68 protein-coding genes and 3 tRNA genes (1 of these 71 running past the window's edge) are annotated in these 55,477 nt (G+C 44.5%); 41 read left to right on the forward strand and 30 right to left on the reverse strand.

The window, feature by feature from the left end; translation table 11 throughout:
• On the forward strand, positions 1-293 hold the 3' portion of the coding sequence (locus tag B0180_RS08350) for a YggT family protein (RefSeq protein ID WP_078256519.1). The gene continues 271 nt to the left of window position 1, outside the view; the window shows 293 of its 564 coding nt (coding positions 272-564); its start codon lies beyond the left edge, outside the window; it ends in the stop codon at positions 291-293.
• A 61-nt stretch (positions 294-354) separates the two neighbouring features.
• Here B0180_RS08350 and B0180_RS08355 read toward each other — a convergent pair whose 3' ends face one another.
• Positions 355-1,140 carry a hydroxymethylpyrimidine/phosphomethylpyrimidine kinase gene (locus tag B0180_RS08355; protein WP_078256520.1) on the reverse strand — a complete coding sequence of 262 codons (786 nt, stop codon included), beginning with the start codon at positions 1,138-1,140 and terminating at the stop codon, positions 355-357.
• A gap of 236 nt (positions 1,141-1,376) precedes the next feature.
• On the opposite strand from B0180_RS08355, the gene B0180_RS08360 reads away from it, so the two are divergent.
• The 3 genes from B0180_RS08360 (at position 1,377) to B0180_RS08370 (ending at position 2,424) form a co-directional block, all read left to right on the forward strand.
• A tRNA-Ser gene (locus B0180_RS08360) sits at positions 1,377-1,468 on the forward strand.
• Between the two features lie 127 nt (positions 1,469-1,595).
• A tRNA-Arg gene (locus B0180_RS08365) sits at positions 1,596-1,672 on the forward strand.
• Between the two features lie 179 nt (positions 1,673-1,851).
• Positions 1,852-2,424 (forward strand): RDD family protein, encoded by a 573-nt coding sequence (locus tag B0180_RS08370; protein ID WP_233424963.1) that lies wholly within the window; start codon positions 1,852-1,854, stop codon positions 2,422-2,424.
• Between the two features lie 36 nt (positions 2,425-2,460).
• Here the strand turns inward: B0180_RS08370 and hemN are convergent, their stop codons facing one another.
• The 4 genes from hemN to B0180_RS08390 form a co-directional block, all read right to left on the reverse strand.
• Complete coding sequence (gene hemN / locus B0180_RS08375; protein WP_078256522.1) at positions 2,461-3,870, reverse strand: oxygen-independent coproporphyrinogen III oxidase; 1,410 nt, start codon at positions 3,868-3,870, stop codon at positions 2,461-2,463.
• A 186-nt stretch (positions 3,871-4,056) separates the two neighbouring features.
• Entirely contained in the window at positions 4,057-5,064 is a 1,008-nt protein-coding gene (locus B0180_RS08380) for a calcium/sodium antiporter (protein ID WP_078256523.1), read from the reverse strand.
• A 37-nt stretch (positions 5,065-5,101) separates the two neighbouring features.
• Complete coding sequence (pth, locus tag B0180_RS08385; protein WP_078256524.1) at positions 5,102-5,683, reverse strand: aminoacyl-tRNA hydrolase; 582 nt, start codon at positions 5,681-5,683, stop codon at positions 5,102-5,104.
• Positions 5,684-5,781: 98 nt separating this feature from the next.
• On the reverse strand, positions 5,782-6,438 hold the full coding sequence (locus B0180_RS08390) for a 50S ribosomal protein L25/general stress protein Ctc (protein WP_078256525.1): 657 nt from the start codon (positions 6,436-6,438) through the stop codon (positions 5,782-5,784).
• Between the two features lie 476 nt (positions 6,439-6,914).
• Here B0180_RS08390 and putP point away from each other — a divergent pair, with 476 nt between their 5' ends.
• The 4 genes from putP (at position 6,915) to rpsU (ending at position 15,895) form a co-directional block, all read left to right on the forward strand.
• Positions 6,915-8,411, forward strand: a complete 1,497-nt coding sequence (gene putP / locus B0180_RS08395) for a sodium/proline symporter PutP (protein ID WP_078256526.1) — start codon at positions 6,915-6,917, stop codon at positions 8,409-8,411.
• 439 nt (positions 8,412-8,850) lie between these two features.
• Entirely contained in the window at positions 8,851-14,481 is a 5,631-nt protein-coding gene (locus B0180_RS08400) for a YadA-like family protein (RefSeq protein ID WP_078256527.1), read from the forward strand.
• A gap of 81 nt (positions 14,482-14,562) precedes the next feature.
• Complete coding sequence (locus B0180_RS08405; RefSeq protein ID WP_078256528.1) at positions 14,563-15,450, forward strand: OmpA family protein; 888 nt, start codon at positions 14,563-14,565, stop codon at positions 15,448-15,450.
• Between the two features lie 229 nt (positions 15,451-15,679).
• Positions 15,680-15,895: a 30S ribosomal protein S21 gene (gene rpsU / locus B0180_RS08410; protein ID WP_003657016.1), complete on the forward strand. Its 216-nt coding sequence runs from the start codon at positions 15,680-15,682 to the stop codon at positions 15,893-15,895.
• Positions 15,896-16,045: 150 nt separating this feature from the next.
• Here the strand turns inward: rpsU and minE are convergent, their stop codons facing one another.
• From minE to B0180_RS08435, 5 genes are all read right to left on the reverse strand, one after another.
• Positions 16,046-16,327: a cell division topological specificity factor MinE gene (gene minE, locus B0180_RS08415; protein WP_205276597.1), complete on the reverse strand. Its 282-nt coding sequence runs from the start codon at positions 16,325-16,327 to the stop codon at positions 16,046-16,048.
• Positions 16,324-17,139: a septum site-determining protein MinD gene (minD, locus tag B0180_RS08420; RefSeq protein WP_078256529.1), complete on the reverse strand. Its 816-nt coding sequence runs from the start codon at positions 17,137-17,139 to the stop codon at positions 16,324-16,326. The genes minE and minD overlap by 4 nt, the downstream gene beginning before the upstream one ends.
• 155 nt (positions 17,140-17,294) lie before the next feature.
• Entirely contained in the window at positions 17,295-18,089 is a 795-nt protein-coding gene (gene minC, locus B0180_RS08425) for a septum site-determining protein MinC (RefSeq protein WP_078256530.1), read from the reverse strand.
• Positions 18,090-18,165: 76 nt separating this feature from the next.
• The gene (locus tag B0180_RS08430) at positions 18,166-19,272 is read right to left on the reverse strand and encodes a hypothetical protein (RefSeq protein ID WP_208609398.1); all 1,107 of its coding nucleotides are present in this window, start codon (positions 19,270-19,272) and stop codon (positions 18,166-18,168) included.
• A gap of 194 nt (positions 19,273-19,466) precedes the next feature.
• Positions 19,467-20,423: an acyltransferase gene (locus B0180_RS08435; RefSeq protein WP_078256531.1), complete on the reverse strand. Its 957-nt coding sequence runs from the start codon at positions 20,421-20,423 to the stop codon at positions 19,467-19,469.
• Positions 20,424-20,899: 476 nt separating this feature from the next.
• Between B0180_RS08435 and B0180_RS08445 the strand changes: the two genes are divergently transcribed.
• Positions 20,900-21,574, forward strand: a complete 675-nt coding sequence (locus B0180_RS08445; protein ID WP_078256533.1) for a YiaD family glycine zipper/OmpA-like lipoprotein — start codon at positions 20,900-20,902, stop codon at positions 21,572-21,574.
• A 93-nt stretch (positions 21,575-21,667) separates the two neighbouring features.
• Here B0180_RS08445 and B0180_RS08450 read toward each other — a convergent pair whose 3' ends face one another.
• A complete protein-coding gene (locus B0180_RS08450) occupies positions 21,668-21,922 on the reverse strand; it encodes a hypothetical protein (protein ID WP_078256534.1) in 255 nt (84 codons plus the stop codon).
• 283 nt (positions 21,923-22,205) lie between these two features.
• Here B0180_RS08450 and B0180_RS08455 point away from each other — a divergent pair, with 283 nt between their 5' ends.
• Complete coding sequence (locus tag B0180_RS08455; RefSeq protein ID WP_078256535.1) at positions 22,206-22,721, forward strand: c-type cytochrome; 516 nt, start codon at positions 22,206-22,208, stop codon at positions 22,719-22,721.
• Between the two features lie 334 nt (positions 22,722-23,055).
• On the opposite strand, the gene B0180_RS10395 is transcribed toward B0180_RS08455, so the two are convergent.
• The 12 genes from B0180_RS10395 to B0180_RS08515 all read right to left on the reverse strand — a co-directional run bounded on the left by B0180_RS10395 (position 23,056) and on the right by B0180_RS08515 (position 30,728).
• Positions 23,056-23,247, reverse strand: a complete 192-nt coding sequence (locus B0180_RS10395; protein WP_078256536.1) for a Mor transcription activator family protein — start codon at positions 23,245-23,247, stop codon at positions 23,056-23,058.
• Between the two features lie 417 nt (positions 23,248-23,664).
• Entirely contained in the window at positions 23,665-25,662 is a 1,998-nt protein-coding gene (locus tag B0180_RS08465; RefSeq protein ID WP_078256537.1) for a DUF3987 domain-containing protein, read from the reverse strand.
• Entirely contained in the window at positions 25,659-25,862 is a 204-nt protein-coding gene (locus tag B0180_RS08470) for a hypothetical protein (RefSeq protein ID WP_143821300.1), read from the reverse strand. Before B0180_RS08470 ends, B0180_RS08465 begins: the two co-directional genes overlap by 4 nt.
• Entirely contained in the window at positions 25,859-26,089 is a 231-nt protein-coding gene (locus B0180_RS08475; RefSeq protein WP_078256538.1) for a hypothetical protein, read from the reverse strand. Before B0180_RS08475 ends, B0180_RS08470 begins: the two co-directional genes overlap by 4 nt.
• Positions 26,086-26,562: a hypothetical protein gene (locus B0180_RS08480; protein ID WP_078256539.1), complete on the reverse strand. Its 477-nt coding sequence runs from the start codon at positions 26,560-26,562 to the stop codon at positions 26,086-26,088. The genes B0180_RS08475 and B0180_RS08480 overlap by 4 nt, the downstream gene beginning before the upstream one ends.
• 131 nt (positions 26,563-26,693) lie before the next feature.
• Positions 26,694-26,954, reverse strand: a complete 261-nt coding sequence (locus tag B0180_RS08485; RefSeq protein WP_078256540.1) for a helix-turn-helix domain-containing protein — start codon at positions 26,952-26,954, stop codon at positions 26,694-26,696.
• Positions 26,951-27,160 carry a helix-turn-helix transcriptional regulator gene (locus tag B0180_RS08490; protein WP_078256541.1) on the reverse strand — a complete coding sequence of 70 codons (210 nt, stop codon included), beginning with the start codon at positions 27,158-27,160 and terminating at the stop codon, positions 26,951-26,953. The genes B0180_RS08485 and B0180_RS08490 overlap by 4 nt, the downstream gene beginning before the upstream one ends.
• A gap of 160 nt (positions 27,161-27,320) precedes the next feature.
• Positions 27,321-28,178 (reverse strand): hypothetical protein, encoded by an 858-nt coding sequence (locus B0180_RS08495; RefSeq protein ID WP_078256542.1) that lies wholly within the window; start codon positions 28,176-28,178, stop codon positions 27,321-27,323.
• Between the two features lie 145 nt (positions 28,179-28,323).
• A complete protein-coding gene (locus tag B0180_RS08500; RefSeq protein WP_078256543.1) occupies positions 28,324-28,701 on the reverse strand; it encodes a type II toxin-antitoxin system VapC family toxin in 378 nt (125 codons plus the stop codon).
• On the reverse strand, positions 28,698-28,934 hold the full coding sequence (locus B0180_RS08505) for an antitoxin (RefSeq protein WP_078256544.1): 237 nt from the start codon (positions 28,932-28,934) through the stop codon (positions 28,698-28,700). The genes B0180_RS08500 and B0180_RS08505 overlap by 4 nt, the downstream gene beginning before the upstream one ends.
• Before the next feature lie 331 nt (positions 28,935-29,265).
• Positions 29,266-30,486, reverse strand: a complete 1,221-nt coding sequence (locus B0180_RS08510; RefSeq protein WP_078256545.1) for a tyrosine-type recombinase/integrase — start codon at positions 30,484-30,486, stop codon at positions 29,266-29,268.
• A gap of 165 nt (positions 30,487-30,651) precedes the next feature.
• Positions 30,652-30,728, reverse strand: a tRNA-Pro gene (locus B0180_RS08515).
• A 354-nt stretch (positions 30,729-31,082) separates the two neighbouring features.
• Between B0180_RS08515 and B0180_RS08520 the strand changes: the two genes are divergently transcribed.
• Positions 31,083-32,243, forward strand: a complete 1,161-nt coding sequence (locus tag B0180_RS08520; RefSeq protein WP_208609399.1) for a trypsin-like serine protease — start codon at positions 31,083-31,085, stop codon at positions 32,241-32,243.
• A gap of 65 nt (positions 32,244-32,308) precedes the next feature.
• Here the strand turns inward: B0180_RS08520 and gatB are convergent, their stop codons facing one another.
• Genes gatB through gatC form a run of 5 tightly spaced genes read right to left on the reverse strand, consistent with a single transcriptional unit; the run spans position 32,309 to position 37,111 of the window.
• Positions 32,309-33,775, reverse strand: coding sequence for an Asp-tRNA(Asn)/Glu-tRNA(Gln) amidotransferase subunit GatB (gatB, locus tag B0180_RS08525; RefSeq protein WP_078256547.1), 1,467 nt, complete (start codon positions 33,773-33,775; stop codon positions 32,309-32,311).
• 49 nt (positions 33,776-33,824) lie between these two features.
• The gene (locus tag B0180_RS08530) at positions 33,825-34,676 is read right to left on the reverse strand and encodes a DJ-1/PfpI family protein (protein ID WP_078256550.1); all 852 of its coding nucleotides are present in this window, start codon (positions 34,674-34,676) and stop codon (positions 33,825-33,827) included.
• Between the two features lie 11 nt (positions 34,677-34,687).
• A complete protein-coding gene (gene gatA / locus B0180_RS08535) occupies positions 34,688-36,181 on the reverse strand; it encodes an Asp-tRNA(Asn)/Glu-tRNA(Gln) amidotransferase subunit GatA (protein ID WP_078256553.1) in 1,494 nt (497 codons plus the stop codon).
• A gap of 37 nt (positions 36,182-36,218) precedes the next feature.
• Positions 36,219-36,821, reverse strand: a complete 603-nt coding sequence (locus B0180_RS08540; RefSeq protein WP_078256555.1) for a hypothetical protein — start codon at positions 36,819-36,821, stop codon at positions 36,219-36,221.
• A gap of 2 nt (positions 36,822-36,823) precedes the next feature.
• Positions 36,824-37,111, reverse strand: coding sequence for an Asp-tRNA(Asn)/Glu-tRNA(Gln) amidotransferase subunit GatC (gene gatC, locus B0180_RS08545; RefSeq protein WP_078256557.1), 288 nt, complete (start codon positions 37,109-37,111; stop codon positions 36,824-36,826).
• A gap of 345 nt (positions 37,112-37,456) precedes the next feature.
• Here gatC and B0180_RS08550 point away from each other — a divergent pair, with 345 nt between their 5' ends.
• From B0180_RS08550 to rplQ, 30 genes are all read left to right on the forward strand, one after another.
• Entirely contained in the window at positions 37,457-38,062 is a 606-nt protein-coding gene (locus B0180_RS08550; RefSeq protein ID WP_078256636.1) for a Maf family protein, read from the forward strand.
• Positions 38,063-38,245: 183 nt separating this feature from the next.
• Positions 38,246-39,874: an Rne/Rng family ribonuclease gene (locus tag B0180_RS08555; RefSeq protein ID WP_078256558.1), complete on the forward strand. Its 1,629-nt coding sequence runs from the start codon at positions 38,246-38,248 to the stop codon at positions 39,872-39,874.
• A 406-nt stretch (positions 39,875-40,280) separates the two neighbouring features.
• Entirely contained in the window at positions 40,281-40,592 is a 312-nt protein-coding gene (rpsJ, locus tag B0180_RS08560) for a 30S ribosomal protein S10 (protein WP_003656991.1), read from the forward strand.
• Between the two features lie 52 nt (positions 40,593-40,644).
• Complete coding sequence (gene rplC, locus B0180_RS08565) at positions 40,645-41,283, forward strand: 50S ribosomal protein L3 (protein WP_003656990.1); 639 nt, start codon at positions 40,645-40,647, stop codon at positions 41,281-41,283.
• Positions 41,284-41,297: 14 nt separating this feature from the next.
• A complete protein-coding gene (rplD, locus tag B0180_RS08570) occupies positions 41,298-41,900 on the forward strand; it encodes a 50S ribosomal protein L4 (RefSeq protein WP_049236811.1) in 603 nt (200 codons plus the stop codon).
• Positions 41,897-42,226, forward strand: coding sequence for a 50S ribosomal protein L23 (gene rplW / locus B0180_RS08575; protein WP_003656987.1), 330 nt, complete (start codon positions 41,897-41,899; stop codon positions 42,224-42,226). Before rplD ends, rplW begins: the two co-directional genes overlap by 4 nt.
• A gap of 10 nt (positions 42,227-42,236) precedes the next feature.
• The gene (gene rplB, locus B0180_RS08580) at positions 42,237-43,064 is read left to right on the forward strand and encodes a 50S ribosomal protein L2 (protein WP_049236813.1); all 828 of its coding nucleotides are present in this window, start codon (positions 42,237-42,239) and stop codon (positions 43,062-43,064) included.
• A 12-nt stretch (positions 43,065-43,076) separates the two neighbouring features.
• Positions 43,077-43,352 carry a 30S ribosomal protein S19 gene (gene rpsS / locus B0180_RS08585; protein WP_049236815.1) on the forward strand — a complete coding sequence of 92 codons (276 nt, stop codon included), beginning with the start codon at positions 43,077-43,079 and terminating at the stop codon, positions 43,350-43,352.
• A 9-nt stretch (positions 43,353-43,361) separates the two neighbouring features.
• Entirely contained in the window at positions 43,362-43,691 is a 330-nt protein-coding gene (rplV, locus tag B0180_RS08590; RefSeq protein WP_003656983.1) for a 50S ribosomal protein L22, read from the forward strand.
• Positions 43,692-43,693: 2 nt separating this feature from the next.
• Complete coding sequence (gene rpsC / locus B0180_RS08595) at positions 43,694-44,416, forward strand: 30S ribosomal protein S3 (RefSeq protein WP_049236816.1); 723 nt, start codon at positions 43,694-43,696, stop codon at positions 44,414-44,416.
• Between the two features lie 3 nt (positions 44,417-44,419).
• Positions 44,420-44,833 (forward strand): 50S ribosomal protein L16, encoded by a 414-nt coding sequence (gene rplP / locus B0180_RS08600; protein WP_049236817.1) that lies wholly within the window; start codon positions 44,420-44,422, stop codon positions 44,831-44,833.
• Positions 44,833-45,030, forward strand: coding sequence for a 50S ribosomal protein L29 (gene rpmC, locus B0180_RS08605; protein WP_049236819.1), 198 nt, complete (start codon positions 44,833-44,835; stop codon positions 45,028-45,030). Before rplP ends, rpmC begins: the two co-directional genes overlap by 1 nt.
• A complete protein-coding gene (rpsQ, locus tag B0180_RS08610; protein ID WP_064610278.1) occupies positions 45,027-45,299 on the forward strand; it encodes a 30S ribosomal protein S17 in 273 nt (90 codons plus the stop codon). Before rpmC ends, rpsQ begins: the two co-directional genes overlap by 4 nt.
• Before the next feature lie 112 nt (positions 45,300-45,411).
• A complete protein-coding gene (gene rplN, locus B0180_RS08615) occupies positions 45,412-45,780 on the forward strand; it encodes a 50S ribosomal protein L14 (protein WP_049236821.1) in 369 nt (122 codons plus the stop codon).
• A gap of 17 nt (positions 45,781-45,797) precedes the next feature.
• Entirely contained in the window at positions 45,798-46,115 is a 318-nt protein-coding gene (rplX, locus tag B0180_RS08620) for a 50S ribosomal protein L24 (protein ID WP_049236823.1), read from the forward strand.
• A gap of 20 nt (positions 46,116-46,135) precedes the next feature.
• Positions 46,136-46,672 (forward strand): 50S ribosomal protein L5, encoded by a 537-nt coding sequence (gene rplE, locus B0180_RS08625; protein WP_003656974.1) that lies wholly within the window; start codon positions 46,136-46,138, stop codon positions 46,670-46,672.
• An 11-nt stretch (positions 46,673-46,683) separates the two neighbouring features.
• A complete protein-coding gene (rpsN, locus tag B0180_RS08630; protein ID WP_003656973.1) occupies positions 46,684-46,989 on the forward strand; it encodes a 30S ribosomal protein S14 in 306 nt (101 codons plus the stop codon).
• A gap of 14 nt (positions 46,990-47,003) precedes the next feature.
• Positions 47,004-47,402, forward strand: a complete 399-nt coding sequence (rpsH, locus tag B0180_RS08635) for a 30S ribosomal protein S8 (protein WP_049236825.1) — start codon at positions 47,004-47,006, stop codon at positions 47,400-47,402.
• Positions 47,403-47,554: 152 nt separating this feature from the next.
• Positions 47,555-48,088, forward strand: a complete 534-nt coding sequence (gene rplF, locus B0180_RS08640) for a 50S ribosomal protein L6 (protein ID WP_049236827.1) — start codon at positions 47,555-47,557, stop codon at positions 48,086-48,088.
• Positions 48,089-48,099: 11 nt separating this feature from the next.
• Positions 48,100-48,450 (forward strand): 50S ribosomal protein L18, encoded by a 351-nt coding sequence (gene rplR / locus B0180_RS08645; protein WP_078256561.1) that lies wholly within the window; start codon positions 48,100-48,102, stop codon positions 48,448-48,450.
• Positions 48,451-48,452: 2 nt separating this feature from the next.
• Positions 48,453-48,950, forward strand: coding sequence for a 30S ribosomal protein S5 (rpsE, locus tag B0180_RS08650; RefSeq protein WP_003656969.1), 498 nt, complete (start codon positions 48,453-48,455; stop codon positions 48,948-48,950).
• Positions 48,951-48,967: 17 nt separating this feature from the next.
• On the forward strand, positions 48,968-49,147 hold the full coding sequence (rpmD, locus tag B0180_RS08655) for a 50S ribosomal protein L30 (protein ID WP_049236829.1): 180 nt from the start codon (positions 48,968-48,970) through the stop codon (positions 49,145-49,147).
• Positions 49,147-49,587, forward strand: a complete 441-nt coding sequence (rplO, locus tag B0180_RS08660; protein WP_049236832.1) for a 50S ribosomal protein L15 — start codon at positions 49,147-49,149, stop codon at positions 49,585-49,587. Before rpmD ends, rplO begins: the two co-directional genes overlap by 1 nt.
• Before the next feature lie 3 nt (positions 49,588-49,590).
• Complete coding sequence (secY, locus tag B0180_RS08665) at positions 49,591-50,916, forward strand: preprotein translocase subunit SecY (protein ID WP_049236835.1); 1,326 nt, start codon at positions 49,591-49,593, stop codon at positions 50,914-50,916.
• A 25-nt stretch (positions 50,917-50,941) separates the two neighbouring features.
• Positions 50,942-51,058 (forward strand): 50S ribosomal protein L36, encoded by a 117-nt coding sequence (rpmJ, locus tag B0180_RS08670; RefSeq protein ID WP_049236838.1) that lies wholly within the window; start codon positions 50,942-50,944, stop codon positions 51,056-51,058.
• A gap of 129 nt (positions 51,059-51,187) precedes the next feature.
• Entirely contained in the window at positions 51,188-51,544 is a 357-nt protein-coding gene (gene rpsM, locus B0180_RS08675; RefSeq protein WP_049236841.1) for a 30S ribosomal protein S13, read from the forward strand.
• A 20-nt stretch (positions 51,545-51,564) separates the two neighbouring features.
• Positions 51,565-51,957, forward strand: a complete 393-nt coding sequence (rpsK, locus tag B0180_RS08680; protein ID WP_003656963.1) for a 30S ribosomal protein S11 — start codon at positions 51,565-51,567, stop codon at positions 51,955-51,957.
• A 12-nt stretch (positions 51,958-51,969) separates the two neighbouring features.
• Positions 51,970-52,611 carry a 30S ribosomal protein S4 gene (gene rpsD, locus B0180_RS08685; RefSeq protein ID WP_049236843.1) on the forward strand — a complete coding sequence of 214 codons (642 nt, stop codon included), beginning with the start codon at positions 51,970-51,972 and terminating at the stop codon, positions 52,609-52,611.
• Between the two features lie 24 nt (positions 52,612-52,635).
• On the forward strand, positions 52,636-53,640 hold the full coding sequence (locus B0180_RS08690) for a DNA-directed RNA polymerase subunit alpha (RefSeq protein WP_049236846.1): 1,005 nt from the start codon (positions 52,636-52,638) through the stop codon (positions 53,638-53,640).
• 18 nt (positions 53,641-53,658) lie between these two features.
• Complete coding sequence (gene rplQ / locus B0180_RS08695; RefSeq protein ID WP_078256563.1) at positions 53,659-54,018, forward strand: 50S ribosomal protein L17; 360 nt, start codon at positions 53,659-53,661, stop codon at positions 54,016-54,018.
• A 98-nt stretch (positions 54,019-54,116) separates the two neighbouring features.
• On the opposite strand, the gene B0180_RS08700 is transcribed toward rplQ, so the two are convergent.
• Together B0180_RS08700 and B0180_RS08705 are read right to left on the reverse strand one after the other, a co-directional pair.
• Entirely contained in the window at positions 54,117-54,680 is a 564-nt protein-coding gene (locus B0180_RS08700; RefSeq protein WP_078256564.1) for a Sua5/YciO/YrdC/YwlC family protein, read from the reverse strand.
• Positions 54,681-54,689: 9 nt separating this feature from the next.
• A complete protein-coding gene (locus tag B0180_RS08705; RefSeq protein WP_078256565.1) occupies positions 54,690-55,430 on the reverse strand; it encodes an elongation factor P hydroxylase in 741 nt (246 codons plus the stop codon).
• Between the last annotated feature and the right edge of the window lie 47 nt (positions 55,431-55,477).

The raw sequence follows: 55,477 nt of genomic DNA on the forward strand, positions 1-55,477 counted from the left end.
CTGGCATAGAGCTGTTTTTTGTCGGCTCTTTGAGCGCCATTATGAAGTTTTTACAATTGGTGCGTTATACGATGATCGCATCGGCGGTCTGTAGTTTATTGGTCGTTTTTTTAAATATCAATAACAGCATAATGTTCGTGCTGATGCAACTGTCTGAGCCGATCGTGGCGCCATTTCGTCGCTTCGTACCAAATCTTGGTATGATTGATTTATCATTTTTGGCGGCGCTATTTAGTTTGCTTTTGTTAGAAAATTTTATTGGCATCATTGGCAGGCACATTTGGGGCGGCTAAGCCATGATCAATCGGGACAAATATGTGTCCCGATTTTTTTATCCATTGAATTTTCGATCACTTAAATAAAGCGATTTGGAATCAGCTGTGCCTCTGGGTCTGAGTGCGGTCTGTCAGCATGACTCAGTGCCTGATGAATCCACGCATCGGCGGCAGTGATGGCGCTGATGAGATCGTCACCCATTGCCAAGCGTCCAGCGATATGGCTTGCCAGCGAGCAGCCAGAGCCATGAAACTCACCTGCCAATCTTGGCACAATACTGGTATGGGCGATCTGCTCATCAATATATAAAAACTGCTCAATATCACCTGAGTGAAAGTCATGCGAAGTTTTGACAAGCACAGCCTTTGCTCCGCGGCGATTGAGCGATTTGGCGGCGTCGTGTAGATCTTGGCATCCACTTAGGGCACGAATTTCGTGCGTATTTGGCGTAATCAAAGCGGCGTATGGTAAAAGTTTATCAAACGCTTTTGCCAAAGTCTTGGGATCTCCCAAAGCCCCTCCGGCATTTGCCACCAAAACTGGATCAAGCACATAAGGGGTCTCAGTCGCGATCGCGCCACTTTCAAACAAGTGTGCCAATGCGTGAATATTATCCACCGTGCCCATCATGCCAGATTTGATGGCGCGTACCGGCAAATCATCCAAGACTGCCTTGGCTTGAGCGGCGAGCAGCGCGCTATCCACAGCCTCAAACCCAAAAACCTTTTGTGAGCTTTGAACAGTTAAAGCAGTGCAAGCCACAGCGGCATACGCGCCTGAGGCGCCGATTGACTCAATGTCAGCTTGAATGCCAGCACCGCCCGAAGGATCCAACCCTGAAAAACATAACACCGTCGGTCTCATTGAATGGATTTGCATGGCTTATCTCCCAGTATCACAATCATTCATTGAGTATGGTAGCAAATTTTTGATAAATCGGGCGAATTTTCTCAGGCTTTAGCAAAAATCGCAAAATTTTTTCATATTTTTATTAAAACCGCTTGCAATCGTTGGTAATTTTGATATAATTATCGCCCACAACGACAGGCGAAATCATCACAGATGACCAAGTAAATTAGCAATTTACCTAGCCTAAGTTCGGTGAAGTGGGTGAGTGGCTGAAACCAGTTCCCTGCTAAGGAACCATACCTAATTACGGGTATCGAGGGTTCGAATCCCTCCTTCACCGCCATTTATTTTCTTAGTCGGCTTTAAGTTCAATGCTTAGAAAATAAATTAAAAAAGTGCTTGACATACAAAATAATCACTGTATAATAGCCGCCACAACGAATGATGTTACACAATATCTAAGTTGATCCGCACCCGTAGCTCAGTTGGATAGAGCACTTGGCTACGAACTAAGGGGTCGGGAGTTCGAATCTCTCCGGGTGCGCCATATTATGAAAATCACCGAATTTATGATTCGGTGATTTTTTTGTGGGCTATTTGAGTATCTTAGTATGGCATGCAATTTATGCATCCAAATTCAAATCATGATACAATAGCCCAACTTTTCTTTTTGACACACCAGCCATGCCAAACACCTCTCATTCAGCGCCTGCTTCTTCATCACAGATGCCCACCGTCGCCAAGCCTGCGGTGCGCTTGGCTGCGATCGTTTATGATGGCATGTTGATTTTGGCGATGCTGTTTTTGGTGGGTGCGGCACTCGCTGTGTTGGGTACGGTGCTGTTTTTGGATGTGGGCACCACTTCCCAAGAAGCCGAAACATTGCCGATTTGGTATCAAAATGCGGTGATGACACCTGCTTTTGTGCTGACCTTGGTGGGATTTTATGGGATTTTTTGGCGCAAATCAGGTCAGACGCTGGGTATGCAGACATGGCGCCTAAAAACAGTCAATGATCAAGGCGGGCTGCTAACATGGCGCCAAAGCTTTGTGCGTATCATCAGTGCCTGTCTTTTGCCCGCACTATGTGCGGTGATCGGAGCGCTATTACATGGCTCAAAACTTGCCATTTTGGTGGCGGCAGTGCTTGGATTTTTATTTAATTTTTTATTTTGTCTGTTTAATCGCCGTGGACTTGCGGTGCATGATATGCTGTCAAACACCATCACCTTAAAGGTGCCAAAAATTGCCCATGAGTCGCTTTGGCAAACGCTTAAGCGCCGTAAAAATAAGGCGTGATATATATTCACGCCTTATTTGAGCTGATGATTTTGGTTAAATCACTTTAGAAAAACGGTTGGCATGTTTTTTGCCCAAATATTCATCAAATACCATCGCAATACTGCGCCCCAAAATTCGACCCTTGGGCAAGATGGTTATGCCATCATCATCAATCTGAACCAAGCCATCTTTTGCCATATCCTGTAAGCTCATGATTTCATTAGCAAAATACTCTTTTGGGTCAATGCCAAATTTTTGGTGCAAATCTTGAAAACTCATATAATCATGGCACAATAAATTCATGATCACATGGCGGCGTAGTGCGTCTTTGGCATCGCTTTGGATGTGCTTGACGGCAGGCAGTGCGCCCGACCTGATCGCATCTTGATAGTCGGCGAGCGCGGTGGGATTTTGTAAAATATGCTTGCCAATCTGACTGATGGCGCTCACCCCAAACCCCAATAAATCACACTCGCCCAAAATGGCATAACCTTGAAAATTACGGTGCAGCTTACCCTGGCGCTGCGCCACTGCCATCGCATCGTCTGGCTTGGCAAAGTGATCGATGCCGATGTATTGATAGCCTGCCTGACCAAGTGCCGTAATGATATTGCCAAACATGGCTAACTTATCAGCAGGGCTTGGCAAGTCTGCTTCACGGATCCGCTTTTGGGCTAAAAACCGATCGGGCAAATGCGCATAATTGAACACCGACAGGCGATCAGGCGACAATTTGATGATCTCTTGGATGGTCAAATCCATACTCTTAGGTGTCTGATGGGGCAGTCCATAAATCAAATCAATGTTGGTGGACACAAAGCCGAGCGCCTGTGCTTCTTGCATGACACTTTGGATCAGCTCAAGTGGCTGCACACGATTGACGGCGATTTGCACTTTTTGATCCAAATCCTGCACCCCAAAGCTGAGCCGATTAAATCCCAAATCTTTTAGCAATTTTAGGGTCGTTGGTCGCAGCTCGCGCGGATCGATCTCAATAGAAAAATCACCGTCATCAGCAAATATAAATTCTTCCTGTAAAAACTGCCAAAGCGCTGATAGCTCATCGTCGCTCAAAAAGGTCGGCGTACCCCCACCAAGATGCAGCTGCTTGACCACAGACTGACCACGCAGCAAAGATTTTTTGTGGCGAATCTCAGCAAATAAATAGGTCAAATAATCGCCAGCGTCACTGTTTTTTTTGGTGATGATTTTATTGCAGCCGCAGTAGTAGCACAGATGATGACAAAAAGGAATGTGAATGTATAACGACAGCGGCACGCTAGGATCGCGCTTTGCCAAAATGCTGGCTTCAACGCCTGACTCAATCGGCGCAAATTCTAAAGCGGTGGGATAGGAGGTATAGCGCGGACCTTGGCGGTTGTATTTTTGGATCAAAGCTTCGTCATAGCGGATGCCGTCAAAATGCTTGGCGGTACGATGCGCATAAGGGTTTGGCGTGGTCATAATTATCCATGGGATGTTTATAAGAGTAACTCGTATTATAACAAAATCCGCAAAGTTTTTCGGGGATTTTGGTGGAGAGCATCATGGATTGGCAGACTGATTTGTATGAGATGGATGGTGAGCCATTTTGCTTGATCAATAAGGTAGCTGATCAGAACAGATGTGCTGCCATCTTTGCCAATCATATTAAGCCATAACACTCATCGCAAGCCAAGCACTATAGCCAATAAAGCAGCTGATAAACATGAGCCCAACGCCGCGCCCAATTTGACCGTCTCGCTTGAGTGCCAACGCACAAAGCGCAAATAGCAGTAAAGTCACGCCGCTCATTACCACCGCATCACGGCTGAGCATTGCAGGCTCAACCTGCATTGGCATGATGATCGCCGCCACACCAACGACCCCTAGGGTATTAAATAGGTTTGAGCCAAGCACATTACCCAAAGCCATCTCAAACTCTCCGCGTCTGGCTGCGATCACTGATGACACAAGCTCAGGTAAACTGGTGCCAATGGCGACAATGGTCAAGCCGATGATCAAATCAGATAAGCCCCATAGCTTAGCAAGCTCAACTGCACCCCAGACGATGAGCCGTGAGCTGAGCACCAAGACAATCAAGCCAATGATCAGCTTGGCAAGAGATTTTGGGGTGCTGACGGTATTTGGGTCGGGCAGCTCATCTTCGGCAAGTTCATAGGCGTGTTCATCACTGGCAAGAATGGCGCTCTCTGAAGCAGCAGCGGCATGACGCTTAGCATAGATGATTTGCATGGCGATATTGGCTGCCAATATTAACAATAAGACCAGTGCATCAATTCGGCTCAAATGACCATCGATCATCAATCCTAAAGTGATGATGGTGGCGCTAATCAGCCACACAAAGTCTGTTTTAAGCACTTGTTTTTGGATGACGATGGGGGCAATCAAAGCGGTCACGCCCAGCACCAATAAAATATTGGCGATATTTGACCCAAAGGCATTACCCAAAGCAAGACCTGGGCTGCCAGCAAAGGCAGACAATGCCGAAACCACAATCTCGGGCGCTGAAGTACCCACTCCGATGATGAGCGCACCGATGAGCATTTTTGGCATATGATATTTGGTTGCGATAGCGACCGCACCATCAATAAAAACGTCAGCGCTATAAATTAAGATAACCAGTCCTACAATGACCGCTAAGATAGATAACAGCATAATACAATCTTTTGATAAAAACTAAAGTCAGTACAGATCAGTTGGGAAGCTTAAAGCCGTTGATCTGATTGCGCGCACGCTCCAGATCGCCAGACACAATCTCACCAAGTGACGACACAGCGCAATCGATGGCAGCATCAATGCTGATGCGCTCATCGGTAGGGGGTTTACCAAGCACATAGCCGCTCACCTGCGATGAATGAGCAGGGCGACCGATACCGATGCGCAAGCGATGAAACTGAGCGCCAATGTGCGGCACGATGTCTTTTAAGCCATTGTGCCCACCATGACCGCCGCCAGTTTTAAGCTTAATACTGCCTGCAGGGATATCCAGCTCATCATGAGCGATCAAAATGCTGCCTGTATCTATGCCATAAAACTTGGCAAAAGGTACCACGGACTGCCCCGAGCGATTCATAAAGGTTTCGGGTAGTAGCAATCTAACCTCTTGTCCGTGGATTAGTCCTCGTCCGACTCGACCATGAAATTTCTTATCAAAAGCCAAGCTGATGCCAAATTTATCGGCAAGCTGTTCAACAAACCAAAACCCTGCGTTATGCCGAGTGTGTTGATATTGTGCGCCCGGATTGCCAAGTCCGACAATGAGTTTGATGGTCATAGTCAATCGACTCCTGCTTTTTTGATCAATTTGGATGTTCTCATAAATAAAAAACCAGTAAGCAAGTTACTGGTTTTTTGAACGCTTAAGCAATCAGATTACTCTTCGCTTGCTTCTTCTGGAGCCGCTTCTGCTTCGCTTGCTTCTTCTGCTGGTGTTTCGTCAGCAGTTTCAACCACAGCAGGCGCTTGCATGGTTACGATGGTGCGATTTAGGTCAGCTTCATCATGCATCACCAAAGTCACTTCGCTTGGCAGTTTGACATCACTTAGATGGATTGACTCACCGATTGCAAGATTGGCAACATCGATTTCGATGGCTTCTGGCAAGTTGCGTGGCAAGCAGTTGATTTCGATGTCGTTGACTAGCGTGGTTAGGATACCGCCAGCTTTTTTGCCTACTGAAGTTTCTTCGTTAACAACATGTACAGGGACATTGAAGTTCATGGTTTGACCGCGAACGATGCGTTGAAAGTCAACATGTAGCGGGAAGCCTTTTGATGGATGACGCTGAAGCGCTTTGATGATCACTTCGTGCTCAGCACCGTCTAAGTTGATGGCGATAACGCTAGAGAAGAAGGCTTCATTAGACAAGGCTTTAACGATTTCGTTAGTTTTTACACAAATCGCGACAGGCTCATCATTACCACCATAGATGATGGCTGGAACTAGATTTTCTTTACGCAGGCGGCGGCTCGCACCTTTGCCCTGCTGCGCTTCGGCGCGCGCGACACCATTCAGAGTAAATTGGCTCATGAAAGATCCTTTTGGATAAGTAAATATTAGACGAGCTTGCGACCAGCTCGCCGAGAGATGCCCAACTGGGCGTTTGGCATCACTGCTCAGCGATATATCGATGCGCTTGCAGTGAAGTCAAAATTAGCCCAATATTATACCCAAAAATTCCAAATTCACCAAGCTTTTTTAAGGGCTTTTTAAGCATAAATCATAAAATTTTTTGCCAAATTGCTCAGGCGATGGGCATTCATTACCATTTGATGAATAAGTTTGAGTGGTGTTATGAATTTTCAAAGAGTCGGTTGGGCGGTTTAATTAAAATAAAATGAATAAAATATTGATGATAGGTTGCCAAAACATAAGCATTTGTTATTTTTATGTTATAATGTGGATGTACATACACATTGTGTATGCATTTATTGATATTTGGAACACATACATTTTACCAAAGACTGATACCATGCTTTGTGCTGGTTATCAAAAGGAGTTTGACCATGCAATCTGTAGAAACAGGCGTATGGATTTCGCTGGCGATCTATTTTATTTTGATGATTGCTATCGGTATTTATGCTTATTTTAAACAAAGAAATGATATCGAAGGCTATATGCTCGGCGGGCGCAACTTAAGCCCTGCGGTGGCGGCGCTATCGGCTGGGGCATCTGATATGTCGGGCTGGCTTTTGCTGGGTTTGCCGGGATATATGTACGCTTCGGGCGTGGTGAGTATCTGGATTGCGCTGGGCTTGACGATCGGTGCGTGTGCCAACTATCTGATCGTCGCGCCGCGTTTGCGCGTCTATACCGAGCTTGCTGATAATGCGATCACTTTACCGGATTATTTTGCCAATCGTTTTCATGATAAATCGCACCTTTTGCGGATCATGTCGGCAGTTGTGATCATTTTATTTTTTACGGTCTATACGGCGGCAAGCTTGGTGGCTGGCGGTAAGCTGTTTGAAAGCTCACTAAATCTACCATACAGCTTGGGTCTGTGGGTGACGGCGGGCGTGGTTGTGGCGTATACGCTGTTTGGCGGCTTTTTGGCGGTGTCTTTGACCGACTTCGTTCAAGGGGTCATCATGTTGATCGCGATGCTGCTTGTGCCGGTGGTCGCCTTTAGTGAGATTGGCGGTGTGTCTGAGGCGATGACGATCGCAGCACAAGCCAATACCGAGGTCTTCAACTGGATGAATGGCGTCACTGTCATGGGTGTGATCTCCTTGATGGCATGGGGCTTTGGCTATTTTGGGCAGCCGCACATCATCGTGCGTTTTATGGCGATTCGCTCGGTCAAAGATGTGCCTGTGGCGACGGTCATTGGCATGGGCTGGATGATTCTAAGCTTGATCGGTGCTTTGATGGTGGGTCTCGCGGGTATTGCTTATGTCGCGCGTACAGGCATCGAGCTCAAAGACCCTGAAACCATCTTTTTGGTGTTCTCACAAGTGCTGTTCCATCCGCTGATTTCAGGCTTTTTGTTGGCAGCGATTTTGGCGGCGATCATGAGTACCATCTCAAGTCAGCTGCTGGTGGTCTCAAGCTCATTGACACGCGATATCTATAAGCTATTTTTGGACAAAGAAGCTTCAGAGGCGCGCCAAGTCCTTATCGGTCGCATCTCGGTGGTGCTGGTCGCTGTGGTCGCCATCTTGATAGCAGGCGACAGCAACAGCTCAGTGCTAAACTTGGTATCACATGCGTGGGCGGGCTTCGGTGCAGCGTTTGGTCCTTTGGTGATCTTGAGCCTGATGTGGAAGCGTATGAACCGAAATGGCGCTTTGGCAGGCATGATCGTGGGCGCCTTGACGGTGATTATATGGGTGTATGGCGGTTTTGAGATTGGTGGTCAGCCAGCCAATGACGCGATTTACTCCATTTTGCCGGGATTTGCGCTCAGTTTTATTACCACGATTGTGGTCAGCTTGATGACAGCACCGCCACCGCCTTATATTGTCCAAAAGTTTGAGGACATGGAAAAAGGCTTAAAATAACCTGTGTAAGATTTTATTATTAAAAACTGCTTGATAATCAAGCGGTTTTTTATTTTCTCTGAATCGGCTGTTGCACAGACATTGAGATGACAAATGGTTCGTATTATTTTTTATTATGTTAAAATAAATAAAATAAATCATGGTCACAAGTCAGAATAACCACAATCATATTAAGGGTTTGAAAATTTCAAGAGGCTAATGAAACAAATTAATGTATAATTACAAAAATTACACAGTTAAATGTAAATTGTAAGAATGAAAGGGTGGTAAGATTTCTTAAAAGTATTATAATATGCTAAATAATCCCCCTGTTTTTAGCACACCTGACAAATTATCATTTTCTTTTTAGTTTTCAAATTATGACAGCTGCTATTATTGTGTCGCTGTCATAGACTGCATTACAGCCAATCCAGCTGAATTGAATTAGGATATTAAGACTATGAACAAACTCTACCGCGTCATTTATAACCGCTCTACCCAAACTTTCCAAGCTGTCTGCGAATATGCTCGCGCACAAGGCAAAGGCAGTCAAACCGCTGTCGGCAGCGAAGGCTCATCTGATCACATCGAATCAGTGCAGGGTGCGTATGGACTGCTAAAATTCAGCTTAATCATGTCAGGTATCATACTGTCAAGCCATGCTGTGGCGGCTACTGGTAATCAGCATCCCATCACGAATAAAAACGCGAATTACTGTTATTATGATACAAACACCAAATCTGTCGTGTGTGGTGATACTACTACCCAAACTCAAGGTCAAAATACTATCGCCATCGGCACTGGTGCCAAAGCCACTACAGACAATGCCATCGCCATCGGTACTGGTGCTAGCGCCACTTCAACCCATGCCATCGCCATCGGTACTGGTGCTAGCGCCACTTCAACCCATGCCATCGCCATCGGCAATAAAGCCACAACCTCCTATGCTGGCACGGTCGTGATCGGTGATGGGGCTACGGTTAATAGACCAGGACCTGGTCATTGGGCTATGGATAATAGCGTGGTGATTGGTCGCAATGCCACAGTCTTCACCGGAAAGGGTTCTACAGGTAATGGAGCGGATGGCCCTGCGATGGGCGGTGCCACTGCAGTCGGTCATGATGCCGAAACTTCCTACAGCGGTTCGGTGGCGTTGGGTGCTGCCAAAGCCAAAGCGATTAATAGCATCGCCATTGGTGCACAGAGTGGGAGACACCCTACGGAGCCTGGCCATCCATATGGATTTTTTGGAGCTACCACAGAAGCCGATGGGTCTTTGGCACTTGGTAATGGCGCTCATGTCAAAACCAGTGCCAGTATCGGCGCTCAGGCCCTCGGGCGCGGTGCCATCGCTCAAGGTAGGGGTGCCCAAAGCTATGGTCAAAATGCGCAGGTGTACGGCAACTCATCTATCGCCATTGGCGGTGCTAGCGATCCTAGTACTGGGGGAGTTATCCCGCGTGGTGGTGCAGCTCAGGTGGGTGCCGAGAAAAACATGGCTAATAACGCCATCGCCATCGGCATCTCAGAAGTCGGTGGCGGTGCACATTACTCTGTCTCTGTCGGATCGCATAATACCATATCTGGCACCCTCTCCTCTGTCATGGGTAATAATAACCATGTCACTAGTGCGAACACCTATGTCTTAGGTAGTGGCATTAATACAACAGGTACGGGCAATCAACTCACTCGCTTGGGTAATACCGTTGCCAATTCAGTGTATTTGGGTGATGATAGTACTGTTACCGCAGGTCGGGGCAGTGTTAATGACCAAGGTCAAGGCACCTTATTTAATGCCATAAAAGACAGCAATCAAGTCGGAGCCACCACCACGGCAGGTGCAACAGGGGTGGTCAATAATGCCACTGTCAATGGTCAGGTGTATGGCAACTTTGCAGGTGCGACAGCGGTAGGCGGCGTGTCTGTGGGGGCGTCAGGCTCTGAGCGCCGTATTCAAAACGTCGCTGCTGGTGAAATTTCATCAACTTCTACTGATGCCATCAATGGCAGTCAGCTGTATGCAACCAATGCCAAACTGGGCAATGTCGCTAACACTGTGGTGAATAACTTCGGAGGTAATGCTGATTTGAATCCAGATGGCAGTATTGCATACACTAATATCGGCAATACTGGCAAAGACACCATTCACGATGCCATCCAAGCAGCCACTACAGTTGTGAAAGCAGGCACGAATGTTGTTGTTGATAAAGCAACCAACGGTGAGACAGGTCAAACAGAATATACCGTCAATGCATGGGATACGACGGTATCGGCAGCTCCAGACAGTGTTGTAAGGGTGACACCGACCATTGATGATAACAATCGTACTCGTGCGTATGAAGTAACAGTAAATACTGATAGCAATACCATCAAAGTAGAAAATGGTCAGCTAACGGCTAATACCACCTCGCTGAATAATGTGAATGGTGCAGTTGATACACCTGCCAATACTGATGCACTGGCAACCGCAGGTGACATTGCCACAGCGATTAACAAATCAGGCTTTAACATCGTCGGTGCTGGTAATAATGCGGGTGATGCTTTTGCCAACGAGCTGATCAACCCAGGCGATACGGTGACTTTACAAGCAGGTAAAAACCTGACTGTGGCTCAAACCAATGGGCAGTTTGTCTTTGCAACAGCCAATGAGGTTGAGTTTGACCAAGTTGCGGTTGGTCCTTTGGTGATCAATAAAGACACAGGCATCAATGCAGGCAACACAGTCATCTCTAACGTTGCCGCAGGCAAAGAAGGCACAGATGCGGTGAACTTCAGTCAGTTGACCAAAGCACAAAATGCCGCGACCACCAAGGTGGCAGGCGACCAAGGTGTGCGCATTGAAAACACTAAGAATGACGATGGCTCAACCACCTATACCATCGCTGCTAAGACGGATAATGTCACCACCACTGTCAATGAGGCTGGCAACATTGCCGCCATCACCAGCGCCATCACCACCAATGACGATGGTGTGGCAGAAGCCGCAAATGGCGACGCCTTGGTGACTGCACAAACTGTCAGCACTGCCATCAATCAATCTGGCTTTAAGTTGGCAGCTGGGGGTGTTGAGGGCAGTGAGCTGATCCGTGCTGGTGAGACAGCCACCTTCAACGCAGGTGATAACCTGACGGTCAGCCGTGAGGGTGGTACCATCACCTATCAAACCAAAAAAGACGTCACCTTCAATAACGTTCAGCTGGGTGATAACGGTCCTACCATCAGCAGCAATGCCGGCAACCTCACCTTGGCAAACACCGAAGGCACTCCTGTGAAGATCACTGGTCTTGCTGAGGGTACGGATGCCAATGATGCGGTGAACTTCAGTCAGTTGACCAAAGCACAAAATGCCGCGACCACCAAGGTGGCAGGCGACCAAGGTGTGCGCATTGAAAACACTAAGAATGACGATGGCTCAACCACCTATACCATCGCTGCTAAGACGGATAATGTCACCACCACTGTCAATGAGGCTGGCAACATTGCCGCCATCACCAGCGCCATCACCACCAATGACGATGGTGTAGCGAATGCAACCACTCCGGCATCTTTGGCAACCGCAGGTGACATTGCCACAGCGATTAACAAATCAGGCTTTAACATCGTCGGTGCTGGTAATAATGCGGGTGATGCTTTTGCCAACGAGCTGATCAACCCAGGCGATACGGTGACTTTACAAGCAGGTAAAAACCTGACTGTGGCTCAAACCAATGGGCAGTTTGTCTTTGCAACAGCCAATGAGGTTGAGTTTGACCAAGTTGCGGTTGGTCCTTTGGTGATCAATAAAGACACAGGCATCAATGCAGGCAACACAGTCATCTCTAACGTTGCCGCAGGCAAAGAAGGCACAGATGCGGTGAACGTCAGTCAGCTGAGCAAAGCACAAGCTGCGGCGACCACCAAGGTAGAAGCTGGCAGCAATATTGTAGTCAAGACTCACAAGAATGCTGATGGCAGTACAAAATACACAGTTTCAACTGCTGACAATCTTACCGTGGATAGCATTACAGCTGGTGATACTGTCATGAATAAAGACGGCGTCAAAGTGGGTGATAAGGTCGCTTTAACTAATACCGGTCTGAAAGTCGGTGATGTATCAGTGTCTAGCACAGGTATTAATGCTGGCGGCAACAAGGTTACTGGCGTTGCTAAGGGCGATATTACACAAAATAGTACTGATGCGGTTAATGGTAGTCAGCTTTACGCAGTTCAGCAAGTAGCTAATGCTGCCAAAACGGAGATTAAAGCAGGTGAAAACATTACCGTTCATAGCTCAACAGGTCAAAATAATCAAACTATTTATACCGTTAATGCTAAAGATACTTCTGCAAGCGTTACTGCTGGATCGGATGCTGTTACGGTGACCAAGTCTGCTTCTGCTAGAGTTGGTACTGCTGATGTCACTGATTATAAAGTCGACCTATCTCAAGCGACCAAAAACGACATTGCCAAAGGGGTTGAAGCCAAAAATATCGTAGATAATAAAGGCTTAACCTTCAATGGTGATAGTGGTACTACTGGTATTAAGAAGCTTGGTGATAGTGTAGCGATTAAGGGTGATGATAATATTACCACGAAGGCAGATGCTAACGGTCTACAAGTGACATTAAATAAAGAGGTTGCAGTTGATACTGTCACTACCGGCAATACGGTAATCGGTAGCTCTGGTATCACCATTAAATCACCAACCCAAGATAATCCAAACAACACGGTTGCACTGACTCAATCGGGTCTAAACAATGGTGGTCAACGCATCACGAACGTTGCCCCAGGAGTGGATGCAACTGATGCGGTCAATGTCAATCAACTCAATGAAATTAAAAAAATTGTTACAGGTGGTAATGCTGGCACAAACATAACCACTCAGCAAGCTATCACAGGCACTGCACCCCCAGGTATTGTCATTACTACTGTTACAAACCCTGATGGCTCAACCACTACCACCACAGAAACCAACCAAACCGTTGTGGTGTCAACAGATAAAGGGGGTAAAGATTACTATCTCACCACCTATAATGTTGAGGGGCAAAATACCTACGTTACCAATGATGTCATCCAAGCGATTGGTAAGATGAACGAGCAAGGCATTAAGTTCTTCCATACAAATGATGGCGAGGTAAAACCTGCTATTCAAGGAAGTAATAATGTGGATTCTAGTGCATCAGGTAAATTTGCCACAGCGGTGGGCTATCAAACTGTTGCTGATGGCGATAATGCAGTGGCAATGGGTAACACTTATGTGTCTGATAAAAAGATAGAAGGGGCACAAGTTACCAAAATTGTAGATGGTAACGGCAAGAAACGATATGCCCAAGTTACCAAAGCAACGGGTAATAATGCGATCGCCCTTGGAACAGGTTCGCAGGCATTGGCGGAAAACACAATCGCTATTGGTACAGGTAATGTGGTTACTGGTAAAAACTCAGGTGCCATCGGCGATCCAAGTATCGTAACTGGCAATAATAGCTACTCTTTGGGCAACAACAACACCGTTATCGCACATGATGCCTTTGTAGTTGGTAATGAAGTCAAGCAAACTTTGGCAAATTCGGTTGTTTTAGGTAGTCAATCTGCAGCTGTTGAAGTGAATACCGCTACCAAAAAACAAGGCACTTATACTTATGCGGGGATTAACGATGCTAATGTATCAGGTGTTGAAGACGTTGTGGGTGTGGTGAGTGTTGGTGCAGAAGGTCAAACTCGCCAAATTCAAAACGTGGCGGCAGGTGTTGTTTCTGCCAATAGTACAGATGCAATCAATGGCAGTCAGTTATATGACACTCATCAAGCCATCGGTCAGCTTGCCAACCAAACAGTGAGCTTGGGCAATCAGCTAAACAACCGCATTAATGATGTGGCAGATGATGCCAATGCAGGTGTGTCATCAGCGATGGCAATGGCGGCCTTACCACAAGCCTATATCCCAGGTAAGTCGATGCTCACAGGCGGTATCGCAAGTTATAATGGCGAAGGCGCTGTGGCTGTTGGTCTATCTAAGCTGTCTGATAATGGTCGCTGGGTGCTTAAGGTCTCTGGTACTGCCGATACTCAAGGTAATGCTGGTGGCGCAGTGGGCGCAGGCTTCCATTTCTAAGAGCTTATTATGTCAGATCCTGTGTGATACTGGGTCTGACATTTTGTCAAATTTCATTCATTGAGTGATTTAGGATATATTATGAAAAATGTAACTATTGGCGTAGCGGCATTAGCTGTATTAGCACTGACAGGGTGTATGGGTACAAAGCAGGTAAGCCAAAATATCTCAAATCAGGGTACCATCGCAGCCGAAGATATTTATTTTCCAGCGCTTGATAAAGCATGGCAAAAAGATGGTCAGTTTCCCAATCGCGAGAATTTGTCTAAAATTCGTCCAGGTATCGCCAAGGACGAGCTGTATCAGCTCATTGGTCGTCCGCATTTTAGCGAAGCGAACCGTGCTAGAGAATGGGACTATATTTTAAAGTTTTATCAAGCTGATGACAGTGTTAAAGTATGTCAGTATAAAGTTATTTTTGATGAAAGCTTCCGTGGTCAAGAATTTTATTGGCTACCAGCCGACTGTGCTCAATATGCGCGTATGCCGACAGCAGGCGGTACTGTGATTGTTAATCAAACAGCGCCTGGAGCGCCGATCTTTAGTGAGCGGATCAATTTGTCAGCGGATGCGCTATTTAAGTTTGATAAGTATGAGCAAAAAGACATGCTGCCCGCAGGTCGTGCGCGCCTTGATGAGTTGGCAGTTCAGCTGATCGAATGGGAGCAGCGCGGAGATAGCCGCGTACACTTGGTTGGTCATACCGATCGACTGGGGTCTGACGACTATAATATGACATTGTCTCAAAGACGCGCCGAGACTGTGCGCCGTTATTTGATTGAACGTGGTGTTAATGCTGCGACCTTGACGGCTGCGGGAGCGGGTAAGCTTCAGCCATTGTCTGAAGTTCAGTGCAGCAATACTTTACCGCGCCCACAGCTGATTGAGTGCTTGCAGCCCAATCGCCGAGTTGAGGTGAATGTGACTGTTTATGCGCGCACAGCAGAGGGCGCTGAACAAATTCAGTAAACCTAATACACTAATAAAAACAAGGCTTTTGCTAATTAAGCCTTGTTTTTTTATGAATATTCAAGTATAATTTGCGCTGTTTTGTCTGCCTTGACAAGACAGACCATGTCACCAAAGGTGCATGGATTTATTTTTCCGATCTGAGCTGATGCCCGCCCCAAGACAGCGGCGCTATATATCGAATAATACAGCCAGATTGATGCCACCCGTCTTGAATATGGAGTAACCTATGCCTTCAGTAAAGGTAAAAGAGAACGAACCAGTTGATATCGCGATCCGTCGTTTTAAGCGTGCTTGTGAAAAAGCAGGCGTTCTAGCAGACGTCCGTAAAAAAGAATTCTTTGAGAAACCAACTCAAGAGCGTAAGCGTAAAAAAGCAGCTGCTGTTAAACGCTACAAGAAAAAAGTTTATCGTGAGCAAGTGCGTCATCAGCGTAAGTACTAATTATTGTACCGCTTGACCCGTAAGCTATAAAGATTAAAACCCTAGAAAATTCTAGGGTTTTTATTTGAGCGTTAAGCAAATCAAAGTAATTCATCTTAAGTCATATAAAAAAACGCAAAGTGCTGGGCTTTGCGTTTTTATTTATTCAGATTACTTCCGATCAGGTAAACTGATATTCATCTCAAGCACATCTAAGTTATCTTCGTGACGGTGATTGATATTCAGATCATCGATATTGACGCCATTAACATATTTATTAACGACAGCTAAGATTTCACGCTTCATCTGCTCGATGCGATCGGCGGTCAAGCGGTTGTTTAGGCGATCGTGGCTAGCGACAATGACTTTTAGGCGATCTTTGGCGATATCAGCACTGTTTGAGCTGCCTTGATTGCCAAATAGGGTGCTCCAAAATCCTTTTTTCATCATCAACCCCCAAACAATCGTTCAAAGAAGCCTTTTTTCTTCACTTCTAAATGGCGCAGCGGTACATCTTCACCCAAGAAACGAGAAACGATGTCTTCATAGCATTGACCCGCAGCTGAATCAGTAAAATGAATAACTGGCTGACCTTGGTTTGAAGCTTCCAAGACGGCATTGCTTTCTGGAATGATGCCAATGAGTGGCACGCGCAAAATTTCATCGGCGATGGTGTGATAGTCCATCATCTCGCCTTCAGCGGCGCGCTGCGGATTGTAGCGTGTGATCACCAAATGCTCGCGTACGCTGCCACCTTCTTCGACTTTTTTGGTGCGACTTTGAAGAATGCCGATGATACGATCCGAATCTCGCACAGAAGAGACTTCAGGATTTGTGACAATCAAAGCTTCATCAGCATGATACATGGCAAGCTGTGCACCACGCTCAATACCCGCAGGGCTATCACAGATAATGAAATCAAAATTCATGTCATCTGCCAGTTCTTTCATGACTTTAGCGACGCCTTCATCGGTCAGGGCGTCTTTGTCGCGCGTTTGCGATGCAGGCAAAATGTATAGATTTTCAAATTGTTTGTCTTTAACCAAAGCTTGTGCAAGTTTGGCGTTACCACTGATCACATCGACAAAGTCATAAACGATGCGATTTTCACAACCCATGATCAAATCAAGATTACGCAAGCCGACATCAAAATCAATGATCACTGTTTTAAAGCCACGCTTGGCAAGACCTGCGCCAAATGATGCGCTGGTTGTGGTTTTGCCGACACCACCTTTACCTGAAGTTACTACAACAATTTTTGCCACAATGGCACTCCTTAAAATAAGATAAAGCAAATAGCGATGATAAAATCAGCGCACAAAATTTGCCCAAATATAACATATTCTTAGCATAGCATATTTGGAAATGTTCATCAATTCATGAGTGATCATTTAGATAAAATTATCCAAAAAATCCGTATTTATAATTGATTGAGCAGGGTGAATACCAATCCTTTTTCTTCATCATAAGTAACCTGTACCGCCTGATCGATCATCTCGCTTGGGATAGCATCTCTTAGGCAATACGTGCCTGCGACCGACACCAAAGATGGGTTAAATTTTTGGCAAAAAATACGCGCATCTTTATCGCCTGTTGCACCAGCGACAAGCCGACCCAAGCCGCGCCCATAAATGTGTAAGCTATTGTCCGTGATCGCTTCTGCACCGTCATTGACGCCGCCAATCACCGTCAAATCACCGCCTAAGTGTTGTAAGCTTTGACCTGAACGCAGCATGTGCGTATGAATGCCACTGACCAGTGAGCGCTGATTGTCTTGCGCGGTTGAAAGGGTAGATCCTTGCTGAGTGCTTGCAGCGGCAGCTGAGATCGGCTGGTCTGCGCCATGGTCGGGTGCTGATACTGCGCTGCTTTGATCAAGGTCGGTTTTGGGGCTTGATTTGTCTTCGGTATTTGGCAGTCGCTCAATGCGTTTACCATCAGCAGGAAAGATCGCCAAACGCAAATCGCGCGCTTGATCATCCAAAGGACCGCTTACCACACCAATGGGCTGCACATCCATCAGCCAAAGCATGTCAATCAATGCGTCAAGCTCAAGATCTACCGTGCTATCAATCACAATCGGTAAGCCGCTGGCAATGGGATTGTCACTGAGTACTTGCATCAACTCCTTTCGAATCTCAGTCAAATCATCGGTATGGACTTTTAAGCGGCTAAATGTCAGCATCTTGCCAAATAAAGTGACAGCTTGAGTCATAAAATTGCGCCTTGATTGATGGGTGAATTGCTTGCCATTGTAGCACTTTTTGAATGACGAAAAAAGTGCACGAGCTTTAAATGGGCAGCTGCTGCTTATGCTTCCATTGCTGGGTCTTGACCTGATCTTCAAAGGAGTTTAGCACCTCATCGACAATCTCTGCGATCAAGGTTTGGACTTCAGGGCGAGAAGTATCGACTTGAGCCACGCCATGCGCCACCGATGACATCAGATAATCCAAAGTGCGGTCATCAAACAAATGCTGATTGATGGCAGTGGTGACATTCTCACCGATCTGTCTGCCGATAGTGTGGATTTGCGACTCTATCATACCGCCTGCGATGGGGATGAGTTTGAGATATTTACGAAGCTCAGGTGTGTCGTTGAGCGCTTTTTCTACCGCCTGCCCGATATCAATGGCAAGCTTTTCGCCCTGACTTGACAAAAGTGCCGACTGCAGTCTCGGCGTCAGCTCATGACGCAATAAGGTTAATAAGGCAAGCTCAATTTGTGCACGATTGCGCTCAATGGTTTGGTGGACGACTTTACCACCGCCAGAGCCATCGCGAGCGATTTGGGCGCGAAAATTATCAATGGCTGTTAAAATCACTCGATCAGACAGCTCCTCAAGCAAAATATGATAATAAAATTTGGCAGAGCCTACCCAGCGTCTGGGAATTACCTGAATGCCTAATCGATGCAGCCTACGAATGATGACCGCCGCACGCAGCAGCCGCAGCGCACGCAAATCTGGGAATACGCCCAAAACTTCATACCAATGCACAAACGGAAAGAAAAACCAGCGATAATAAGTTTTTTGATAAATTGCAAGTCCCCACCGTATCAGCAAATCGGTTGCCCAAAACAGCGTAAAAAATCCCCCAATGGCTGAGACTGTCAAATGATGATTGGTTTGATAGTCTGCCAAAGATGCTGAAAGATTTAGCCAATTTGCCACGCTTATCGCAAAACCACCCATCAAGATGCTATCAATGCTGATGAGCATCAAGTCAATCAGCAACAGCATCAGCATCACAATATCATAACCAAGCTTAAGGCGGCTTGGCGGTCGATCCTCTTGTTTTTGCGTGCCATAAAATGGGATGACATCTTCTGGCAAGTCCGCTTGTTGTGGGGCGCCAAATGCTTCAAATTCTTTGGGGGTGTTTGGGTGTGGTTTCATGGCTTTACCTAATCAATCGCATGGGCTGGCAGAAGGATGATGGGTGTATTTTATCCAAACTAAAGCCAAAAACCAACCAAAACACACGCCGTTTAAATTTTAATCTAGCATTTAAGTAGCCAATTGCATTTAATTCAAAGCCATAAACTAAGTCCATCAAGATATGTTTTGATGGACTTGGATTTGCGGCTTGATTAAGATTGATGAAATTCCGCCAATCGCTCGGCAATTTTTTGATCTTTGGCTTGCCAAATCTCATCAAGCCACGCATAAAGCGCTTGCTTGACTGATTCATCGGTATCATATTCGCCATTTTTAAGAGCCGAGAGTAGCGCCTCATCTGGGCTGACAAATTCAATATCCACTGACAGCCGAGACAGCTTACCTGACCAAAGATCGCTATATTCGGGTGCGCCGTCAGGATAGACCAAGGTCATGTCCAAAATGCCATCAATCTGACTGCCAAGGCTGGATAATGCCAGTGCAAAGCCGCCCGCTTTGGGCTTTAAAAGATGCTCATAAGGGGAATTTTGCTGGGCGTGCTTAGCGGCGGTGAAACGCGTTCCTTCCAAATAATTGAGCAAGACAAAAGGTTTGTCTTTCAAGGATTGGCAGGCGCGCAAAGCTTCATCCAAATCACGGCGCGCCAAATCAGGATTTTTGGCGATTTGTGCTTTGGTGTGGCGCTTCATCATGGGAAAGTCCAAGAAATAAAAGGTTTGACCCACGATCGGGATATAAATCAGCTCATGCTTGGCAAAAAAACGAGTAATCGGCAGCACGCCTTCGCTGACATATTGGATGATACTGGTATCCACCCATGAGCGATGATTGCAAATCAAGAGATATCTGCCGTTGGGATCAAGATTACTAGGTAAGTGAATGCGCCAATCTTTGGCAGGCAGTACCTTATCAATGAGCAAGTTATTGGTGTGAATCCAATGATTGGCGATCCCAATGACTGTTTTATCCGCAGTTTTTGAGCCAGTCAGCATTTTTGCCAGCCCTGCCCCAAGCACAGGGGCGCCGAGTGCTAAACTGTTAGCGGCGATGGTGCCTGTGCTCGTCACCAATGATAGCTTTTGGGCAAGCTTTGGCTGCTTGGCATGAAGTTTTTCAAAAAAAGGCAGGGTTTTGCGTGACTTTGACATGGTTCACCTAACTCATCGCGATATTTATTACAAAATATGTCATTTTAATTCAAATGACAGAAGTTTTGTACACAGTTGTACATTAATTGGCATAGTTTACCAAAAACTGCTCAAAATAGGCAAAAAATTCGCTCATTTTGATGTTTTATTTGTATTTGACACCAAAAAATGCATTGAGATTGTAACAATTCATATCAAGATGGATAAATATGATAAAAATTGCTCGCTGTTGGCCGCAATTTTGGATCAATTTTAGGGGATTGGCGTGCATTTGCGGTAATTTTAAGTGAATTTAAGCAGGCTTGATCACTATCAAAGCTCAATCAATAATAAAAAGCGCACATCCAGCCTACATTAGTCATACAATCAAGCAAGAAATTAGGTTCATAATGAGCTTAAGCAAGCAAAGCTTATGTGAAAACATATTAATTTTACTTACATGAAACAAGTCTAAGAGTAGGCGCAAGGAGTTCTCAATGAAAATGAAGGCATTAGGTATTACGGTATTGGCATCTAGCATGGCATTGGCAGGCTGTGCGAATACGGGTACTGCAGGCGGTGCTAATGGCACTGGGCCTGGCGGCGTGAATAAAGCCGTGATTGGCGCCGTGGCAGGTGCTCTGGGCGGCGCCGCTATCTCAAAAGCGACAGGCGGTGAAAAAACCGGTCGTGACGCTGCTATCGGTGCAGCGGTCGGTGCAGCGGCAGGTGCCTATATGGAGCGCCAAGCTAAGCAAATTGAGCAGCAAATGGAAGGCACAGGTGTGACTGTTACTCATGACACTAATACTGGTAACATCAATTTGACCATGCCTGGTAACATTACCTTTGCTCATGATGATGCAACGCTTAATGGTGCGTTTTTGGGCAGCTTGAATCAGTTGGCAAACACGATGAAGCAGTACAATCAGACGACCATCGTAGTTGCAGGTCATACTGATTCGACTGGTCAGGCAGCTTATAACCAAGCTTTATCTGAGCGCCGCGCTGCATCTGTGCGTAACTACTTGGTCAGCCAAGGCGTGGCTGCTCATCGTATCCAAACCGTGGGTTATGGTATGCGTCAGCCAGTTGCCTCAAATGCGACTGACGCTGGACGCGCCCAAAACCGCCGTGTTGAATTGACCATTTTAACACCACAAAATATGTAAAATTTTTAGATACTAACAAAACCGCCGAAATATTTTTGGCGGTTTTTTATCGTATATTCACAAAGAGAATGTCTTGATGAATAGAGCCTTTAATTATTGCATTGATGGGTTAGGCATTTCACCTTTTGGGTATTGAGCATTTTTAGCCTGAATTTTTTGCATTTCAACCAAAGCCGCATCTGCTTTAGTCTGCGCATCATAATTAGGACCTTCACCAATGGGATATTGCGTGGTTTCTATCTGAGAGAAGTTACTGTCTTTGTTCATCATCTTATCAGCGGTAGCGGTGACGGCATTGCAGCCCGATAACAAAATCATAGCAGCGATAGAAAGGACAGCGATTTTCATAAAACCTCCATGGCGCTTGTTTGAGTGACTTGAATAATCAACGAAATCTATTTTATTAAAGGTAAATAAAGCTAGATTTGCATTATGATAGAGCAAAAGGGATTGTTGGGGTAGAGTTATTTTGTTATTAAAGTATTTTATTAATTGAATATTTTTTTTATCAGATTTTAAGGAGTTATGATATTATTATCATAATAAATTTGATATCAATAAGTCTGAATGTGTGTTATTGAGATTTTTAAAAAAAATTGGTTTATAAAATTTCATTTCTAAGGGAGGAAGTATGACAGCAAAATCTTTTAAGTCAGCACGATTTATTTTGCCCATGTGCTTGGGTCTTTGGCTAACTGCCTGCGGCAGCGATGATGCACCAAAAACCTCACCACCTGCTGCCAATGATCAAAGCGTATCAACAGCAACATCTGAGACTGATGCTACCCAGTCAGATAGTGCCAATACCATGACAAAAACGGAATCGGATATCCAAAGTGAGACCACCGAGTCAGCATTGCCGACTGATGCGGCTCAAGATAATCCGGTGGTGACAGAGGCGTCTACTGAGGTAGGCAAGGCTCGCTATGAAAAATCTTGCAAGGTGTGCCACGATGCAGGCTTGCTTGATGCGCCTAAATTAACTGCAAAAGCCGAATGGCAAAAGCGTTTAAGTGATAAGGGGCTTGAGACGCTGCAAATCCATTCTGCCAAAGGATTTAATAAAATGCCGGCGCAAGCTGTGGGAGAAGTGACAGAAGCTGAAGTGTATGCGGCGGTCAGATATATCCTTGATCAAGCTCAATAAACGCCAATAAAAAAGCGCATCTATCAATGATGCGCTTTTTAATATGGTCGGAATGATAGGAATAAAACAATTTTTATAACTCATTGAAAATAAATGATTAAAATAAGATACCAAATAGCCGATACCAACAATGATACCAACAAATTAAAAAGTCACCCCTAAAAATCGCCATTTTTTCCCCTTTTTTACCTTTTCTTGATACTGCCCAAAACTTTTAATTTCGCGGTCGTAAAAATTTTTTTAAGGAGGCGGTGCTACAAGGCAATCTTTCTGAACTTTTTACCCACCCCATGCGCTCAGCTCACCACATCCCAAAGTAACCAACCTTATCCCATCATTTGCCTTGCTTAATGATTTGATAAATTGCTTGGCAAGATAAATTATATTCCTGTGATAGCTGATGGATATTACCATCAGTGTAACACTCTCTGATTTGCTTGCTTTGCTTTGTTATGGCTGACTGGTCTGTCTTTGGGATATACCAAAGCAAGCCCCCACAGGTGCGCTTAAATTCACTGATGACGATTAAGGTATATCAAGTTATAGAAAGGTCATAGAAAAGTCATAGGATGGTTATAAGGTTGTTTTATTCTCTTACAATACTGCTCCGAAAAGTCGTAAGCTGTCGTATTTCCTAATTATTATATATGACTGTAGTTGTATATACATATATGTATTTAAATATCAGCAAACAAATCTATACATTATTATATATGACTGTAGTTGTATATACATATATGTATTTAAATATGAGTAAATCTATCTTTTTACCAATCGAAATTTAAAAATAAAATAAAAAACAGTGATTTTGGGGAAAGTGGGAAAGTGGCAGGCGATAAGCTTTGGTATATAAGGCTTTGCAAGTTTTCCCCCTATTGGGAAAGTGGGGGAAAGTGGGGAAAACTGGGGAAAGTATCAAACCATCCCCAATTTGGCGCATCAGCTAAGGCAGTAAGATGGGATTAAAAAACACCGTCTTTGGTTGTCCTTGCACGACGATATAATAATGACTTTCCAAGCTGTCGGTGGCGTTCTCCAAGATTTCCTTTTTCCTTAACTTTTTGGGCGTGATGGCGCTTTGCATATCGGCATAAAGTATGTAGCTCATTTGATGCTTGGGTATATATTTGTCGGCAAACCATTCAAGCACAGTTTGAGCGTCTGACTTTTCATCATCTTTGCCATAGTTTATAAATTCTCTGACGGAGTGCCAAACCAGTTTAAATGCACCGTCCAAGTATTGACTACTTAGCTTGGTAGCACCATCATAAAAGGCAAGCAAGGTAGCAATTCGGCTGGCGTTCTCTGCCATACGGTTTGCCACTTCTTTAGCAGTCTTTAGCTCGCCTAGTATCTTACATTCTATGGATTGCTGAAAATTGGCTAAGTGCTGTTTTGCACCATCAGCAAAGGGCATATTAAACCGCCCCTTGTCATCAGTGGGTAGCTCGCCATCAGTAAACGGATTATGCCCTGTGGGTAATAAATCCTGCATCAAGTAGCTACACCTTGCCCAATAGCCTTTTAATACGCTGTCGGCATATTCATCTTGGCTTAGCCTATCTTTACTGCTCCAATCACGAAAGCCCACTAAGGACGGCTCGGCAGTGAATAAAAAGCGTGCTAATAATCCTTGTTCTGCCATTAAACGATCTTTCAATACTGGTTCAAGGATTACACGCTGACCACTTAGGCAGAATGTCAATCTACAGTCATACGCCACGCCCTTTATGGCGTTTTTGCTATGTATTGAGCGTTTGCGTCTGACCGCTCCGCCACTGTATAGGCTTGTGATATTGCCCATCGCACTGCCTGCGGTATCTGATTTCATGGTATGACCACCAAAAAACTTCGCCGCCTCATCGGTTCGCCATACCAAATTATTAAGCTCTCCCATCACAAACCTATCTAAAGCTGGCTCAATGGTGGCATCATCTAAGATAAAATCAGGATCGTTAGGCTCTGGATTTTCCATTAGCCATGTTGCACGATCTTTGGGCTTGATGCTGGCTAATTCTGCTTGCCATTGGTTTAGCTCGTGGCGATATGCTTTTTGAGCATTTTTTATGTGCTGATCGACGGCATGATATGCCAAATCTTGTAGTTTGGATTTACCGCCTCCGCTTTCGCCTTCGGTTAATAAAAATAAACTACTTGGCTTATAGGTGTTGCCCAATGGTGCATTTACCCTAGATTGTCCGATGGTGGATAATACGCCCAAAACTGCCATACCTGCCCATGATAAAGGCGTTTGAGTGTAATACGCCAACATCTTCACCACATCGCTCAAAGGCTCGCCAAACGCTTCTACAGGATAGGGATTATCATAAGATTTGGCAGGCTCTAGCGGTATGGGCGTTCGCCATTGAATAAGGCTAACGCTCGCCACGCTGAAAAAATCGGCATCAAGTAAGGCGTTAGGCGTTTGGCTTGGTCTGCTGATCGATGCGTAAATATTGGCATTAACTTTATTGGCTAATTGGTCAATCAGATCATCTTTTTTATCTGCTGTACAATACACTTTCATTGGTTGGTAGTGACCAAAGGCGATCGCCAATAAGGGTAATTTGTCGGCAAATTTATCAGGCAAGGCGATGATGCAAGGATTTTCACCCTGCATCAGAATATGGCGATAGATGATCTCGCCATCGTCCACGCCTGCGATAACATGGTAGCTGGTAGCAGAATGTAGATCGCCAATGATGACGGCATGATTATCCCAAGCGCTCAAAGTATGATGATAAGCACGATCATAAATAAACGCATTGGCAAGCCTGCCTTTGGCATCGTGCATCAGCAGGCAGGGCGTTTGGTTGTACAATCTACCGTTTAGCTCGGCATTGATAACACGCCATTTGTCGCCTTTGTAGGTCTCTAGTGGGATGGCATCAGGTGGCAGGCGTGACAAATCATTCAATAGTGCATAAATATCAATTTTCATTCATCACCCCAAGTATCAAGATACCCTTTGAGTCTTAAAATGTCATGGTGCGGATAATCTATTTGTAATTGCTCGGCAAAGACTTGGGCATCTGATTTGTCATCAAACATTCGATAAATGCCTAACGCTTGGCACTCAATCCCATAATTTACTTGTGGGGCGATTTGTTCTTGGCTGTTTAGCTCGTGATATTTTTTCATCTGAACGCCCCTTTTGAATATTCATCATCTAGCACCTTGTAGCCATCATTTAGATATTGGCAAGCAGTTTCTAGCTCTTTCCACATAACAAAAGTTAGCGATCTGATGCGCTCTATTTCTTGGGGATCGGTTTCACGCAAAATGCCAAAGATATTATTTAAATCTTCCATGATGATTTTTGCACCTTCAATGTTGGATAGTGCGCTGATTAATTTATCTTGTTTCATAGCGCACCCCCTGCAATAGCAAGCACAATCACAATGGCAGTACAAATAAAGCCAATGATAGAAAACGCCATGACAACGCCAATGGCAAAAGATTGGGCGGGGGATAATCTGGCAAGGGTAAATAGTAGATGGTTCATGCGTGGGTTTCCTGTTAATTTAGTTGGTATGGTCGCTAGAGTAGGGCGACGGCTCTCAACTACCGTTAACAGACGGCGGAACTTATTTCCCAAAAAGGGTATTGTATTAGGTTCTCTCAAGCCGTCATAACTGGTGATACTGTCCGTATCTTGTAATGACGATATATTTACACCTGTGGGGCTGTTATCGCTAACAGTAGGCGCAAAAATAGCCAAAGGATGACGGCTTGGCTGTACCGCTGTTAATTTAGTAGTGCGGTTATTTTGCCCTAGCCTGCCTATGAGTGCAAGTGATGAAAATTCATGATATTGTCTTTGTTGTTTAATTTTGGTCATGTTATAATGTCCTTGCTAGTAAGTTTTGCCCTGTCATCTGATGATGGGGCATTTTTTATGGCGTATTGGACGATTTGGGCGGAATGTCTTAGCGGTGTTCCCAATCTGTTCCCAATCTGTTCCCAAACCGTTCATACTGATTTAACCCCATTCACGCCCATTTGATCTTTAAGGCTGGTGATGGCGATATAGTCACGATCTAGCCAATATTGAGCGCATCGCTTGCCATTGGGTAGCTCGATCAGTTTGGATTGAATTGGCTTGCCATGCGTGTTTTTAAGCTCGTACACCCTAGCCGCTAACGAAAAACACCCAAACCGCTCTAAAGCCTCAAGTGGTGTTATCGTATTGCCTGCCATCAAATAATCTAGGATTTGTTGGTTTTGGGTCATTGGTTTTGCTCCCATGCGATCGGATCAGCAAGCCAAGCATGAATATCTTGGTTTCGCCAAGCGGTGCAATTTGTACCAAATCTGATAGGTTGGGGAAACTCGCCACTTTTCACTTTTCGCCAAAGGGTAGATTTGCCAAAAGGTAAAAGCGGTAAAATGTCTTTAGCTCGGCTCATGCCTTGAGCAGGTAGTGTAGGTTCTGTCATGGTCTTACTCCCAAGGTGGTTAAAACTCTCCGCTATGCTGTCATGCGGTGCTTGGGTGTATGATAAGAGTTTGATAGCCACCCTAGGTAAGTGGGGTAAGCCAAAAAATACCCCACCTTGGGTAGGTAGGGTATATATAAATCAATTACTTACATAATGACTATTGTTTAATTTCTTTAATGCGTTTTTTGCCAAAATCTTTTAATGGCGTGGCAATTTCTCTAATTCTGCTTTGCATCATCTGATAGCCATCATCATTTTTATGGTAATTGGTGTTCTTGCTAATCCATTGATTGGCTAAGTTGGTATGGCTATCATCTTTTGGCTTGCCATTGGCATAAATATCAAGCCACAATCGCACGGCATGGGCAAGGTCGGGGGCGTGATATTCGTGTGCTGTATCTAACAGTAAATCAAATGCAGGCGTGGCATTGGCTTGTTGGTTGAGTTCGCTCTCAAGTTCTGCAATGCGTGCTTGCAGGCGTGCATTGTCTGCCTGCAGGTCTGCTATCTGCTGTTGGCTGTCATCGTTTGCGGTCGTGGTGTTTTGCTGTCTTTGTAGGTCTAAAATGCGTGTTTGTAAGCCTGCTATTATCTCACCTGCATTCATGGGGCTGTTGCTGTCATTCACGCCTGCCATGCTTGGTGATTGTTCCCCAAATGTCGGTAATTCTGTTTTTTTCAAATAGTCGGTATAGGTTGGGTTGCTTGTTGTATCATGTTCAAGTTCATAAACATTCAATTCACCAGTAAAGCTATCAATGTAGCTTTGTAGCGTGTCCAAAGCGCTTTCAAATATCGTGCGTTCATCGTACACGCCTAGCCCTGTTTTGCTTTTAGGTGTGTAAATCGCTTTTCCATCTCTGCGATAAACGGTTAAATCCTTATAGGTAGTTTGCAAATGTGCAGTCACCGCTTGTATATCGCTATCATGCGATATTGCCAATTCATTCACCCATTGCCAAACTGGTATATATTCACCATCTTTTTGTTTGATTAGTTCATCAAAAAATCCCATCATGCACCTTATTAAATCAGCACCTTTAAAAATAAGATAGCAGGCGTGGCGGTCTAAGGTGCAAAAATAACCGCTGTTCGGTAGCTACTCCTAGCCTGCTAAAACTGTTTTATGGTTTTTATCCATTAATTTAGATAAGCCTTAATCACGCCTGCGCCCAATTCTCCAAGCTCACCCCATACCGCTCAAAATCTTTGGTATTGTTGGTGACTAGGGTTAATTGATGGGCTTTGGCATGGCAAGCGATCAGCGTATCAAAACTGGCTTTATGGTTGGCGGTTTGCATATATTCACCAAAACATACGGCAGCTTTTTCATCAAACGGCAACACCTGAAGTAAGCCACGCAAACGCTCAAACTCTGCTTTAGGCTCATATTTATCCAAGCCCCTTAATAATTCTGCCCATGTGATCGCACTCATACCAACTTCGCCCACATGACAACTGGCAAAACGATCTAGCACGCTTTTTGGCTGGTGTTTTAAAAGATAAATACAAATATTAGTATCAAGCAGATATTTCACCAGTCACGCTCCACATCATCTAACTCCATGCGCTCAAACTCATCACTCATCTTATCGCCCAAGGCTTTAAAAATCTGTGGCACTTCATCTAAGGTGGTGACGGGTCTAATAGTGATCACGCCATTTTCTTTGCTAAGAATTAATGGGGTATTGGCAGGATAGGCAAACTCTTTGGGCAATCTTACCGCTTGAGAATTGCCCGCCATGATCGGCTTGGTGTGTATGGTTGGCATGATGATCCCCTAAGTCATGATTATTTGTAATTACATTATAAGGGCTTTTATCAAGCATAACAAGGTTTATCAAAAGGCTAGATCTGCCCAAGCATTAGATGGCGTTGTCTAATTTAGATTTTGTCGATCTAAAGCGATCTAGTTCATAAATCAGCCTGTCAAAATGTAGCGGTGTAGCGGATTTTAAAAGGTGCTGGGCTAACTTTCCCTTACTTTCCCCTACTTTCCCTTACTTTCCTAGCAGGGGGAAAGCTTGAAAAGCATTGGTATTAAAGGCTTTGCATGGGTTACTTTCCCACTTTCCCCATTTTCTAGGTTTTTATATTTATTTTTATGGCGATATTGCCTTGATCAGTGTTTCGATAGCGCCAATTTCCCCATCTACCAAATCGGCATAATCTTGGATCATTTGCGCACGGTAGGGAATGTGTTTGGCGTGGTCATATGCTTGCGTTGTTGCGTTGCCTTTTTGGTGTGCAAGCTGTAGCTCAATCGCCTCATGTAGATATTGGCGTTCGTGTAGCGTGGTACTTGCCAATCCTCTAAAGCCGTGACCAGTCATTTTACCTTGCCAATTTAGACGCTTTAGCGCACTTGTTAAGACTGCTTCGCTGATCGGTGTTTTTGATACTGGATTGTAAAATACATATTCATCATTTAGCTCCATTGCCTTGATGGTCTGTAAAATCTGTATGACTTGATCGGATAATGGGATAATGTGCGGTTTGCGCATTTTCATCCTCTCGGCAGGCACTCGCCAAAATTTGGCATCCCAATCTATTTCCTGCCATGTCATAAAACGCATTTCTTTTGTGCGAACAAAGGTATAACAGATAAAGCGAAAGGCAAGCTTGGTAAGTGGTGTAATGTTGCTTTGCTCAATGTCGGCAAATAAGGCTTTTAGCTCGCTAAACTCAATGCGTGCAAAATGTTCTTTATGCTGTTTGCCGAGCTGTTTTTCTAATCCTGTATGTGGTGATATGCCTGTAAACTGGCTGTTATGCTGGGCGTGCTGATAGATCGATCCAATTTGGCGTATTGCTCGCCTTGCCATGTCATGACTGCCACGGCTTGCAATATTTTTGGCGATATTGAGAATGTCGGCAGGCGTGACGGCTTTTATATCAATATGTGCGATCTTTGGGGCTATGTCGTTAATATACGATCTATAATCTCTATTGTATGTGCCAATGGTGACGGTGTGCCTGCCTGCATTGGCTGGATTGTTCGGATCTCGTTTAGCGTGATAGTCATTAGCCACATCACCAAATAGCACCGCTGATGGCTTGGTGTGCTTTGGATCAATGCCTTGTTTGATTTTCTCTTTGATGGTTAGGGCGTGCAAGCGTGCCTGTTGTAGGCTGATACTTGGATATGTGCCAATGGTCATGCTTTGCTGTTTACCATGCCATCGGTAGGCAATCACCCAAGACTTAACGCCTGTATGTCTTACCCAAAGTTGTAAGCCGTTTCCATCCGTGTATTTATCTACTTTGCCATGTGTGCATTTGTTAGATGGCTTAAGTTTCTTTATTTGGGTATCGGTAAGCATTTTTTTACCCCTTGTTGGTATCGGTTTTTATGATACCAACAATGATACCAACAAATTAATTGGATTTAAAGGGATTGAGTGCTACCACATAGGACAAGAAAAAAGACTTAAAGCATTGAAAATAAAAGGGTGTCGCACTGAAATGGACACCCTGAAATTAATGTTTGGTCGGAATGATAGGATTTGAACCTACGACCCCTTGCACCCCATGCAAGTGCGCTACCAAGCTGCGCTACATTCCGATGTGCCTATTGTAGCGGATTTTGTCGATTTGGCAAGTGGTTTTTTGAGTTTTAGGGTGGTGGTCTGTATTTAGATGTGGATGGGTTGTGTGCCATCAAATTAAAAGTATGGCTCATTGAAATCATGAATTGATACAAATTAAATTTACATATTTTATACAATAAAAAATAATAATATAAGTTTACTGATGTAATTATTATGATAATATAACATTCAAACAAACCCCGACAAGGTGATCGGACTAAATTAACATGGAGGCAATCATACGTTTCAAGAACATCGTATTGACATTAAGTATTGTTCTATCGTTTTGCAGCATTAGTCATGCTCGAGACTCTGTGTTGGATGAGTCATTGATCGAGGTTTATATTGCGGAGTTTGATATTAGTCGCGAAGAAGCTATTAGAAGATTAGATTTAATTAATCACAGCCAGTCAATTATCGATGAAATGCAAGCTAAATTTGGTGATGATATTGTATCCATTTATTTTGATAATGAAAGTGAGTTTCGGCTGGTGGTGAGAACTACTGCACAAGGTCGAGATTTGAAAGAGATGAGAGCTTTAGCTGGCACCAAAAATGAGTTGCCTGTATTAATCCTAAAGAACAATCCTAGAAATGCTCAAGCAATTACCAATATTATAAAAAATCAAAGTGCTAGGTTGGCCAAAAATATAGAGGGATTTTCTATGATGGGCTATGATCCTGTTAAAGATAGAATCATTATCAGTATTTATGAGCCAAATGTTGATAAGCAAAATATGCTAAAGAACGATCAATCTATTAAAAAAATATCAGGAATTGAGACTGAAATTGAATTTCTATCTCAACCGTTAGAGACTTTGAGTTTAAAAGGCGGGGCTCCAATTAACCAAAGAGTTCAAATCACTCCTAGTATAACGCAATTAAATAATTGCACCTCTGCATTTCCAGCGATTTATAACGGACAAAATGGATTGCTTACAGCTGCTCATTGTGCTGATAAGACATTGCAGGAAAAGACCCCTATAATCTATAAAGGTTATGGGAATGATCCAAGAACTGATATGATCATCGCTTTTTATGATAAGAACGCAACCACTCATGATATTATGTTTATAACTCCCAGAGATTCTACACAAGTCAGCAATCTATACTATGTTGATAGCGTTACACAGGAGCTTGTGAGAGAATATATCAATCCATCAGTTGGCATACCAGCATGCCAACATGGACAGACAACAGGAAAAAGCTGCGGTGTTATTTCACAAACTTACACGCATAATAATGCAAAAAATGCGTGTCCAGCAAGCTTAAAGGGAATGGCGTGTGAGCCTGCTTTTGCCGTAGTAAGAGGATCTAGCTTGCGTATTAAAGATGGTGATAGCGGAGGGGCGGTTTATTCAATTCGAGTTAATAAAAATCACCCTGTAGGGGTAACAAGCTCTGGTGCTGAGACAGAGCTAGGAGGTATTTTAGTATTTTCACCATTACATAACCTAAATTCAACAGGTATTAAATTAAAAACATATTAATTTTTGGTTTTGTAAAGCTAAATCACCAAGTTCAAAACTTGGTGATTTATGTTGAATAAAAGTCACTATATCAACTTTTTCAACAGCTCATTCACCTGAGCAGGATTGGCTTTACCTTTACTTGCCTTCATCACTTGACCGACCAGACCATTGAAGGCTTTTTCTTTGCCGCCTTTGTATTCGTCCACCATGGTTTGGTTATTGGCAAGAACTTCTTTAATGATGGCTTCAATCGCCCCTGTGTCGGTCTCTTGTTTGAGTCCATGTTCGCTAATAATCTCATCGGCGGATTTGTCGCTCTCCCACAATAGCCCAAAGACTTGCTTGGCGATTTTGCCGCTGATGGTGTTGTCATTGATGCGGCTAATCAGTCCTGCCAGACGCTCGGCACTGATGGGGGATTGACTGATAGAAAGCTCGGCTTTATTTAACGCCCCAGACAGCTCACCCATGACCCAGTTGGCTGCGGTTTTGGCATGATTTTGTCCTACGATATCGATGACTTGTAAAAAATAATCCGACAGCTCACGACTGCCATTGAGTACATTGGCATCATAGGTGGATAGACCTAATTCGCTGACAAAACGCTCTTTACGGACACTTGGCAGCTCTGGCATGTCGGCTTTGACTTTTGCTAAGGTGTCATCAGAGATGACCACAGGCAACAAATCAGGGCAGGGAAAATAGCGGTAATCGTTGGCTTCTTCTTTGGTGCGCATGGCACGTGTTTCATCACGCTCAGGGTCGTAAAGCCTTGTGGCTTGGATAACTTTTCCGCCGTCTTCTATCAGGTCAATTTGACGTTCAATCTCGGATTTAATCGCACGCTCAATAAAGCGAAACGAGTTTAGGTTTTTAAGTTCGCAGCGAGTGCCAAAGGGGGTGTTTGGCTTATGCACAGACACGTTGATGTCAGCACGAAACGAGCCTTCCGCCATAATCGCATCACTAATACCAAGCCACGTTACCAGTTCATGAATGGTCTTGACATAAGCGACCGCTTCGGCGACCGACCGCATGTCAGGCTCAGAGACAATCTCAATGAGCGGCGTGCCTGCACGGTTCAAATCCACGCCCGTCATGGCAGGCACAGCGTCATGTACCGACTTGCCAGCGTCTTCTTCTAGGTGGGCTCGTGTGATGCCGATACGCTTGGTGTATTCGTCCTTTTGTCCTGCATTGACCAATATGTCAATATAGCCTTCGCCGACAATGGGGTTTGCCATTTGGCTGATTTGATAGCCTTTGGGCAAGTCGGGATAAAAGTAGTTTTTGCGGTCAAAGGTGTTGTATGTGCCAAGTTTGGCATTGACACCCATACCAAATTTCAAGGCACGCTCAATCACGCCTTCGTTTAAGACAGGCAACGCCCCAGGAAAGCCCAAATCCACAATCGTGGCGGCGGTGTTGGGGGCTGCCCCAAAGGTGGTGGGAGCGTTTGAAAAAATCTTGGAGTTGGTGTTTAATTGGCAATGAATTTCAATGCCGATGACAACTTCATAACCGTCAATAAGGGGAGCTTGGTGGGTCATAATGATTCCTGAATGTCACTGATTATTATTAAGTCTGAGCAATAGAGCATTAGCTGTTGTCTTGATGCACAAAATCCAGCAGCGTTTTGGCGGATAATTTACCAAAGTCGTTGGCTGCCAAGGGGCTGGCTGCGGTGATGAGTTTTTGGTCAATGTGGCAAGTTTTATCGGCAAAGTGATTGACAATGCGGACACCAAGAGCACTAAGCTTGCCAGCATAGTGCCATGGCATTTTGCCTGGTAGATAGCCGATGTGCGGCAACACCTTATCCATGCTGTCAGGAAAAGTGGCAATCTGATAGCCTTGATAAACAAACGGCTGCCTAAATAAATTGGTGGCAAGCAAGGCGGCAGGTCCATGACAAATCGCCAAGGTAAACTTGCCGCTGTCATGAGCGTCAAGCAGCAGTCTTGCCACGTTTGGATTGTCTGGCAGACCGAGCATTGCCCCATGCCCCCCTGGTAAAAACACCGCCACATAATCTGCCAGCGTGGTGATGCTATCTAGCGAGATTGGCGAGCTAAGCTTGGGCTGATAGGCGTCATACAGCTGCATGACCGCCTTATCTTTGTGCGGCATTGCCCAAGTTTCTAGCTTGACTGCCTTGCCTGTGGGCGTGGCGATGTCAAACTCAAATCCGGCTTTTTGTAAGTGCAGCATCGGCACAAACAGCTCAACAGGGTGATTGCCCGTCAAAAACCGTTTGCCATTTTGCATGGTCATCTCGCCGTCTTCGGTGGCGATGATGAGAATCTTTTTATCGCCTTGATAGGGATTGTCATAGACCGTGTGGTCATAATCGGTGGTCTTTGACGTTGCCAAAGCCAGCGACACGGGCGACGGCGAAAACGCACCGCTAGGCGTTAGCGTGGGGGCGATACCAAGTTTGGATTTTAGCATGGGTGGCTCTCTTATGGGGCGTCAGTTTGGGCAAGGGGTGAGCTTGCCTGATGAAACTTAGTATTTGCCTGATAAATATGAGCTGTTTTTAAAAGCTCGCTTTCTGCCCAATGCTTACCAATCAGCTGTAAGCCCACAGGCAAACCCTGTGCCATGCCGACTGGGTGCGACAGTGCCGGCAAGCCTGCTAAGTTGACGCCAATGGTATAGACATCACCCAAATAAATGGTGGCAGGGTCTAGGCTTTCGCCAAGCTTATAGGCAGGCGTGGGGGCGGTGGGACTTGCGATGATGTCGCATTTTTCAAAGGCTTTTTTGAAATCTTCCACAATCAGACGGCGTACCTTTTGGGCTTTGGTATAATAAGCGTCAAAATAGCCTGCTGATAGGGCATAAGTGCCCATGATGATGCGGCGTTGTACTTCTTCGCCAAAGCCTTCGGAGCGGCTGCGTGTGTATAAGTCGTGCAAGTCCTTGGGGCTATCGCAGCGATAGCCAAAGCGTACGCCGTCATAGCGAGATAAATTGGAGCTGGCTTCGGCAGGGGCGAGCAGATAATAAGTGGCAAGCGTGATTGTCGGGTCGGTCAAATCTATCTCCACGATGCTTGCACCAAGCTGTTGATAAGTGGCAAGGGCAGAGCGAATGGATTTTTCAACTTCACTGTCAAGCCCTGTGCCAAAATAGGCTTTGGGTACGCCCAGTTTTTTGCCGGCAAGTGGCTTGTCGCTGGCGATGTCGCATGCCAAAATGTCTGCCACAAGCGTGTCAGTGGGGCGGTTGATAGATGTGGCGTCTTTGTTGTCGTAGCCGCTCATCGGGTCAAGCAAATAAGCACAATCCAAGGCAGATTTACCAAAGGTGCCGGCTTGGTCTAGACTTGACGCATAAGCAATCATGCCATAGCGAGACACTCGCCCATAGGTGGGCTTGATGCCCGTTACCCCACAAAAACTGGCAGGCTGACGGATTGAGCCGCCGGTGTCCGAGCCTGTCGCCACTGGCACAAAGCCTGCCGCCACTGCCGCCGCCGAACCGCCTGACGAACCGCCTGGCACACGCCCTAAGTCCCAAGGGTTATGCACTGCGCCAAAGTGTGAGCTTTCGTTGTCTGAGCCCATGGCAAACTCGTCCATATTAAGCTTACCAAGGCTGACAAATCCGCTGTTTGCGATGTTTTGTACCACGGTAGCATCATAAGGCGAGACAAAGTTATATAGCATTTTTGAGCCAGCGGTGGTCAATACGCCTTTGGTGCATAGGTTATCTTTGTGAGCCATTGGCACGCCCAAAAGCGGTCGGTTGTCGCCGTCTGCTCTTTGCTTGTCTGCAAGTTTGGCTTGGGCTAGGGCATTCTCAAAATCTTTGGTGATAAAGCTGTTGATTTGTCCATCCAAGCTGTCAATGCGATTGATAAAATGCTCGGTCAGCTCTGTGCTCGAAAAAGACTGATTTTTTAGCCCTTGAACCAGTTCATGAACCGATAACTGATGAAATTGTGTCATAAAAACCCTTTAATTAACTCATATTTAACAATAAAAACTAAATCGTCCATTCGTCGGTGATGATTGCCACCAAATAAGGGAGACCTTGATAGGTTTCAAAAACCAGTCGCACACACCGCCAATCCATGCCAGCGTAGGTCTCGCTGCCAGCAGAATAAAATTCCACAAATTCATGCTCAGGATAGACGTCTGCCAAGTTGTTTAGGCTGTTGCCCGTGCCATAAAATTCGTTTACGCCAACCTTTTCAAAACGTGTATCACGCACCACCCAGTTTGCCAGATAAGTTGGCAAACTTACGATATATAAGTCGCCTGTGCCGTCCTTTTCACCCCAAGTGAATTTGATTTTGGATTGGTTTAAATATTTGTCAAACTCAGCCTGACTAAATACCTTGTCTTTGTCAGGATTGACATAGGCATACATGCTAAATCGCACGCCCTTGGTGGGGTGGATGTGGGGCGTGATTTTGTCGTATTGCTGATATTGTAGTGCGTATTTGACAGCAAAAGCAGAATCAACAAAAGCAGGCAGATGCCCTGTTTGAATTGAAGATTTGGCAGGCGCCCCAAAGGCAGTGTTGCCGATCATCAAGCCAAAGCTAAGCAATACACTGATGGCGACAGATCTAAGTAGAACCATGATTACTCAATCACTTGAGGCACCAAATACAGCCCATCTTGGGCTTTGGGGGCGATTGCTTGATAAGCTTCTCGGTCAATGTCAGGATTTGGTACATCAGCACGCAAATCGGTGCAGGCTTCGTGAATATTCGCCAAAGGCTTGATGTGGTCGGTATTCACGCTGTCTAAGACGTCCATCATGGCTAGGATTTTATCCAAATTGCCTGCATAGCTTTGTGCGGTTTGTTCATCAAGCGCAAGCCGTGATAAATTTGCACAGCCTAAAATATCTTCGGTGGTGATTGACATGAATACTCCTAAAAATCACACAAATTCGCCCAAAATGATCAGCCAAAATCAAGCAAGTAAGCCACGCATTGATGGCTTGATGGCAGCTTATTTACCATCGTAGATGCCGCCAAAAGCTGATCACGCAGATTGAGTCTGATGTGTCTTATAAAATTAACTGCATAAAGCCTAATAAAATAGCCTAATTGTACCATAGCTTGACACAGGCACAAAACAAACTTTCAAGTCTTCATGGTTTTTGCTCTTAAATATCTATCGGCGACTCTAAAACAGCGCAGCGAGCCATTTGACCAAGTAAGCCAAAAAGCGGATAATGCTTTTGTTATATGCTATCTTGAACTGATTATGAATGATTTGCAAACCCTGCCCATTGTACTGGCATCCACATCACCAAGACGCCAAGAGCTGCTTTTGGCAGCGGGCGTTGAATTTATGATGCGCTCAGTTGAGATTGATGAGTCTTGGCAAATCAAAGAGACGCCAACAGACTATATCAATCGTATGGTGCTGACTAAGGCGCAGCAAGCAAGCCTGTATGGCGATTTGCCGAATAAGTGTCTTTTGATCACCGCAGATACCATTGGCGTGATTGGTGATATGGTGCTGACCAAGCCTAAAGATCGGGCAGATGCTTATCGTATGTGGCAGATGCTTTCAGAGACATCGCATGAGATTTGGACGGCGGTGTGTGTCAGCGTCATTGAGGCAGGTCAACTGATTGATCAGGCAGTGATTTGTGAGTGCACCAAAGTCACCTTTGTTAAGCTGACTCAAGCGATGATGGCGGATTATTGGGCGACTGGTGAGCCGCAGGATAAGGCAGGTGCTTATGCCATTCAAGGGGGCGCGATGGCTTGGGTGCTGTCGATTGATGGCAGTTATACCAATGTTGTCGGGCTGCCATTGGCACAGACGCTTGCTTTGATTGATCAGATGCTAGCCAAGCAGTAAACTAGCTTGCCATTTTATTAATTTATAACTCTATTTACTGCCAAGTCCAATTCAATGGATTGATATCAGAGTTGACTAAACCAAAAAGCTCATCCAAGGGGCGTTAAACTTGCACATTGAGTGAATATCGCTTACCATAAGCATAAGATAAAAATTGCTAAAATTATAAATAAAGAGTAAATAATGTCAGAAGAATTATTAATTAATTATACGCCCATGGAGTCGCGCGTGGCGGTGCTGACCGATGGCGTTACCAGTGAGATTTTAATTGAACGCCATCAAAAACTTGGTTTGGTGGGCAATATTTATTTGGGTACTGTGGTGCGGGTTTTGCCGGGCATGCAGGCGGCATTTGTGGATATCGGACAAGCCAGAACCGCATTTTTACATGCCAATGATATGCAAAAACCCAAGCGCAGCAGTGATGGCTTGGACGAAGTGCCACCAGCGCCGATTACGCAGCTTCGGATAGCGCATCACAGCACAGTTTCTCAAGATGAGCGCACCGAGCAACAAGGGCATAGCTCTGCCATCGATATCCAGACCCCTGCTTTACCCAAAAAAGCTGAGCCGCCAAAATCTGAATTGATCCAATACCGTCTTAGAGAAGGCGATAGAATTTTGGTGCAGGTCATCAAAGATGAACTGGGTACAAAAGGCGCGCGTCTGACGACCAACATCTCTTTGCCCTCGCGTTACTTGGTGTATTTGCCCACAAGTGATGAGTATGTGGGGGTGTCCATACGCATCGAAGAAAGCGAAGAGCGGACGCGATTAAAGGATATCTTGACCCAGCTCATGCAAGACGCCAACTTAAAAGGCGGACTCATCGCACGCACTGCCGCTGAGAAGATGAGCGAGCCTAAGCTTGAAGAAGACATTTATTATTTATTGCAGCTTTGGCAAACCATCATCGCCCGTCAAGCCGCAGCACGCCTGCATTCAAATAAACGCAGCGAGCTGATTTACCAAGAGCTATCACTACCGCTTCGCTGTATCCGTGATTTGGTTAATGAAAAAACAACCAAAGTACTCATTGATAATGAGATGGTGTATCACGAAGTGGCGCATTTTGCCCAAGAATTCGTCCCTTTCATTGCGCCGATGGTGGCGCATTATGCAGGCGAGATTCCCTTATTTGATCTATATCGCGTCGAAGAAGATCTGCAAAATGCCCTAAAACGCCGTGTGGATCTTAAATCAGGCGGCTATTTGATCATTGATCAGACAGAAGCCATGACTACTATTGATGTCAATACAGGCTCTTATGTTGGCGCGCGCTGCTTAGAAGATACGGTGTATAAGACCAATCTTGAAGCCACTCACGCCATCGCACGCCAAATTCGCCTGCGAAACCTTGGCGGTATCATCATTCTTGACTTCATCGATATGTCCGAAGAAGAGCACAGAGCCGATGTGCTGACAAGCTTACAAGAGCAGCTGACCCACGACTATGCCAAAACCAATATCACCCAAGTCAGCGAGCTTGGCTTGGTGGAGATGACGCGTAAGCGCACCAGGGAGTCACTGCCGCAGCAGCTGTGTGAGCCTTGTCCTGTTTGTGATGGCAAGGGCTATATTAAGACCGCAGAAACAGTGTGTTTTGAAATTTTTCGTGAAATCATGCGCTATGGACGCACTTTTAATGCGCCCAAACAATTCACCGTCATCGCCCATGCAAGCGTCATCGATATGATGCTATCTAGCGAAGCGGGCACAGTAGCCGATTTAGAATATTTGATAGGCAAACCGATTCGTTTTGAGATTGAAAGTTTTTTTACGCCTGAGCAGTACAACATTGCGCTAGACTAAAATTGGTCATTAATTTTGTGAGTTGATTTTTGGACTGCTAGAGACTCATTTATCAATCCAAAATTTAAGAAATAATTAGCAAAAAATCTAATAAACGCCTTGCATTCACGAATTTTTCGTGTATAATATGCAAATCATTTGAACTGCGTTGCACTTTTTGTAAAGAATGCAAAAAGTTTACTTCAACAATGAACCTTGTTCAACACAAAGGAAGTACTAAGACAACGCCACAGCCGAAGCATCGTTTTTGGCACTATTGAACAAACGCCCCTGCTACCTTGCCTTTTGCATATGGTGGGCAGGGATAGGATTATTTTGCTTTTCATAATTTGAAAGTGAATTTTAACGGTTTAACTGACATCGTTTGATGGAAGTTTATAAAGCACTTAATTAGGAGCTTGTTGGCATGGCTAACCAGAGAATCCGTATCCGACTAAAATCGTTCGACCATCGTCTGATTGACCAGTCGGCACAAGAGATTGTCGATACTGCAAAGCGTACAGGTGCACAAGTTTGCGGTCCTGTACCGTTGCCGACTCGTATTGAGCGGTTCAACGTATTGACATCACCACACGTCAACAAAGACGCTCGTGACCAGTACGAAATTCGCACCCATAAGCGCATGATCGACATCGTGCAACCAACAGACAAAACTGTTGATGCATTGATGAAGCTAGATCTGGCAGCTGGTGTTGATGTTCAGATCGCTTTGGGCTAATGAACATAAGTCTGGTTTGAACTATTAAACTATTAATATAAAGAGGTCTAAAATGGCGATTGGTTTAGTCGGTAAAAAATGCGGCATGACCCGAGTCTTCACTGAAGCAGGCGTTTCTATCCCTGTAACAGTGGTTGAGGTTGATGCCAACCGCATCTCGCAAATCAAAACAGTAGACACCGATGGCTATAACGCAATCCAAATCACTACAGGTGAGCGTCGTGACAGCCGCGTGACTGCTGCTCAAAAAGGACACTTCGCAAAAGCTGGCGTTGCTGCTGGTCGTGGTGTTTGGGAATTCCGTGCAGAAGAAAGCGATCTTGAAGGTCGTGAAATCGGCGGTAATATCCTAGCTGATATCTTTGAAGTTGGTCAGTTGGTAGATGTCACTGGTCAAAGCAAGGGTAAAGGTTTCCAAGGTGGTGTGAAGCGTCACAACTTCCGCACTCAAGACGCAACTCACGGTAACTCTGTTTCTCACCGTGTATTGGGTTCTACAGGTCAAAACCAAACCCCAGGTCGCGTATTCAAAGGCAAAAAAATGCCAGGTCAAATGGGTAACAAACGAGTTACTGTTCAAGGCTTGGAAATTGTTTCTGTTGACGCCGAAAAAGGTGTACTAGTCATCAAAGGTGCTGTTCCAGGTGCTAATGGTGGTGACGTTATCGTACGTCCGTCAGTCAAAGCCTAGTAAAGGGGATTAACGTGAATTTAAAAACTGTTACAGGTGCAGCGGTTGAACTATCAGAGATCACTTTTGGTCGTGAGTTCAACGAAGCCTTGGTACACCAAGTCGTAACTGCTTACCTAGCTGGTGCTCGTCAAGGCAGCCGCGCTCAAAAGACGCGTGCCGAGGTTTCTGGCGGTGGCAAAAAACCATGGCGTCAAAAAGGCACTGGTCGTGCACGTGCAGGCTCTATCCGTAGCCCTATCTGGGTTGGTGGTGGTCGTGCATTTGCTGCTAAGCCACAAGATTGGTCTCAAAAAGTAAACCGCAAGATGTATCGCGGCGCAATGCAATGCATTTTGGCGGAATTGGTTCGTCAAGAGCGTTTGGTTTTGGTTGATGACATCGCTGTATCAGCACCAAAAACTAAAGAGCTTATCGCTAAGCTGGCAGAACTGAATGCACCACGTGCATTGATCGTAACTCATGAAGTTGACGAAAACTTGTACTTGGCTGCACGCAATATCCCATATGTAAATGTATTGGGTACTCGTGAAGTTGATCCAGTAAGCTTGGTTTCTTTTGACAAAGTTATCATGACTGTTGAAGCAGCCAAACAATTTGAGGAGACACTTGCATGAGCAACGCAAGACTATATCAGGTACTAAAAGCGCCTGTATTTTCAGAAAAATCTCAGCGTCTGGGCGACACTCTTGGTGTGCAAGTTTTCAAAGTTGATAGCACTGCAACCAAGCGCGAAATCAAACAAGCAGTTGAGCTAATGTTTGAAGGTGTTGAAGTTGTCAAAGTCAATACACTGAACACCAAAGGCAAAACTAAGCGTTTTGGCCGTGTTGTTGGTAAGCGTTCTGATGTGAAAAAAGCGTATGTAACCTTAAAAGCTGGTTCAGACGTACAAATCGGTGCTGGTGAAGAAGCCACTGGCGAAACAGCGACTAACGAATAAGGAATAAAAAATGCCTATCGTAAAAGCAAAACCTACATCACCAGGTCGCCGCTTTGTTGAAAAAGTAGTGCATCCACACCTTTATAAAGGTCGTCCATATGCACCGCTTGTCGAATCAAAAGCTAAAACTGGTGGTCGTAACAATAATGGTCGTATTACCACTCGCCACATCGGTGGTGGTCATAAGCAGCATTATCGTCTGATTGACTTTAAGCGTAATAAAGATGGTATCCCAGCTGTAGTTGAGCGTATTGAATACGATCCAAACCGTACTGCACACATTGCTCTACTTAAGTATGCTGATGGTGAGCGTCGCTACATCATCGCACCAAAAAAATTGAGCGTTGGCGATCAAGTACAATCAGGTGAAGCAGCTCCAATCCGTCCAGGTAACTGCTTGCCACTTAAAAATATCCCTGTTGGTACAGTGATTCATAACATTGAACTTAAAATCGGTAAGGGCGCTCAAATTGCTCGTTCTGCTGGTGCAGCGGTTCAATTATTGGGGCGTGATGGCGCATATGTTATCGTACGTTTGCGTTCAGGTGAAACTCGTCGTATCCATGCGAATTGCCGTGCGGTTATTGGTGAAGTTTCTAACACTGAAAACAACCTAAAATCACTGGGTAAAGCAGGTGCAGCACGCTGGCGTGGTGTTCGTCCTACCGTTCGTGGTACAGCGATGAACCCGATTGACCACCCACACGGTGGTGGTGAAGGCCGTAACTTCGGTAAGCACCCAACCAGCCCATGGGGTCAGAAAGCGAAGGGTCTTAAGACTCGTTCTAACAAGCGTACTGACAGTATGATCATCCGTCGCCGTCGTGCCAAGAAATAAAGGAAAAGTTTCATGCCTCGTTCATTGAAAAAAGGTCCATTTATCGATGCGCATTTGTTTGCCAAGGTTGAAAATGCTCTAGAAAGCAATAACCGCAAACCGATCAAAACTTGGTCACGTCGCTCGATGATTCTACCTCAAATGGTAGGTCTAACCATCTCAGTTCATAACGGTCGCACTCATGTGCCAGTTATCGTTAACGAACAAATGGTTGGTCATAAACTAGGTGAATTCGCCCCGACCCGTTCTTATCGTGGTCACGGCGTTGATAAGAAATCTAAGAGATAAGGTGCTACCATGGAAGTAACTGCAAAATTACGTGGTGCCGCCATTTCGGCACAGAAAGTAAGATTGGTTGCGGACGAAGTTCGTGGTAAGCCAATTGAGCGCGCTTTAGACATTTTAACTTTTAGCAACAAAAAAGGTGCTAAATTAGTTAAGAAATGCCTAGATTCAGCAATTGCTAATGCTGAGCATAACAATGGTTTGGACATCGATAAACTACGTGTTACAACTATTTATGTTGATGAAGGTATCACTTTGAAGCGTATTATGCCCCGTGCCAAGGGTCGTGCTGATCGTATCAGCAAGCGCACTTGTCATATCACTGTTAAAGTAGGGGAATAATCATGGGTCAAAAAGTACATCCAATTGGTATCCGTCTAGGCGTCATCAAAAAGCACAATGCTAACTGGTATGCAAGTCCAAAGCAGTATTCAGAATACTTGCTTAACGACTTCCAAGTTCGTGCTTTTCTACGTAAAAAACTAGAAGGTGCAATGGTAAGTCATATCAACATCGAGCGTCCGACTGGTGCTGCAAAAATCACCATTCACAGTGCACGCCCTGGTGTTATCATTGGCAAAAAAGGCGAAGACATCGAAAGCCTACAAAAAGAACTGACTAAGCTAATGGGCGTTCCTGCTCAAGTTAACATCCAAGAGATTACTTCTCCAGATTTGGATGCTCGCTTGGTTGCTGAAGGTATCGCAAGCCAGCTTGAGCGCCGTGTGATGTTCCGCCGTGCGATGAAGCGCGCTGTTCAAAACAGCATGCGTTCAGGTGCACAAGGTATTAAAGTTGAGCTTTCTGGTCGTTTAGGCGGTGCTGAGATTGCTCGTACAGAGTGGTACCGTGAAGGTCGTGTACCTTTGCATACCTTACGTGCTGACATTGATTATGCATCAGTTCGTGCAGAAACCACTTATGGTACAATCGGTGTTAAAGTTTGGATTTTCCGTGGTGAAATCCTAGATGGTATGAATAGTGCTTACAACCCAGTTGTTGAAGACAAAGCACGCGCACCAAAACGCCGTGGCCGTTCTAATCGCCGCAACACAGACAGAGGTTAAGCTATGTTACAACCAAAACGTACCAAGTTTCGCAAAATGCACAAAGGGCGTAACACTGGACTTGCCCAGCGTGGTAACACAGTTGCTTTTGGTGAAATTGGTCTAAAATCTATCGGTCGTGGTCGTATGACTGCACGCCAAATTGAAGCTGCGCGTCGTACAATCACTCGTCGCATTAAGCGTGGTGGTAAAATCTGGATCCGTGTATTCCCAGACAAACCAATTACCGAAAAACCATTGGAAGTTCGTATGGGTAAAGGTAAAGGTCCTGTAGAGTACTGGGTGGCAGAAATCAAACCAGGCAAAATGCTTTATGAAATCCAAGGTGTTAGTGAAGAGCTAGCCCGTGAAGCACTTACGCTAGCGGCTGCTAAGCTTCCATTCAAGACTACCATTGTTAAACGGACGGTAATGTAATGAAAACCAACGAATTACGCGAAAAATCTGTAGATGAGTTGGCTCAATTGCTTGACGAAAAGCAACTTGATGCGTTCCGTCTGCGTATGGCTAAAGCCACGGGTCAGTTAGCTAATACTCACGAAATCAAAAACAATCGTCGTACGATTGCTAAGATTTTGACTTTGATTAATGAAAAACAAAGAGGTGATGCATGAGCGATAACACCCAAACCCAAGAAGTTGGCGTTGTAACTGGTAAAGTCGTCAGCAACAAGATGGATAAATCTATCGTTGTGTTGGTCGAGCGCCAAATCCGTCACCCAATGTATGGCAAGCAAGTTCGTCGCTCTACTAAAATTAAAGCGCATGACGAAAACAACGTTTGCCAAGAAGGTGATATCGTACGCATCAAAGAAACTCGTCCATTTTCAAAGACCAAAACTTGGGCTTTGGTGGATGTAGTTGAAACTGCTGTAAAAATTTAAGACATTTGCATTAAAAGTCATTTGAGAGTATAATATATGTCTTTTTAGATGTATATCCGCTACTTTTGCGGCAAATGACTTTTATTGCTTTATTTATTATTGGAGTAATGCGATGATTCAGACTGAAACAATGCTGGAAGTTGCAGATAACAGTGGTGCAAGACGCGTTCAGTGCATTAAAGTACTGGGTGGCTCACATCGTCGTTATGCATCTGTTGGCGACATCATCAAAGTAACAGTAAAAGAAGCCATTCCTCGCGGCCGTGTTAAAAAAGGCGACGTGATGAATGCAGTAGTTGTACGTACCAAAAAAGGCGTTCGTCGCCCAGATGGTTCAGTGCTACGTTTTGACGACAATGCTGCGGTATTGTTGAATAATAACAAAGCACCAATCGCAACACGTATTTTTGGACCTGTTACTCGTGAACTGCGTGGTGAACAATTCATGAAGATTGTTTCACTTGCACCAGAAGTACTGTAATTGTTTAGAGGCTTATTATGGCAAAGTTACGTAAAGGCGACACCGTGGTTGTGATTGCTGGCAAAGATAAAGGCAAGCAAGGCACAATTTTGGCGGTGAAAGCAGACCGTGTAAAAGTTGAAGGCATTAACATTGTAACTAAACACCAAAAACCTAATCAAATGTTAGGCAAAGAAGGTGGTATCGTTAAGCAAGAAGCTTTTCTACATATTTCAAATGTTGCGATTTATAACGCAAACACCCAAAAAGCAGATCGTATTGCTTACCAAGTGAACGCAGAAGGCAAAAAAGAGCGCATCTATCGTTCAACTGGTGAAGTAGTGGCGACTGCATAAGAGACTAAGGGTAAATAGTAATGGCAAGATTAAAATCATTATACAATGACAAGCTAAAGCAGCAAATCAAAGAAGAGCTAGGCTTAGAGAATGTCATGCAAGTGCCAAAGATCACTAAAATCACGCTAAATATGGGCGTAGGTGGTGCGGCACAGGATAAAAAATTACTTGAAGGTGCTTTGGCAGATATGACCGCAATCGCTGGTCAAAAACCTGTGGTTACCAAAGCGCGTAAATCAGTTGCAGGCTTCAAGATTCGTGAAGAGTGGCCGATTGGCTGTAAAGTCACACTACGTGGCGAGCAAATGTACGAATTCCTAGATCGCTTAGTTGCCATTGCAATTCCGCGTATCCGTGACTTCCGTGGTTTTTCAGCAAAAGCATTTGATGGTCGTGGTAACTATTCATTAGGCATCAAAGAGCAGATCGTTTTCCCTGAAGTAGACTTTGATAAAATCGATCGTATTCGCGGTTTGGACGTGACTATCACAACCACTGCAGCAAATGATGATCAAGGTCGTGCATTGCTAAAAGCATTTGGCTTCCCATTCAGATAAGGTAAAACGTTATGGCTAAAAAAAGCATGATTAATCGCGAACTTAAACGCGAAAAAACTGTTGCTAAGTATGCTGAAAAGCGTGCTCAGCTAAAAGCTATCATTAGCGATACCAATGCTAGCGAAGAAGAGCGCTTAGATGCAATGTTAGCATTGCAAGCGCTACCACGTAACGCATCTCCAGTGCGTCTACGTAACCGTTGTGGCGTCACTGGTCGTCCTCACGGTTATTTCCGTAAATTTGGTCTTTCACGCAACATGTTGCGTTTACATGTAATGCAAGGCGATGTGCCTGGCGTTCGCAAAGCTAGCTGGTAATAAGGAGTTACGCTATGAGTATGCAAGATCCAGTTGCCGACATGCTAACTCGCATTCGCAACGCACAAGCAAGAAACAAACCATCTGTACAGATGCCAGCTTCTAAATTACGTAAATCAATTGCTGATTTATTAGTGGCCGAAGGCTATCTTACTTCTGCTGAAGTAAGCGAAGCTGAAAATGGCAAAAAAGTCCTGGATATTGAATTAAAATATTATCAAGGCAAAGGTGTTATTGAGCAGCTAAAGCGCTATAGCCGCCCAGGTTTGCGTCAATATCGCGGTAAAGATGAACTGCCAAGCGTTCAAAAAGGCCTTGGTGTTGCCATCATCTCAACCAGTCGTGGAATCATGAGTGATCGTGCGGCACGTGAAGCTGGTATTGGTGGTGAAGTAATCGCATTGGTTGCATAAGCAACTTAAAGCAATTACTTACAAAAATCTAGAAAATTTAGGTTTACACCTAAATGTAGATATGTTAAACTAGCGGGCTTTAATGCCTGTTAGTTTTTTTATGGCTACCATTAATCTTATGGTGGTTTAGTTTTCATTTGAAGGAAATTCCTATGTCTCGTGTGGCTAAAGCCCCAGTAGCGCTACCAAATGGTACCAGCGTTACTTTGAACGATCGGCAGGTTGAAGTCAAAGGTAAGAATGGCACTTTATCTTTGAGCCTGCATGAATTGGTCGAGCTAAAACAAGAAGATGGTGTTGTTACACTATCTCCAGTTGCAGACACTAAAGAAGCGTGGATGCATACTGGTACAGTACGTGCTCTATTGAACAATATGGTTAAAGGCGTGAGCGAAGGTTTTGAGCGTCGCTTACAGCTGATTGGTGTTGGTTATCGTGCACAAGTTGCGGGTAACAAAGTAAACCTAAGTTTAGGTTTTTCTCACCCAATCGAATACACGCTACCTGAAGGTGTAACTGCTGAAAGCCCAAGCCAAACTGAAATTGTGCTGAAGTCAAGTGATAAACAAAAGCTTGGTCAAGCAGCTGCTAAAATTCGTAGCTTCCGTCCACCAGAGCCTTATAAAGGTAAGGGTGTTCGTTATAGCGATGAAGTTGTTCTTCGTAAAGAAGCTAAGAAAAAATAAGGTGAGCCATAATGTTCGATAAAAAATCAGCTCGTCTTCGTCGAGCGAAAAAAACTCGTGCACATATCCGTCATTTGGGCGTTGACCGTTTGACAGTAACCCGCACTCCTCGTCATATTTATGCACAAATCATCTCGCCAACTGGTGGTGTGGTTGTTGCTCAGGCATCTACTTTGGATGCAACTTTGCGCACAGGTGCAACAGGTAATGTGGAAGCAGCTAAAGCTGTAGGCGCTTTGATTGCAGAGCGTGCAAAAGCTGCTGGTATCACCAAAGTTGCATTCGATCGTAGTGGTTTTAAATATCATGGCCGCGTAAAAGCACTTGCTGATGCTGCTCGCGAAAACGGATTGGAGTTCTAATCATGGCAAAAGTTGAACAAACTGACGGTTTGGTAGAAAAATTAGTTGCCGTTGACCGTGTAGCAAAAGTTGTTAAAGGTGGTCGAATTTTTTCTTTCACCGCATTGACTGTTGTTGGTGATGGTAACGGCCGTGTTGGTTTTGGACGTGGTAAGGCTCGTGAAGTGCCTGCAGCCATCCAAAAAGCCCTAGAAGCAGCTAAACGTAATATGATTACTGTAGATTTAGCTGGTCACACACTGCAGCACCCAATCAATGCTCGTCACGGCGCATCAAAAGTTTACATGCAGCCAGCTTCTGAAGGTACAGGCGTTATTGCTGGTGGTGCAATGCGTGCCGTACTTGAAGTTGCAGGTGTACAAAACGTATTGGCAAAATGCTATGGTTCAACCAATGCAGCCAACGTTGTACAAGCAACTTTTAAAGGTTTACGTGATATGACATCGCCAGAGCAAGTTGCTGCAAAACGTGGCAAATCTGTCGAAGAAATTTTGGGCTAAGAAATAGGTGAGTTACGATGAAAAAAATGAAAGTTACTCAAGTAAAGTCGAGTGCCCATCGTTTAGCAAGTCATAAAGCTTGTTTGAAAGGTTTGGGACTTCGTCGCATCGGTCATACTGTTGAAGTTGAGGACACTCCATCAACTCGTGGTATGGTAAATCGTGTGATCTACATGGTTAAAGTGGAGGAAGCGTAATGGGTCTTAAACTGAATGAATTATCACCAGCGCTAGGTGCTAAGAAAAAAGCATTCCGTCGTGGTCGTGGTATCGGCTCAGGCTTGGGCAAAACTGGTGGTCGTGGTATTAAAGGTCAAACATCGCGTTCAGGCTCAAGCATTCCTGCAGGTTTTGAAGGCGGTCAAATGCCTATTTATCGTCGTTTGCCTAAATTTGGTTTTACTTCGAAGATGGCTATGACTACTGCTGAAGTTCGTCTATCTGAACTGAATAAGATTGATGGCGATGTTGTGAGTCTAGATACTCTAAAAGCTGCGAACATCATTCGTGGTGACATGAAACGTGCACGCATTATTTTGTCTGGCGAAGTGAGCCGTGCATTGACCTTTAAAGGCGTAAAAGTTACAAAAGGTGCAAAACAAGCGATCGAAGCTGCCGGTGGTAGCGTCGAGGAGTAATCTATGTCAAGGCAGTCAGCATCTCGTTCTAGCATTCCATTAAACCCTTTTACTTTCATAAGAAAGTATGATGAGTTATGGACGCGCATGCTCTTTTTATTCGGGGCGCTGATTGTTTATCGACTTGGTTCGCATATACCTGTTCCCGGCATGAACCCTGTTAGCTTGGCTAACTTTTTCCAGAGCAATAGCAATACCTTTTTAGGTATGTTTAATATGTTTTCTGGAGGGTCATTGGAGCGTATGTCTATTATGGCATTAGGCATTATGCCTTATATTTCTGCTTCGATTGTTGTGCAGATGATGTCTGCCATCGTACCTTCTCTTGAAGCCTTAAAAAAAGAAGGTGAGTCTGGACGCAGAACGTTAAATAAATATACGCGCCAAGGAACTTTAGCGCTTGCCTTTGTGCAAGCGGTTGGTATGTCTACTGGTTTAATCGCAGGTGGGTTGACACTGACAACCGGTTTGAGTTTTTATATTCCGGCAGTGACTTCTTTGGTGGCAGGCTCAATGTTCCTGATGTGGCTTGGTGAGCAAATTACTGAGCGAGGTGTGGGCAATGGTATTTCTATGCTTATTTTAGCAAGTATCATAGCTAGCGCACCAGGTATGATTTCACAGGCTTTCAGTCAAAATTTAAACTTGATTGTTATGCTTTTGTTTGCCGTATTAGGTATTGCAGTGACAGCAGCTATTGTTTTTATTGAGCGTGCACAGCGCCGTGTACCGGTGAATTATGCTCAAAAACAGCAGTTGGGGCGTAAAATTTACGCACAGCAGCAGTCGCATTTGCCATTAAAAATTAATATGGCTGGCGTAATTCCAGCAATTTTTGCAAGCTCGCTACTGCTGCTTCCAGCCAGTTTGGGTCAATGGACTACAGTCAGCGAAAACCCAACACTGACCCAAGAGATTATTCAAAATATCACTTTGGTACTTCAGCCTGGACAGCCTTTATACTTGCTACTGTTTGGGGTGATGATCATATTTTTCTGTTATTTCTATACGGCATTGATGTTTAATCCTAAAGAGGTTGCAGAAAATTTGAAGCGAAGCGGTGCTTACATTCCAGGAATTCGACCAGGTCAGCAAACCAAGCGATACTTAGATTTTGTTTTAAACCGCCTGACTTTTATTGGTGCAATGTACATGACAATCATCTGTTTGATGCCGATGATCATCCAGTCTGCATTTAATGTACCTATTCCATTAGGCGGGGCATCTTTATTGATTATGGTAGTTGTTTTGATGGACTTTATTGCTCAATTACAAGCGCATCTAATGACGCATCAATACCATGATCAGACAATCATTAAATCGTCATAATTGTACGATTCTTTAGGAGCGTGACATGAAAGTTCAAGCATCTGTTAAAAAAATCTGTGGCAGCTGTAAAATTGTGCGTCGCAAAGGTAAAGTACTTGTAATTTGCAGTGCAGAGCCACGCCACAAACAACGTCAAGGTTAATTTACAAATTAATACTTGATTTATCATAGCGGATAATGTATTATCCGCTTCTTGCCATGCTATCATTTAGTCAGATAGCGGTTAAACTTAGCAAATACAAATCGTATTTGTGCTAATGGAGAGAAATCAATGGCTCGTATTGCCGGTGTAAATATTCCGGACAACAAACATGCTGTGATTTCGCTAACTTACATTTTTGGTATCGGTCGTACAACTGCTAAGCAAATTCTTGCTGCTGTTGGTATCGATGAAACTACCAAAATTGGTTCGTTAGATGATTCACAACTGGATGCTGTTCGTGCAGAAGTTGCAAACTACACAGTAGAAGGTGATCTTCGTCGTGAAGTTTCAATGAATATCAAACGTTTGGTCGATCTTGGTTGCTATCGCGGTCTTCGTCATCGTCGTGGTCTACCAGTTAATGGTCAACGTACTAAAACAAACGCGCGTACCCGCAAAGGTCCACGCAAAGCAATTAAAAAGTAACTAACTTAGGAAGCTAAAAGATGGCAAAAGACACTCGTAGCCGCAAAAAAGTGGCTCGTCGTTCGGTATCTGAAGGTATCGCCCATATTCATGCGTCTTTTAATAACACCATTGTAACGATTACTGATCGTCAAGGTAATGCATTGGCTTGGGCCACTTCTGGTGGACAAGGCTTCCGCGGTTCACGCAAATCTACACCATTTGCAGCTCAGGTTGCAGCTGAGGTTGCAGGTAAAACTGCTCAAGAAACTTATGGTGTTAAGAATGTTGATGTCTTGGTAAAAGGTCCAGGACCAGGTCGTGAGTCTGCGGTTCGTGCATTAGGTGCATTGGGTTATAAAATTAACAGCATCAGCGATGTCACCCCAATTCCACACAACGGCTGCCGCCCACCTAAGAAGCGCCGCGTTTAAGGAGATAGACTTATGGCCCGTTATATTGGTCCAAAATTAAAACTATCACGTCGTGAAGGTACTGATTTACAACTAAAATCAGGTGTTAAGCCTTTTGATGTGAAGACAAAAAAAGCAGGTCGTGTACCTGGTCAGCATGGCAATAGCCAAAATAAAACTTCTGAATACGCATCGCAGCTTCGTGAAAAGCAAAAAGTTAAGCGCATGTACGGTGTATTAGAGCGTCAATTCTCTAATTATTATAAAGAAGCTGCACGTGAGCGTGGTGCTACAGGTGAAAACTTGTTGGTAACTCTTGAGCGTCGCCTTGATAACGTTGTTTATCGTATGGGCTTTGGTGCAACTCGTGCAGAAGCGCGTCAGTTGGTTAGCCATCGTGCAATCATGCTGAAAAAAGCTGGTCGTGATGAATTTGTTCGTGTGAACATTCCTTCAATCCAAGTTCAAGACGGTGATGTGATTGCTGTACATGAAAAATCAAAAGAACAACTTCGCATCAAGAACGCAGTTGAGCTTGCGACACAACGTGGCATTCCTGCATGGTTAGAAGTTGATCACAGCAAACTACAAGGTACTTTCAAGTCTGCGCCAGAGCGTAGCGATCTACCAGCTGAAATTAACGAAAGCTTGATCGTTGAGCTATATTCTAAATAATCCGAATTAAATCGAGGTGACACTATGACAAATGCAACTGAGTTTCTAACACCGAGCGCGATCAACGTCGATACGGTCAATGAAACGACTGCAAAGGTCACGCTCGAGCCGTTAGAACGCGGTTTTGGGCATACGCTAGGTAATGCTCTGCGCCGCATTCTACTTTCTTCGTTATCAGGTGCTGCAGTTGTAGAAGCTGAGATTGAAGGTGTTGATCATGAGTATTCAACACTAGAAGGCTTACAAGAAGATGTACTCGATCTTCTTTTAAATCTAAAGTCTTTGGCAATCATTCTGCATGACCAAAATGAAGCCTATTTGACTTTGGATAAACAGGGTGCAGGTGTTGTTACTGCTGCCGATCTTGAGTTACCGCACAATGTCGAAATTGCCAATCCTGATTTGGTGCTTGGTACATTGAGTGAGCGTGGTCATCTGAAGATGCGCCTACGTGTGGTGACAGGTCGTGGCTATGAGCCTGCTAATCAACGTCGTGAAGATGCTAATTCTAAAATTATTGGTCGTTTAAAGCTTGACGCAAGCTTTAGCCCAATCATTAGAGTGGCTTACGATGTTGAAAATGCTCGTGTTGAACAGCGTACAGATCTTGATAAATTGATTATCGAGCTTGAGACCAACGGCACGATCGACCCAGAAGAAGCTATTCGCAAAGCTGCAACGATTCTACAACAGCAAATCGCTATTTTTGTAGATCTTGAAGCTGAAGAAGCGCCTGAGCCTATCAAAGAAAAAGAAGAGATTGACCCTGTGCTATTGCGCCCAGTGGATGATCTTGAGTTAACGGTTCGTTCGGCAAATTGCTTGAAAGCTGAAAATATTTATTACATCGGTGATTTGGTACAACGCTCAGAAACTGAGTTGTTGAAAACACCAAATCTTGGTAAGAAATCATTGACTGAGATTAAAGATGTGCTTGCATCTAAAAATCTTGAACTTGGCATGCGTTTAGATAACTGGCCGCCAAGTGATCTACGTGTTGATGATCGTTTTTCTTATCGCAGCCGCTAATTTAAAGGATACTTGACCATGCGACATCGTAAAAGCGGAGTCAAGCTGGGTCGCACCAGCAGCCATCGTAAGGCTATGTTCCAAAACATGACAAACTCATTGTTCGAGCATGAGCTAATTAAAACTACTTTGCCAAAAGCAAAAGAGCTTCGCCGTGTGGCAGAGCCTTTGATTACTTTGGCAAAAGAAGACAGCGTTGCCAATCGCCGTCTAGCGTTCAGCCGTATGCGTAATAAAGATATGGTTGGTAAATTGTTTAACGAGCTTGGCCCTCGCTATCAAACTCGTCCAGGCGGATATCTACGCATTATCAAATGTGGTTTCCGTGATGGCGATAATGCACCAATGGCATATGTAGAGCTTGTAGACCGCCCATAATGGGAATTCTAATTCTTTATCTAAAACCCTGATGACACCATCAGGGTTTTGTTTTTTTTGATGAATTTTATGATTTTATTTTCTTTGACCTGATCATTCTAATCATCTAACAATGAAATGAGTGGCGATGTTTTTATCGGCATCTCTCCTGCGTGTATAAACCCATCTACCAAATTTTCCATCGTCATTTCAAGTTCATAGCTGCTTTCGTATTCCAATTTTTCACCGTTCACATAAATGGGCATGCTGATAAAAGGCGCATTGAGTATTTCTATCAAACCTAAAGTGATTGGCGTGTGAGCGATATTGACGCAAATGGTTTTATCATTTGGATGGGTAAATTTCTTTGGCAACGCTTTGGTTGGACTTAATAAAAAGTGAGCTGTTTTGTCATCAGTGTTTTTTAAAATACGATGAGCAAAATCGCTGACTGTGGCAAAGGTTGATATCTCGCTGATATTGCGGCAAATCAAACAAAATTCAGGTTCATTTTGACTTAGACGGAGTGCTTGAGTAAGAGATTGTTTGGCATCCAGACTGAGCGCCAAGCGGTAGCCAGTCGGGTCAGGATAGACGATTAACTGATCGCTTTTTATTAGATCGGCAGCCTGAGTTAATAAGCGCATTTGGGGATTGTCAGGATGGATGTAGAATTTTTCCATTGGGTTACCTTATCTGATCGAAGTGTGATAGTTTGGATGGCTTAACGCCAAAAAGATCCATAATAAAACTTGAGCATCTGATGGCAGGGTCTGCGGTTTTGATAAATAAAGCTGGGCTTGATCAAGCACATCTTTGGCAAAAGTACTTTTTGAAGTATCAAAATCGGCATTCAAATTGTCTTGTGAGACATAAAAATATCGACCACAAGCCAATGTCAGCAACGCTTCAACGGCTTGAGGCTTGATTTCTACTTGCTCAAACAAAGCTTGCGTATGTTCATTTCTGCCATCAGATTCATACCAATACCCAAAATCATTGAGCTTACGGCGGTTTTTACCGGCGATACACCAATGACTGATCTCATGTAGCGCACTTTGAAAAAAACCATGCGCAAATTCGATGCGGGCAGGGCGCTGATCGTCACTGGGAAAATATTCAGGCTCGCCACTGCCACGTACAAGCGTCGTAGGCATCTGCTCAAGATGGGGGTTGTCAAAGAGCAAGTTAAATAACTCAATCAGCCAGTCTGTCAAAAGCTGTTCATGTGTTGTGTCATCTTTAATGGCTTGCCACTTTTTAGAGAGATTTTGCCATGCTTGAGCACTGAGTTGAGCAGTTGCCTCATTGAGCTTTGAGATGGGATTTTGATGAAAATCTCGCCAAAGCTGCTGAATTTTTTGTGCGTGCTCAGCTGAACTTGCAGTTTGACATCGCTCAAAATCAGGAGAGAGTTGGTTGAAATTTATCATAAATTAGGGGTTTTAAAATTTTGACTATTATAATGTATTTTTCATCA

This window comes from Moraxella canis (assembly GCF_002014965.1).
Classification (GTDB): domain Bacteria; phylum Pseudomonadota; class Gammaproteobacteria; order Pseudomonadales; family Moraxellaceae; genus Moraxella; species Moraxella canis.

Coding starts and splice junctions, on each gene's coding strand:
- rpmJ (WP_049236838.1), top strand. CDS start 50,942: ATGAAAGTTCAAGCATCTGTTAAAAAAATCTGTGGCAGCTGTAAAATT.
- rplE (WP_003656974.1), top strand. CDS start 46,136: ATGGCAAGATTAAAATCATTATACAATGACAAGCTAAAGCAGCAAATC.
- rplQ (WP_078256563.1), top strand. CDS start 53,659: ATGCGACATCGTAAAAGCGGAGTCAAGCTGGGTCGCACCAGCAGCCAT.
- rpmD (WP_049236829.1), top strand. CDS start 48,968: ATGAAAAAAATGAAAGTTACTCAAGTAAAGTCGAGTGCCCATCGTTTA.
- B0180_RS08485 (WP_078256540.1), bottom strand. CDS start 26,954: ATGACCCAAAACCAACAAATCCTAGATTATTTGATGGCAGGCAATACG.
- B0180_RS08470 (WP_143821300.1), bottom strand. CDS start 25,862: ATGAAAAAATATCACGAGCTAAACAGCCAAGAACAAATCGCCCCACAA.
- rpsS (WP_049236815.1), top strand. CDS start 43,077: ATGCCTCGTTCATTGAAAAAAGGTCCATTTATCGATGCGCATTTGTTT.
- B0180_RS08475 (WP_078256538.1), bottom strand. CDS start 26,089: ATGAAACAAGATAAATTAATCAGCGCACTATCCAACATTGAAGGTGCA.
- B0180_RS08480 (WP_078256539.1), bottom strand. CDS start 26,562: ATGACCAAAATTAAACAACAAAGACAATATCATGAATTTTCATCACTT.
- B0180_RS08540 (WP_078256555.1), bottom strand. CDS start 36,821: ATGGTTCTACTTAGATCTGTCGCCATCAGTGTATTGCTTAGCTTTGGC.
- B0180_RS08495 (WP_078256542.1), bottom strand. CDS start 28,178: ATGGGATTTTTTGATGAACTAATCAAACAAAAAGATGGTGAATATATA.
- rpsN (WP_003656973.1), top strand. CDS start 46,684: ATGGCTAAAAAAAGCATGATTAATCGCGAACTTAAACGCGAAAAAACT.
- B0180_RS08555 (WP_078256558.1), top strand. CDS start 38,246: ATGTCAGAAGAATTATTAATTAATTATACGCCCATGGAGTCGCGCGTG.
- B0180_RS08435 (WP_078256531.1), bottom strand. CDS start 20,423: ATGTCAAAGTCACGCAAAACCCTGCCTTTTTTTGAAAAACTTCATGCC.
- B0180_RS08690 (WP_049236846.1), top strand. CDS start 52,636: ATGACAAATGCAACTGAGTTTCTAACACCGAGCGCGATCAACGTCGAT.
- rpsD (WP_049236843.1), top strand. CDS start 51,970: ATGGCCCGTTATATTGGTCCAAAATTAAAACTATCACGTCGTGAAGGT.
- putP (WP_078256526.1), top strand. CDS start 6,915: ATGCAATCTGTAGAAACAGGCGTATGGATTTCGCTGGCGATCTATTTT.
- rpmC (WP_049236819.1), top strand. CDS start 44,833: ATGAAAACCAACGAATTACGCGAAAAATCTGTAGATGAGTTGGCTCAA.
- B0180_RS08705 (WP_078256565.1), bottom strand. CDS start 55,430: ATGATAAATTTCAACCAACTCTCTCCTGATTTTGAGCGATGTCAAACT.
- rpsH (WP_049236825.1), top strand. CDS start 47,004: ATGAGTATGCAAGATCCAGTTGCCGACATGCTAACTCGCATTCGCAAC.
- rplP (WP_049236817.1), top strand. CDS start 44,420: ATGTTACAACCAAAACGTACCAAGTTTCGCAAAATGCACAAAGGGCGT.
- rplB (WP_049236813.1), top strand. CDS start 42,237: ATGCCTATCGTAAAAGCAAAACCTACATCACCAGGTCGCCGCTTTGTT.
- B0180_RS08405 (WP_078256528.1), top strand. CDS start 14,563: ATGAAAAATGTAACTATTGGCGTAGCGGCATTAGCTGTATTAGCACTG.
- secY (WP_049236835.1), top strand. CDS start 49,591: ATGTCAAGGCAGTCAGCATCTCGTTCTAGCATTCCATTAAACCCTTTT.
- B0180_RS08490 (WP_078256541.1), bottom strand. CDS start 27,160: ATGACAGAACCTACACTACCTGCTCAAGGCATGAGCCGAGCTAAAGAC.
- B0180_RS08430 (WP_208609398.1), bottom strand. CDS start 19,272: ATGAAACCACACCCAAACACCCCCAAAGAATTTGAAGCATTTGGCGCC.
- B0180_RS08390 (WP_078256525.1), bottom strand. CDS start 6,438: ATGAGCCAATTTACTCTGAATGGTGTCGCGCGCGCCGAAGCGCAGCAG.
- rplN (WP_049236821.1), top strand. CDS start 45,412: ATGATTCAGACTGAAACAATGCTGGAAGTTGCAGATAACAGTGGTGCA.
- B0180_RS08455 (WP_078256535.1), top strand. CDS start 22,206: ATGACAGCAAAATCTTTTAAGTCAGCACGATTTATTTTGCCCATGTGC.
- rpsU (WP_003657016.1), top strand. CDS start 15,680: ATGCCTTCAGTAAAGGTAAAAGAGAACGAACCAGTTGATATCGCGATC.
- rplV (WP_003656983.1), top strand. CDS start 43,362: ATGGAAGTAACTGCAAAATTACGTGGTGCCGCCATTTCGGCACAGAAA.
- rplR (WP_078256561.1), top strand. CDS start 48,100: ATGTTCGATAAAAAATCAGCTCGTCTTCGTCGAGCGAAAAAAACTCGT.
- rplC (WP_003656990.1), top strand. CDS start 40,645: ATGGCGATTGGTTTAGTCGGTAAAAAATGCGGCATGACCCGAGTCTTC.
- B0180_RS08445 (WP_078256533.1), top strand. CDS start 20,900: ATGAAAATGAAGGCATTAGGTATTACGGTATTGGCATCTAGCATGGCA.
- rpsE (WP_003656969.1), top strand. CDS start 48,453: ATGGCAAAAGTTGAACAAACTGACGGTTTGGTAGAAAAATTAGTTGCC.
- hemN (WP_078256522.1), bottom strand. CDS start 3,870: ATGACCACGCCAAACCCTTATGCGCATCGTACCGCCAAGCATTTTGAC.
- gatA (WP_078256553.1), bottom strand. CDS start 36,181: ATGACACAATTTCATCAGTTATCGGTTCATGAACTGGTTCAAGGGCTA.
- B0180_RS08450 (WP_078256534.1), bottom strand. CDS start 21,922: ATGAAAATCGCTGTCCTTTCTATCGCTGCTATGATTTTGTTATCGGGC.
- B0180_RS08355 (WP_078256520.1), bottom strand. CDS start 1,140: ATGAGACCGACGGTGTTATGTTTTTCAGGGTTGGATCCTTCGGGCGGT.
- B0180_RS08370 (WP_233424963.1), top strand. CDS start 1,852: ATGCCCACCGTCGCCAAGCCTGCGGTGCGCTTGGCTGCGATCGTTTAT.
- rpsJ (WP_003656991.1), top strand. CDS start 40,281: ATGGCTAACCAGAGAATCCGTATCCGACTAAAATCGTTCGACCATCGT.
- B0180_RS08505 (WP_078256544.1), bottom strand. CDS start 28,934: ATGCCAACCATACACACCAAGCCGATCATGGCGGGCAATTCTCAAGCG.
- B0180_RS08380 (WP_078256523.1), bottom strand. CDS start 5,064: ATGCTGTTATCTATCTTAGCGGTCATTGTAGGACTGGTTATCTTAATT.
- gatB (WP_078256547.1), bottom strand. CDS start 33,775: ATGACCCACCAAGCTCCCCTTATTGACGGTTATGAAGTTGTCATCGGC.
- rpsC (WP_049236816.1), top strand. CDS start 43,694: ATGGGTCAAAAAGTACATCCAATTGGTATCCGTCTAGGCGTCATCAAA.
- rpsM (WP_049236841.1), top strand. CDS start 51,188: ATGGCTCGTATTGCCGGTGTAAATATTCCGGACAACAAACATGCTGTG.
- B0180_RS08530 (WP_078256550.1), bottom strand. CDS start 34,676: ATGCTAAAATCCAAACTTGGTATCGCCCCCACGCTAACGCCTAGCGGT.
- B0180_RS08700 (WP_078256564.1), bottom strand. CDS start 54,680: ATGGAAAAATTCTACATCCATCCTGACAATCCCCAAATGCGCTTATTA.
- rplF (WP_049236827.1), top strand. CDS start 47,555: ATGTCTCGTGTGGCTAAAGCCCCAGTAGCGCTACCAAATGGTACCAGC.
- B0180_RS08465 (WP_078256537.1), bottom strand. CDS start 25,662: ATGAAAATTGATATTTATGCACTATTGAATGATTTGTCACGCCTGCCA.
- B0180_RS08550 (WP_078256636.1), top strand. CDS start 37,457: ATGAATGATTTGCAAACCCTGCCCATTGTACTGGCATCCACATCACCA.
- gatC (WP_078256557.1), bottom strand. CDS start 37,111: ATGTCAATCACCACCGAAGATATTTTAGGCTGTGCAAATTTATCACGG.
- rplO (WP_049236832.1), top strand. CDS start 49,147: ATGGGTCTTAAACTGAATGAATTATCACCAGCGCTAGGTGCTAAGAAA.
- B0180_RS08400 (WP_078256527.1), top strand. CDS start 8,851: ATGAACAAACTCTACCGCGTCATTTATAACCGCTCTACCCAAACTTTC.
- minC (WP_078256530.1), bottom strand. CDS start 18,089: ATGACTCAAGCTGTCACTTTATTTGGCAAGATGCTGACATTTAGCCGC.
- pth (WP_078256524.1), bottom strand. CDS start 5,683: ATGACCATCAAACTCATTGTCGGACTTGGCAATCCGGGCGCACAATAT.
- rpsQ (WP_064610278.1), top strand. CDS start 45,027: ATGAGCGATAACACCCAAACCCAAGAAGTTGGCGTTGTAACTGGTAAA.
- rplW (WP_003656987.1), top strand. CDS start 41,897: ATGAGCAACGCAAGACTATATCAGGTACTAAAAGCGCCTGTATTTTCA.
- rpsK (WP_003656963.1), top strand. CDS start 51,565: ATGGCAAAAGACACTCGTAGCCGCAAAAAAGTGGCTCGTCGTTCGGTA.
- B0180_RS08510 (WP_078256545.1), bottom strand. CDS start 30,486: ATGCTTACCGATACCCAAATAAAGAAACTTAAGCCATCTAACAAATGC.
- rplX (WP_049236823.1), top strand. CDS start 45,798: ATGGCAAAGTTACGTAAAGGCGACACCGTGGTTGTGATTGCTGGCAAA.